Annotated in this window: 54 protein-coding genes (1 of these 54 only partly in view); 24 read left to right on the top strand and 30 right to left on the bottom strand. The window is 61.1% G+C overall.

What is annotated here, in order from left to right:
- Window positions 1-108: the 5' portion of a propionyl-CoA synthetase gene (locus M1E12_RS19060; protein ID WP_479562918.1), read on the bottom strand. The gene continues 1830 nt to the left of window position 1, outside the view; the window shows 108 of its 1938 coding nt (coding positions 1-108); the start codon lies at window positions 106-108; its stop codon lies off the left edge, out of view.
- 111 nt (window positions 109-219) lie between these two features.
- The gene (locus M1E12_RS19065) at window positions 220-879 is read right to left on the bottom strand and encodes a YggS family pyridoxal phosphate-dependent enzyme (protein ID WP_479562919.1); all 660 of its coding nucleotides are present in this window, start codon (window positions 877-879) and stop codon (window positions 220-222) included.
- A gap of 205 nt (window positions 880-1084) precedes the next feature.
- On the opposite strand from M1E12_RS19065, the gene leuS reads away from it, so the two are divergent.
- From leuS to holA, 3 genes are read left to right on the top strand one after another with little or no spacing between them, the layout of a single operon-like run.
- Entirely contained in the window at window positions 1085-3706 is a 2622-nt protein-coding gene (gene leuS, locus M1E12_RS19070; protein WP_479562920.1) for a leucine--tRNA ligase, read from the top strand.
- A complete protein-coding gene (locus M1E12_RS19075) occupies window positions 3696-4217 on the top strand; it encodes a hypothetical protein (protein WP_479562921.1) in 522 nt (173 codons plus the stop codon). The genes leuS and M1E12_RS19075 overlap by 11 nt, the downstream gene beginning before the upstream one ends.
- Before the next feature lie 9 nt (window positions 4218-4226).
- Entirely contained in the window at window positions 4227-5273 is a 1047-nt protein-coding gene (gene holA, locus M1E12_RS19080; protein WP_479562922.1) for a DNA polymerase III subunit delta, read from the top strand.
- Here holA and M1E12_RS19085 read toward each other — a convergent pair whose 3' ends face one another.
- The 8 genes from M1E12_RS19085 to hemE all read right to left on the bottom strand — a co-directional run bounded on the left by M1E12_RS19085 (window position 5274) and on the right by hemE (window position 13918).
- Window positions 5274-6155 (bottom strand): ParB/RepB/Spo0J family partition protein, encoded by an 882-nt coding sequence (locus M1E12_RS19085; RefSeq protein WP_479562923.1) that lies wholly within the window; start codon window positions 6153-6155, stop codon window positions 5274-5276.
- A 21-nt stretch (window positions 6156-6176) separates the two neighbouring features.
- Window positions 6177-6971: a ParA family protein gene (locus M1E12_RS19090; RefSeq protein WP_113459122.1), complete on the bottom strand. Its 795-nt coding sequence runs from the start codon at window positions 6969-6971 to the stop codon at window positions 6177-6179.
- A 16-nt stretch (window positions 6972-6987) separates the two neighbouring features.
- The gene (gene rsmG, locus M1E12_RS19095) at window positions 6988-7617 is read right to left on the bottom strand and encodes a 16S rRNA (guanine(527)-N(7))-methyltransferase RsmG (RefSeq protein WP_479562924.1); all 630 of its coding nucleotides are present in this window, start codon (window positions 7615-7617) and stop codon (window positions 6988-6990) included.
- A 1-nt stretch (window position 7618) separates the two neighbouring features.
- Window positions 7619-9487, bottom strand: a complete 1869-nt coding sequence (gene mnmG, locus M1E12_RS19100; RefSeq protein ID WP_479562925.1) for a tRNA uridine-5-carboxymethylaminomethyl(34) synthesis enzyme MnmG — start codon at window positions 9485-9487, stop codon at window positions 7619-7621.
- Window positions 9488-9511: 24 nt separating this feature from the next.
- Complete coding sequence (gene mnmE, locus M1E12_RS19105) at window positions 9512-10840, bottom strand: tRNA uridine-5-carboxymethylaminomethyl(34) synthesis GTPase MnmE (RefSeq protein ID WP_479562926.1); 1329 nt, start codon at window positions 10838-10840, stop codon at window positions 9512-9514.
- 46 nt (window positions 10841-10886) lie between these two features.
- Complete coding sequence (rho, locus tag M1E12_RS19110; RefSeq protein ID WP_113459126.1) at window positions 10887-12152, bottom strand: transcription termination factor Rho; 1266 nt, start codon at window positions 12150-12152, stop codon at window positions 10887-10889.
- A gap of 195 nt (window positions 12153-12347) precedes the next feature.
- Window positions 12348-12884 (bottom strand): protoporphyrinogen oxidase HemJ, encoded by a 537-nt coding sequence (hemJ, locus tag M1E12_RS19115; protein WP_113459127.1) that lies wholly within the window; start codon window positions 12882-12884, stop codon window positions 12348-12350.
- Between the two features lie 2 nt (window positions 12885-12886).
- Window positions 12887-13918 (bottom strand): uroporphyrinogen decarboxylase, encoded by a 1032-nt coding sequence (gene hemE / locus M1E12_RS19120; protein WP_479562927.1) that lies wholly within the window; start codon window positions 13916-13918, stop codon window positions 12887-12889.
- Between the two features lie 405 nt (window positions 13919-14323).
- Between hemE and M1E12_RS19125 the strand changes: the two genes are divergently transcribed.
- From M1E12_RS19125 to dnaQ, 5 genes are read left to right on the top strand one after another with little or no spacing between them, the layout of a single operon-like run.
- A complete protein-coding gene (locus M1E12_RS19125; RefSeq protein ID WP_113459198.1) occupies window positions 14324-15145 on the top strand; it encodes a pyruvate, water dikinase regulatory protein in 822 nt (273 codons plus the stop codon).
- A 33-nt stretch (window positions 15146-15178) separates the two neighbouring features.
- Window positions 15179-15778, top strand: a complete 600-nt coding sequence (locus tag M1E12_RS19130; RefSeq protein WP_479562928.1) for a Maf-like protein — start codon at window positions 15179-15181, stop codon at window positions 15776-15778.
- The gene (locus tag M1E12_RS19135; protein WP_479562929.1) at window positions 15771-16631 is read left to right on the top strand and encodes a shikimate dehydrogenase; all 861 of its coding nucleotides are present in this window, start codon (window positions 15771-15773) and stop codon (window positions 16629-16631) included. The genes M1E12_RS19130 and M1E12_RS19135 overlap by 8 nt, the downstream gene beginning before the upstream one ends.
- On the top strand, window positions 16628-17233 hold the full coding sequence (gene coaE, locus M1E12_RS19140) for a dephospho-CoA kinase (RefSeq protein WP_136539118.1): 606 nt from the start codon (window positions 16628-16630) through the stop codon (window positions 17231-17233). The genes M1E12_RS19135 and coaE overlap by 4 nt, the downstream gene beginning before the upstream one ends.
- Window positions 17226-17924: a DNA polymerase III subunit epsilon gene (gene dnaQ / locus M1E12_RS19145; RefSeq protein WP_479562930.1), complete on the top strand. Its 699-nt coding sequence runs from the start codon at window positions 17226-17228 to the stop codon at window positions 17922-17924. Before coaE ends, dnaQ begins: the two co-directional genes overlap by 8 nt.
- A 52-nt stretch (window positions 17925-17976) precedes the next feature.
- Here the strand turns inward: dnaQ and secB are convergent, their stop codons facing one another.
- Complete coding sequence (gene secB, locus M1E12_RS19150) at window positions 17977-18453, bottom strand: protein-export chaperone SecB (RefSeq protein ID WP_113459132.1); 477 nt, start codon at window positions 18451-18453, stop codon at window positions 17977-17979.
- Between the two features lie 87 nt (window positions 18454-18540).
- Window positions 18541-19032 (bottom strand): FxsA family protein, encoded by a 492-nt coding sequence (locus M1E12_RS19155; protein WP_479564923.1) that lies wholly within the window; start codon window positions 19030-19032, stop codon window positions 18541-18543.
- 159 nt (window positions 19033-19191) lie between these two features.
- On the opposite strand from M1E12_RS19155, the gene M1E12_RS19160 reads away from it, so the two are divergent.
- From M1E12_RS19160 to gyrB, 5 genes are all read left to right on the top strand, one after another.
- Entirely contained in the window at window positions 19192-19890 is a 699-nt protein-coding gene (locus tag M1E12_RS19160) for a Tim44/TimA family putative adaptor protein (protein ID WP_113459134.1), read from the top strand.
- Window positions 19887-21002: a murein transglycosylase A gene (mltA, locus tag M1E12_RS19165; protein ID WP_310242502.1), complete on the top strand. Its 1116-nt coding sequence runs from the start codon at window positions 19887-19889 to the stop codon at window positions 21000-21002. Before M1E12_RS19160 ends, mltA begins: the two co-directional genes overlap by 4 nt.
- A complete protein-coding gene (locus M1E12_RS19170; protein WP_113459136.1) occupies window positions 21003-21560 on the top strand; it encodes a Smr/MutS family protein in 558 nt (185 codons plus the stop codon).
- A complete protein-coding gene (locus M1E12_RS19175) occupies window positions 21560-21925 on the top strand; it encodes a helix-turn-helix domain-containing protein (RefSeq protein WP_113459137.1) in 366 nt (121 codons plus the stop codon). The genes M1E12_RS19170 and M1E12_RS19175 overlap by 1 nt, the downstream gene beginning before the upstream one ends.
- Window positions 21926-22066: 141 nt before the next feature.
- Window positions 22067-24502 (top strand): DNA topoisomerase (ATP-hydrolyzing) subunit B, encoded by a 2436-nt coding sequence (gene gyrB / locus M1E12_RS19180; RefSeq protein ID WP_136539108.1) that lies wholly within the window; start codon window positions 22067-22069, stop codon window positions 24500-24502.
- A 114-nt stretch (window positions 24503-24616) separates the two neighbouring features.
- Here gyrB and M1E12_RS19185 read toward each other — a convergent pair whose 3' ends face one another.
- The gene (locus M1E12_RS19185) at window positions 24617-25207 is read right to left on the bottom strand and encodes a nitroreductase family protein (RefSeq protein ID WP_479562931.1); all 591 of its coding nucleotides are present in this window, start codon (window positions 25205-25207) and stop codon (window positions 24617-24619) included.
- A 275-nt stretch (window positions 25208-25482) separates the two neighbouring features.
- Here M1E12_RS19185 and M1E12_RS19190 point away from each other — a divergent pair, with 275 nt between their 5' ends.
- The 8 genes from M1E12_RS19190 to M1E12_RS19225 all read left to right on the top strand — a co-directional run bounded on the left by M1E12_RS19190 (window position 25483) and on the right by M1E12_RS19225 (window position 33330).
- A complete protein-coding gene (locus M1E12_RS19190) occupies window positions 25483-26766 on the top strand; it encodes a polyhydroxyalkanoate depolymerase (RefSeq protein WP_136539104.1) in 1284 nt (427 codons plus the stop codon).
- A gap of 144 nt (window positions 26767-26910) precedes the next feature.
- Window positions 26911-27342 carry a DUF2852 domain-containing protein gene (locus tag M1E12_RS19195; protein ID WP_479564924.1) on the top strand — a complete coding sequence of 144 codons (432 nt, stop codon included), beginning with the start codon at window positions 26911-26913 and terminating at the stop codon, window positions 27340-27342.
- 94 nt (window positions 27343-27436) lie between these two features.
- On the top strand, window positions 27437-28195 hold the full coding sequence (locus M1E12_RS19200; protein WP_479562932.1) for a M48 family metallopeptidase: 759 nt from the start codon (window positions 27437-27439) through the stop codon (window positions 28193-28195).
- A 73-nt stretch (window positions 28196-28268) separates the two neighbouring features.
- Complete coding sequence (locus M1E12_RS19205; protein WP_208547843.1) at window positions 28269-28943, top strand: phosphoribosylanthranilate isomerase; 675 nt, start codon at window positions 28269-28271, stop codon at window positions 28941-28943.
- Window positions 28940-30160 (top strand): tryptophan synthase subunit beta, encoded by a 1221-nt coding sequence (gene trpB / locus M1E12_RS19210; RefSeq protein ID WP_479562933.1) that lies wholly within the window; start codon window positions 28940-28942, stop codon window positions 30158-30160. Before M1E12_RS19205 ends, trpB begins: the two co-directional genes overlap by 4 nt.
- A 2-nt stretch (window positions 30161-30162) precedes the next feature.
- Window positions 30163-31002: a tryptophan synthase subunit alpha gene (gene trpA / locus M1E12_RS19215; protein WP_479562934.1), complete on the top strand. Its 840-nt coding sequence runs from the start codon at window positions 30163-30165 to the stop codon at window positions 31000-31002.
- A gap of 38 nt (window positions 31003-31040) precedes the next feature.
- Window positions 31041-31949, top strand: a complete 909-nt coding sequence (accD, locus tag M1E12_RS19220; protein ID WP_310242488.1) for an acetyl-CoA carboxylase, carboxyltransferase subunit beta — start codon at window positions 31041-31043, stop codon at window positions 31947-31949.
- A 40-nt stretch (window positions 31950-31989) separates the two neighbouring features.
- On the top strand, window positions 31990-33330 hold the full coding sequence (locus M1E12_RS19225) for a bifunctional folylpolyglutamate synthase/dihydrofolate synthase (protein WP_310242486.1): 1341 nt from the start codon (window positions 31990-31992) through the stop codon (window positions 33328-33330).
- A gap of 49 nt (window positions 33331-33379) precedes the next feature.
- On the opposite strand, the gene trxA is transcribed toward M1E12_RS19225, so the two are convergent.
- From trxA to M1E12_RS19285, 12 genes are all read right to left on the bottom strand, one after another.
- Window positions 33380-33700, bottom strand: a complete 321-nt coding sequence (trxA, locus tag M1E12_RS19230) for a thioredoxin (RefSeq protein WP_113459144.1) — start codon at window positions 33698-33700, stop codon at window positions 33380-33382.
- A gap of 74 nt (window positions 33701-33774) precedes the next feature.
- Window positions 33775-37332: a double-strand break repair helicase AddA gene (addA, locus tag M1E12_RS19235; protein WP_479562935.1), complete on the bottom strand. Its 3558-nt coding sequence runs from the start codon at window positions 37330-37332 to the stop codon at window positions 33775-33777.
- On the bottom strand, window positions 37325-40513 hold the full coding sequence (gene addB / locus M1E12_RS19240) for a double-strand break repair protein AddB (protein ID WP_479562936.1): 3189 nt from the start codon (window positions 40511-40513) through the stop codon (window positions 37325-37327). Before addB ends, addA begins: the two co-directional genes overlap by 8 nt.
- Window position 40514: 1 nt before the next feature.
- Entirely contained in the window at window positions 40515-41249 is a 735-nt protein-coding gene (locus M1E12_RS19245; RefSeq protein ID WP_479562937.1) for a nucleotidyltransferase family protein, read from the bottom strand.
- Between the two features lie 4 nt (window positions 41250-41253).
- Window positions 41254-42783, bottom strand: coding sequence for a tRNA (adenosine(37)-N6)-threonylcarbamoyltransferase complex ATPase subunit type 1 TsaE (gene tsaE, locus M1E12_RS19250; protein ID WP_479562938.1), 1530 nt, complete (start codon window positions 42781-42783; stop codon window positions 41254-41256).
- Window positions 42780-45320, bottom strand: a complete 2541-nt coding sequence (locus M1E12_RS19255) for a PAS domain-containing sensor histidine kinase (protein WP_479564925.1) — start codon at window positions 45318-45320, stop codon at window positions 42780-42782. The genes tsaE and M1E12_RS19255 overlap by 4 nt, the downstream gene beginning before the upstream one ends.
- A gap of 240 nt (window positions 45321-45560) precedes the next feature.
- Window positions 45561-46958 (bottom strand): adenosylhomocysteinase, encoded by a 1398-nt coding sequence (gene ahcY, locus M1E12_RS19260; protein WP_479562939.1) that lies wholly within the window; start codon window positions 46956-46958, stop codon window positions 45561-45563.
- Window positions 46959-47118: 160 nt separating this feature from the next.
- Window positions 47119-47397, bottom strand: a complete 279-nt coding sequence (locus M1E12_RS19265) for an HPr family phosphocarrier protein (protein ID WP_479562940.1) — start codon at window positions 47395-47397, stop codon at window positions 47119-47121.
- A gap of 6 nt (window positions 47398-47403) precedes the next feature.
- Window positions 47404-47805, bottom strand: a complete 402-nt coding sequence (locus M1E12_RS19270) for a PTS sugar transporter subunit IIA (RefSeq protein ID WP_113459152.1) — start codon at window positions 47803-47805, stop codon at window positions 47404-47406.
- Window positions 47806-47922: 117 nt separating this feature from the next.
- Window positions 47923-48381, bottom strand: coding sequence for an HPr kinase/phosphorylase (locus M1E12_RS19275; protein WP_479562941.1), 459 nt, complete (start codon window positions 48379-48381; stop codon window positions 47923-47925).
- Window positions 48378-50159: a sensor histidine kinase gene (locus M1E12_RS19280; protein ID WP_113459154.1), complete on the bottom strand. Its 1782-nt coding sequence runs from the start codon at window positions 50157-50159 to the stop codon at window positions 48378-48380. Before M1E12_RS19280 ends, M1E12_RS19275 begins: the two co-directional genes overlap by 4 nt.
- A 68-nt stretch (window positions 50160-50227) precedes the next feature.
- Window positions 50228-50953: a response regulator transcription factor gene (locus M1E12_RS19285; protein ID WP_205910028.1), complete on the bottom strand. Its 726-nt coding sequence runs from the start codon at window positions 50951-50953 to the stop codon at window positions 50228-50230.
- A 339-nt stretch (window positions 50954-51292) separates the two neighbouring features.
- On the opposite strand from M1E12_RS19285, the gene M1E12_RS19290 reads away from it, so the two are divergent.
- The 3 genes from M1E12_RS19290 to M1E12_RS19300 all read left to right on the top strand — a co-directional run bounded on the left by M1E12_RS19290 (window position 51293) and on the right by M1E12_RS19300 (window position 54088).
- Entirely contained in the window at window positions 51293-52903 is a 1611-nt protein-coding gene (locus M1E12_RS19290; protein ID WP_479562942.1) for a phosphoenolpyruvate carboxykinase, read from the top strand.
- Window positions 52904-53019: 116 nt separating this feature from the next.
- The gene (gene arfB, locus M1E12_RS19295) at window positions 53020-53454 is read left to right on the top strand and encodes an alternative ribosome rescue aminoacyl-tRNA hydrolase ArfB (RefSeq protein WP_113459203.1); all 435 of its coding nucleotides are present in this window, start codon (window positions 53020-53022) and stop codon (window positions 53452-53454) included.
- A gap of 4 nt (window positions 53455-53458) precedes the next feature.
- Complete coding sequence (locus M1E12_RS19300) at window positions 53459-54088, top strand: alpha-ketoglutarate-dependent dioxygenase AlkB (protein WP_479562943.1); 630 nt, start codon at window positions 53459-53461, stop codon at window positions 54086-54088.
- 15 nt (window positions 54089-54103) lie between these two features.
- On the opposite strand, the gene coaA is transcribed toward M1E12_RS19300, so the two are convergent.
- The 5 genes from coaA to hisH are packed head-to-tail and all read right to left on the bottom strand — an operon-like array spanning window position 54104 to window position 57625.
- Window positions 54104-55099: a type I pantothenate kinase gene (gene coaA, locus M1E12_RS19305; RefSeq protein WP_136539070.1), complete on the bottom strand. Its 996-nt coding sequence runs from the start codon at window positions 55097-55099 to the stop codon at window positions 54104-54106.
- Window positions 55096-55419, bottom strand: coding sequence for a phosphoribosyl-ATP diphosphatase (locus tag M1E12_RS19310; RefSeq protein ID WP_136539068.1), 324 nt, complete (start codon window positions 55417-55419; stop codon window positions 55096-55098). Before M1E12_RS19310 ends, coaA begins: the two co-directional genes overlap by 4 nt.
- Before the next feature lie 16 nt (window positions 55420-55435).
- Window positions 55436-56212 (bottom strand): imidazole glycerol phosphate synthase subunit HisF, encoded by a 777-nt coding sequence (gene hisF / locus M1E12_RS19315; protein ID WP_479562944.1) that lies wholly within the window; start codon window positions 56210-56212, stop codon window positions 55436-55438.
- A gap of 10 nt (window positions 56213-56222) precedes the next feature.
- Complete coding sequence (gene hisA, locus M1E12_RS19320; protein ID WP_479562945.1) at window positions 56223-56957, bottom strand: 1-(5-phosphoribosyl)-5-[(5-phosphoribosylamino)methylideneamino]imidazole-4-carboxamide isomerase; 735 nt, start codon at window positions 56955-56957, stop codon at window positions 56223-56225.
- A 17-nt stretch (window positions 56958-56974) separates the two neighbouring features.
- A complete protein-coding gene (hisH, locus tag M1E12_RS19325; RefSeq protein ID WP_479562946.1) occupies window positions 56975-57625 on the bottom strand; it encodes an imidazole glycerol phosphate synthase subunit HisH in 651 nt (216 codons plus the stop codon).
- Window positions 57626-57671 lie beyond the last annotated feature (46 nt).

Below are 57671 nucleotides of genomic sequence, written 5' to 3' on the forward strand. Positions count from 1 at the left end.
GACACTTTCAGGCGCCTTGAACCAGTGAATGTCTTTTGCCGCAGCGCCCCAGAAACCTTCGGGGTTTGCCTTCCAGGAATCATAGACGTCCTGATAGCTCTCGCGCATGCCGATCCTCCCATGACAACGCTTGAGGCTTTCGCCTTTACCGTCATTTTAGGATCGGCGAAGGAAGGAGGAAAGAGAGACCAAAGCGCTATGCCGAAGGTCTAAGGCAATTTAACGTGTGCCAAAAATTGCCGAACCGACGCGAACGCTCGTTGCCCCGAAGCCGATGGCAGTCTGGAAATCACCCGACATGCCCATGGAGAGCTTCGAAAGCCCGTTTTCCTCGGCAAGTTTCGCCAGCAGGGCAAAATGCGGTCCTGGATTTTCATCGACCGGCGGAATGCACATCAGGCCTTCGACCTGCATTGCAAGTTCATCCCGGCAGAGCGAGACAAAGGACGCGACGTCGTCGGGCGCAATCCCGGCTTTCTGAGGCTCGAGACCGGTATTGACCTGAATGTAGAACCGGATCGAACGCTCCTGGCGCTTGACTTCCTCGGCCAGCGCCCGCGCGATCTTCTCGCGGTCCACGGTTTCGATCACATCGAAGAGTGCCACCGCGTCGGCTGCCTTGTTCGACTGGAGCGGCCCGATCAGATGCAGTGCGAGATCAGGGGTCTCGGCCTTCAGATCCGGCCATTTGCCCTGGGCCTCCTGCACGCGGTTTTCTCCAAATACCCGCTGCCCCGCAACGATCGTCGGCCGGATGTGCTCGGCATCGAAGGTCTTGGACACGGCCACGAGCGATACTGAATCCGGCTCACGACCGGCTTCTTGCGTTGCCTTCACGATCTTGTCCCGGACGTCCTGGAGGCGTTCTTCAACCGACATGTCCAACCCTCGTTTCATTCTGCTCGATATCTGGCGTATTCACGACTTTCGGCAAGGGGTTAAAGCCAGCCTCAGGCGATGGCAAGCTCAGGCGGCAATCGCGGCCCGGAAAGCCCCGGCGAATCCCTCAAAAACTTGACGCTTGGCCGGTTTCATGATGAAGGTCGGCCCTCTTCCTTTGATGCTATTCCCGGAAATGCGATCCATGGCTACCGAACGTTACAATCCGCGCGACGCCGAGCCCCGTTGGCAGGCGAAATGGGCCGAAGACAAGGTCTTCGAGACCGACAATGCTGACCCGCGCGAGAAATACTACGTGCTTGAGATGTTCCCCTATCCATCGGGACGCATCCACATGGGCCATGTCCGCAACTATGCGATGGGCGATGTCGTCGCCCGCTACAAACGCGCCCGCGGCTATAATGTCTTGCATCCCATGGGCTGGGACGCATTCGGCATGCCGGCGGAAAATGCCGCGATGAAGAACAAGGTCCACCCCAAGGCCTGGACCTACGAGAACATCGCCACCATGCGCGGCCAGCTGAAGTCCATGGGCCTGTCCTTGGACTGGTCGCGCGAATTCGCGACCTGCGACGTCGACTACTACCATCGTCAGCAGCACCTGTTTCTGGACTTCCTGGAAAAGGGTCTGGTCTACCGCAAGAACTCGAAGGTGAACTGGGACCCGGAAGACATGACCGTGCTCGCCAATGAGCAGGTCATCGACGGCCGCGGCTGGCGCTCCGGTGCTCTGGTCGAGCAGCGCGAACTGACCCAGTGGTTCTTCAAGATCACCGACTTCAGCCAGGACCTGCTGGACGCATTGGACGAACTCGACCAGTGGCCTGAAAAGGTCCGGCTGATGCAGAAGAACTGGATCGGTCGCTCGGAAGGTATGGCGATCCGCTGGGAGGTTGCGTCCGGCAGCGATGCCAGCGAGGTGACCGTCTATACGACACGGCCCGACACCCTGTTCGGCGCCTCCTTCCTCGCGATCGCCGCCGATCACCCCTTGGCGAAGGAAGCCGCCGCGCGTGACGCAGCCGTGGACGCCTTCTGCCAGGAATGCCGGCATGCCGGCACGTCTCTGGCAGCGCTGGAAACAGCCGAGAAGAAGGGCATCGATACCGGAATCCGCGTGAAGCATCCGCTCGACCCGAGCTGGGAGCTGCCGGTCTATGTCGCGAACTTCGTGCTGATGGAATACGGCACGGGCGCGATCTTCGGCTGCCCCTCCGGCGACCAGCGCGACCTGGATTTTGCCCGCAAATATGACCTGCCGGTCGTGCCGGTCGTCATGCCCAAAGAAGGCGACGCCGCAAGTTTCGTGGTCGGTGACACGGCCTATACCGATGACGGCGTGATGATCAATTCTCGCTTCCTTGACGGGCTTTCGACCACGGAAGCTTTCGAGGAAGTGGCGAACCGTCTGTCCTCGCAGCAACTGAACGGCGCACCGCAGGGCGAACGCAAGGTCAATTTCCGCCTGCGCGACTGGGGCATTTCCCGTCAGCGCTACTGGGGCTGCCCGATCCCGGTCATCCATTGCGATGACTGTGGTGTGGTCCCCGTCCCGAAGAAGGACCTGCCGGTGAAGCTGCCTGACGATGTCAGCTTCGACAAGCCGGGCAACCCGCTCGACCGTCATCCGACCTGGCGCCATGTCGCCTGCCCCTGCTGCGGCAAGGATGCCCGTCGCGAGACGGACACGATGGACACCTTTGTCGATTCGAGCTGGTATTTCACCCGCTTCACGGCACCCTGGGAAGACAATCCGACGGATCCGTCCGTCGCCAATCGCTGGCTGCCGGTCGATCAGTATATCGGCGGTATCGAGCACGCGATCCTGCACCTTCTCTATTCGCGCTTCTTCACCCGAGCCATGCGCGAGACCGGACATGTCGACCTGAAGGAGCCCTTCAAGGGCCTCTTCACCCAGGGCATGGTGGTGCACGAGACCTATAGCATCGGCGAGGGACTGGAGCGCGAATGGGTGGCCCCGGTTGACCTTCGGATCGAAGAGGCCGATGGCACACGCCGGGCATTCCTGCTGAGCAATGGTCAGGAAGCCAAGATCGGCTCGATCGAGAAAATGTCGAAGTCGAAGAAGAACGTCGTGGATCCCGATGACATCATCGGGTCCTACGGCGCCGATACCGCACGCTTCTTCGTTCTCTCGGATTCGCCGCCGGACCGCGACGTCATCTGGTCGGAAGCAGGCGTCGAAGGCGCCCATCGCTTCGTCCAGCGCGTCTGGCGTCTCATCTCCGAGGCCGCCGATCGGCTGAAGTCCGTACAGCCGAATCCGGCTAAGGACGGTGACGCGTTGGCTGTGTCGCAAATCGCCCACAAGACGCTGAAGGCAGTTCAGGGCGATCTCGACAAGCTTGCCTTCAACAAGGCGATCGCCCGCATTTACGAACTGGTCAACGCGCTGGCCGCGCCGCTCACCAATGTCGCGGCAGGGCAGGGTGACCAGGCTTATGTCGCCGCGGTCCGCAATGCGGCCGAGATCCTCGTGCAACTGATTGCACCGATGACGCCGCATCTGGCCGAAGAGTGCTGGTCGATCCTCGGCAATGAGGGATTGATCGCAAAGTCTGCCTGGCCGCATTTCGACGAAGCGCTAGTGGCCGAGAACGAAATCACTTTGCCTGTGCAGATCAACGGCAAGAAGCGCGCCGAATTGACAATCGCGCGCGACGCAGACCAGAATGCCGTTCAGGAAGCCGTGCTGGCTCTCGACGCCGTCAAGGCCGCGCTCAACGGCCAGGCACCGAAGAAGATCATCGTTGTCCCGCTAAGGATCGTGAACATTGTCCTCTGAACTCAAGCCTTCCACAGTGCTTCGGCGCTCGCTTCTGATCGGCGCGGCTCTGCTTCTGGCGGGCTGCCAGGCGCGTCCCTTGTATCAGGATGTCAATGCCATTGGTGAAACGCGTGGCGCTCTCGCGGCCATTTCGTATTCGGAAGCTAACAGCCGAATTGGCCTAGAAACACGCAACCGGCTGCTTTTCCTGACCAGTGGCGGCAAGGAAACGGCGACGCCAGAATATCGCGTTGAATTGACCGTCAGCGGCGGCGTGACAGGCATCTTGCTGGATGAAGCAGCCGATACCCCGAACGCGGGGCGCGCTGCCGTCCTGGGAACCTATACGCTGAAGCGCATCTCGGACGACACCGTTCTCAAGACGGGCCGTCGAACGGGCGTCGCCCTCTTCGATTATCCGCGCCAGGAATTTGCAAAGCTGCGTGCGGTCCGCGATGCAGAAACCCGTGCGGCCCGGGAACTGGCTGAAATCATCTACGCCGACCTGGCCATGGCCCTTGGTCGCTGATCGGCGACCATGGCGGAGATCAAATCTCACGAGTTTGAAGGCTTCCTGGCCAAGTCGGCCAGGCATTACCGGCTCTTTGTTATTTATGGACCGGATCGTGGGCTGGTCGCCGAACGGGCCTCGGCTCTTGCTGCCACAACGGGTGTCGATCTCTCGGACGGGTTTGCGCTGATCCGGCTCGACGCATCGGACATCCAGTCGGACCCAGGCCGGCTGATCGATGAGATGAATGCATTCGGCCTCTTCGGCGGCGAAAAACTCATCTGGGTGCGCGGCGCAGCCAATGAGAAACAACTGGTCGACGGGCTCGCGCATCTGGCGGCAAAGCCACCGGAAGGCAGCTATCTCCTTATAGAGGCCGGCGATCTCAAGAAGGGTTCGGCTCTACGGAAAGTCGCGGAATCCGAGCGCAGGGTTGCCTGTATTGCCTGCTACCAGGATGACGCGCGGGCTCTCAATGGCCTGATCGACGCTGAACTCGCCGCCGCGAATCTCCGCATCACACCGGCAGCGCGAGAATTGCTGCTCGAGTCCATCGGCGGTGATCGTATTGCGTCGCGCAACGAGATCCGGAAGCTCGTTCTCTATTGCATGAACGACGAGCTGATCGACGAGCGCCACGTCCTGGATATCGTCGGCGATGCCAGCGCCGTGTCGACCGACGAGGTTGTAGACGCCGTACTGTCCGGTGATGCCGACGGCTTTCTGCATGCAATCCAGAAAGTCATCTCGTCCAAGACGGCTGTCTTCCTGATCCTGCAGGGAACGATGAAACAGGTTCAGTTGCTGGAGGCCATGCGTCTGGAGATGGAAGAGAAAAGCCAGCAACCGGCGCAGGTACTCCAGACGCTGGGCCGCGGCATCCATTTCAAACGCAAGCCGATCATCGAGAAAGCGTTACGGAACTGGAACAGTTCCGACCTGGGCCGTGAAAGCTCGAGGCTCAACGCCGCGGTTCTACAGAGCAGGCAGAATGCGTCCCTCGAGGACAATCTGGCCATCCAGACCCTTTTGGCAACGACGCTTCAATCCGCGCGGCGCAATCGCCGCGGTTGATCAGCGAGCCTCGAGCAGGCGGCAAATCTCTTCCAGCTGGTCCAGCGTCTTGTAATTGATCTTCAGCTGACCGCCACCACCCTTGTGGTTGATCGCGACAGAAAGACCCAGACGATCGGAGAGGCTACGCTCGAGCGCGATGGTGTCTGAATCTTTCGGCTCGCGAACGTCCGCTGGCGTGGGTTCCTGCTGCGCCTTGATGTGGTTCTGCGCGAGCTTCTCCGCATCACGAACGGAAAGACCCTTTTGCGCGATGGTCTTGGCGAGCATCACCGGATCGGGCGTCGAGACCAGAGCGCGCGCGTGACCGGCAGAAAGACTGCCGTCGGCCAGCATGTCACGCACGGGGTCGGGGAGCTTGAGAAGGCGCAGGCTATTGGCCACATGGCTCCGGCTCTTGCCGATGATTTCGCCAAGGTCGTTTTGGGTATAGCCGTGCTCGGCAATCAGCTGCTCGTAACCAAGCGCCTCTTCGAGAGGGTTGAGGTCCGCGCGCTGCACGTTTTCAACGATTGCAAGCTCAAGGGCTGTGCGATCGTCCACATCCCGCACAATGACCGGAATTTCGACCAGCCCGGCGAGTTGGGCAGCGCGCCACCGGCGCTCACCGGCGATGATCTCATAGCGATCGGTGCCGACCGTACGGACGACAACGGGCTGCACGATACCATGCTGCCGGATCGAGCCGGCAAGATCCTGCAATTCCGCCTCGTCGAAGTAGCGGCGGGGGTTCTTGGGGCTACGAGCGACGAATTCGATCGGAACGGTGCGGTCAGGGTTCACCGCCGGCTTGGTTTCGCCAACCGGAACCGGCTGATCCATTTCGCCGATCAGCGCTGCCAGACCGCGACCGAGGCGGCGTTTCGATACGTCTTCGCTCATACTCACACCCTTATACGAAGATTAGGCTGCCTTACGCTGCCGTTCGCGCTGAATGACCTCGGAAGCCAGTTGCAGATAGGCCTGGCTTCCAGCGCATTTCAGGTCATAAAGGATAGCCGGCTTACCATAAGACGGTGCCTCGGACACCCGCACATTTCTCGGGATAAGCGTCGTGTAGACCTTCTCGCCCAAATGCTCCCGGACGTCGCTCACCACCTGCTGAGCGAGGTTGTTGCGGGAGTCGAACATCGTCAGGACGATGCCCTGGATATCGAGTGTCGGATTGACCGTCTGACGAACCTGGTTGATCGTCTCAAGCAGCTGACTCAGACCCTCGAGTGCAAAGAACTCGCATTGCAGGGGCACCAGCACCGAGTGGGCTGCTGCCATGGCGTTCATCGTCAAAAGGTTGAAGGACGGCGGGCAATCCAGCAGCACATAGCTGAATGAGCGCGCGTCATCGAGGTTTAGAGCCTTCTTCAGTCGGAACACCCGATCCGCCTGCTGGGAGATTTCCATCTCGAAGCCGAGGAGGTCCATTGTCGAAGGCACGATGGAAAGGTTTGGCACCGCCGTCTCAAGCGCTGCTTCGGTGATTGAGTGGGTTCCGATCAGCACATCATAGGACGACAGCCGCCGATCACGGCGGTCGATGCCAAGACCGGTGCTGGCATTGCCCTGCGGGTCAAGGTCGACGATCAGCACCCGCTCGCCAATGGCGGCCAAGGCCGTTGCAAGATTTATGGCCGTCGTCGTTTTCCCCACGCCACCTTTTTGGTTCGCGATGGTGATGATACGGTTTTTCTCGAGATTCATATGGCACCCGAAGCGGTTAAACCCTGCGTGACAGGGAGGCGATCTCCAGGATGACGGAATCTGCCTCGACGACGCTTTGATGTTTTATCAGATCGAAGTTCCAGCGACCACGCGCTTTATCGATCTCTGCCTGATAATCCCGGCCTTTGTGGAAGATAAAGCGGATATTGGGGTTGTTTTGCGCCCAGGGGAACACATAGGCGAAGAGTGCATCAAGCTCCGCCAGCGCCCGGGCTGAGACAAAGTCAGGTGCCTGAAGCTTCTTGGTTGCCTCTTCGATCCGCAGGGGATGGACCGCACCGCGCCCGCCGGTTTCGGTGAGCGCAACACGGAGAAAGCCACATTTCTTGTTGTTGCTTTCCACGAGATCAATCCACCCGTCGCCATATTCTGCAAGGCTTATGGCAGTGATAATCCCGGGGAAACCACCACCACTGCCGATGTCGATCCAGCGGCCGGGCTGCGGCACAATGTTCCGGATTTGTAACGAGTCGACGATGTGCCGCGTCCACACTTGCTCAAGCGTTGAGGGTGCGACAAGATTGATGCGGGGCGCCCACTTCATGAAGAGATCGGCGAAACGGTTGAGGCGGTCCTGCGTTTCACGTGAAACATGGATCCCGTAGGCGCTACTGTCGATCTTCATATCAAGAAGCCAATTTGCTTGTATTTTTCCGGAGATGCGCGACCAGCAAAGCAACCGCAGCCGGAGTCATGCCTTCGATGCGCGCAGCCTGAGCGACGTTCAAGGGGCGTTGCGCAGTGAGTTTTGCCTTCAGCTCATTGGACAGACCCGAGAGAACAAGATAGTCGAAATCACTGGGGATCTCGCGGTTCTCTTCCGCCCGCACATCGGCGACATCCGAGGCCTGCCGCTCGAGATAGACATGGTAGAGGCAGTCGATCTCGACGGCTTCAGCGACCTTGCCATCCTCGGCGGCAAGTTCCGGCCATACGCGCACGACATCAGCCCAACTGATTTCCGGATAGGACAGGATCTCGCGCGCGGATCGCCGCCGGCCATCCTGGTTGACGCTGACGCCGACGGCCGACATTTCATTCGGTGACGCCAGGAGCAACCCCAGGCGCTCATAGAGCTCTGTCCGCCGCGCGGCATAGGTCGAAAACTTCGACGCACGGTCAGAGCCGACGCAGCCGATAGAGATACCAAGCGGGGTAAGCCGCATATCCGCATTATCTGCGCGCAATGACAGCCGATATTCTGCCCGCGACGTAAACATCCGGTACGGCTCGGCCACCCCGCGGGATGTGAGGTCATCGATCATGACACCGATATAGGAATCGGTCCGGCTGAACCGCACACTGTCCTGAGCGCCAGCATACCGGGCGGCATTGATGCCGGCGACCAAGCCCTGGGCACCGGCTTCCTCATATCCCGTGGTCCCGTTGATCTGGCCTGCGAGATAGAGGCCACGCGCGCCCTTGACCGCCAGAGAGAGGTCAAGCTGCTGCGGGTCCACATAATCATACTCTATCGCGTAACCAGGCTGCAGAATTCGAACATCTTCAAGCCCGGGGATCGAGCGGATGAAGAGCTCCTGCACCTCTTCAGGCAGGGAGGTGGATATACCATTGGGATAAATCGTGTCGTCGTCCAGGCCTTCCGGCTCAAGGAAGATCTGGTGACCGTCGCGATCCCCGAAACGGTTGATCTTGTCCTCGATAGACGGGCAATAACGCGGGCCTACACCTTCGATCTGCCCGGAATACATGGCGGAGCGATGAATATTGTCTCGGATGATTTGATGCGTACGCTCGGTCGTGCGTGTGATCCCGCAGGCAATCTGCGGCATCGTGATCTGCTCCGTCATGAAGGAGAAGGGAATAGGATCCGAGTCCGCCTCCTGAATGTCCAGATCGTCCCAGCGGATTGTCTTTCGGTCCAACCTTGCAGGCGTGCCTGTCTTGAGACGTCCAAGTTTCAGGCCCAAGGCCGCAAGGTCGCCGCTGAGACCAAGGGCAGGGGCGTCGCCAACCCGGCCCGCCGGGATCTTCTTGTCGCCGATATGGATCAGACCATTCAGGAACGTCCCAGTGGTCAGCACAACCGCAGAAGCTCGGAGTTCGCGCCCGTCCTCGAGCCTAACCCCTTTTATTTCGTAGGAGTCACGAATGAAAGACGTCACGCCGCCTTCAATGATTTCGAGGTTCGGTGTCTCTGACAGAAGCTGCTGCACGGCCTGACGGTAGAGCTTTCGATCAGCCTGCGTCCGAGGCCCCCAGACCGCCGGGCCCTTCTTCCGATTCAGCATGCGAAACTGGATACCGCCCATGTCCGCAGCCCGACCCATCAAGCCGTCGAGAGCGTCAATCTCACGAACGAGGTGACCTTTGCCCAGGCCGCCAATCGCAGGGTTGCAGGACATCACGCCGATCGTATCAGCACGATGCGTCACCAGCGCGGTTCTCGCACCCATGCGCGCAGATGCAGCGGCAGCCTCCGTTCCGGCATGGCCGCCCCCCACAACGATGACGTCAAACTGTATTCCGACCATGTTCAGTAGCCTGTTTCACGTGAATCACTTGCCGACACAGAATTCGGAGAAGATCTTGCCCAAAAGCGTTTCGGTATCGATTCGACCAGTCATGCGCGACAGCTCCATCGAGGCCAATCGCAGATCTTCGGCTCGAAGCTCAAGTGGGCTCATCTCGTTATGAAGAGCCGACTGTAAATGCGCAGATGCGGAGCGAAGGCGCTCTGCATGCCTCAAACGGCTTGGAATTGCAAGGCTTGCGACGTTCGTGCTCTCGCGCACTGCCCGCAGAAGGCGAGAGCGAAGCTCCTCCAATCCCTCGCCACTCACTGAGGACAAGCAGACATCGAAGTCACAGGCACCTCCACGAGCCTCGCTCAAAACATCTAGCTTTGTACCCACCCTGATAACAGGCCGATCAATGCCAATCGGATCACCTCTGACAGCTGCGGAAATATCCGTAAGCTCGAGAACCAAATCTGCGTCGCTGATCGTCCTCATGGCGCGCCGAATGCCCTCCTGTTCGATGACGTCGGCTGTCTCTCTCAGCCCCGCGGTGTCGTAGAGCTCAAACTTATATCCTTCGATATCGAGTTCACAGCGAACAACATCCCGTGTTGTCCCAGCGATTGGCGTAACGATCGCGACATCACGCTGTGCCAAGGCGTTCATCAGGCTCGATTTTCCGGCATTGGGCGGCCCGGCCAAGGCGATCTTAAAGCCGTCGCGGATAATCTCACCAGCCCGCAGGTCTTGAATGGCTTTGTCGACCTCTTGCTTCAGAAGCGCAACTTCGTTCCAGATCCGATTCGAAACAGACCCCGGGATGTCACCCTCGTCGCTGAAGTCGAGTTCCGCTTCCAGCATGGAGCGGGCAAAGATCAGTTTTTCTCGCCAGGCATCGTAAAGACTGGACAGGTGGCCGCTCGCTTGCTCGCTCGCCAATCGTCGCTGCATCTCCGTGTCGGCAGCCAGGAGATCGGCCAGACCTTCAACCTCGAGCAGGTCCATCTTGCCGTTTTCAAAGGCCCGACGGGAGAACTCACCGGCTTCGGCCATCCGAGCGCCGTGGAATCCGGCTAAGGAATTGAGAACGGCAGTGACGACAGCGCGGCCGCCGTGCAGGTGAAGTTCTGCGCAATCCTCGCCGGTAAACGAGTGAGGGCTGGGAAACACCAGAACCAGTCCACGATCCAGGAAGGCGCCGTCTGCGCTCCGGATGGTTCGCAATGCTGCCTGCCTTGGTGCCGGCACGTCACCGACCAGTGCATTGACCATCGTGAAAGCGGCCGGCCCGCTGATCCTCAGGACAGCAACTCCGGCCGGCAATGCACCAGAAGCCAAGGCGAAAATTGTCTGGGAATGAGCGGTCACGTGAGAACCCTCAGCCACGCCCTGACGCCAGCTTCCGCTGGGCGGATCAGGTGTTCATCGAGTCGAAGAAATCGCCGTTGTTCTTCGTCTGCTTGAGCTTGTCGATGAGGAACTCGATCGCATCGGTCGTGCCCATCGGTGCCAGGATACGGCGCAGGACGAAGATCTTCTGCAGATCCTGACGCGGTACGAGCAGGTCTTCCTTACGGGTGCCGGACTTCAGGATGTCCATCGCCGGGAAGATGCGCTTGTCCGCAACCTTGCGATCGAGGACGATTTCGGAGTTACCGGTGCCCTTGAACTCTTCGAAGATGACTTCATCCATACGGCTGCCGGTATCGATGAGGGCCGTCGCGATGATCGTCAGCGAGCCACCTTCTTCGATGTTACGGGCTGCACCGAAGAAGCGCTTCGGACGCTGCAGCGCGTTGGCGTCAACACCACCCGTCAGAACCTTACCCGAAGACGGCACAACGGTGTTGTAGGCGCGGCCGAGGCGGGTGATCGAATCGAGCAGGATGACGACGTCACGACCGTGTTCGACGAGGCGCTTTGCCTTCTCGATGACCATTTCTGCCACCTGGACGTGGCGAACAGCCGGTTCATCGAAGGTGGAGGAAACGACTTCGCCGCGCACAGAGCGCTGCATGTCGGTCACTTCTTCCGGGCGTTCATCGATCAAGAGAACGATGAGGTAACATTCCGGATGGTTCGCGGTAATCGAATGCGCGATATTCTGCAGAAGAACCGTTTTACCGGTACGCGGCGGTGCAACGATCAGACCGCGCTGGCCCTTGCCGAGGGGGGCAACGAGATCGATGACGCGCGAGGAAAGGTCCTTCGACGTCGGAACATCCAGCTCCATCTTGAAGCGCTCGTTCGGATAGAGCGGCGTCAGATTGTCGAAGTGGACCTTATGACGGATCTTCTCGGGATCCTCGAAATTGATCGTGTTGACCTTCAGAAGGGCGAAATAGCGCTCGCCTTCCTTCGGACCGCGGATCGGGCCCTCAACCGTATCGCCTGTCTTCAGAGAGAAGCGGCGGATCTGCGAGGGGGAGATGTAGATATCGTCCGGACCCGGAAGATAATTGGCATTGGCGGAGCGGAGGAAGCCGAAGCCATCCTGCAACACTTCAACGACGCCCTCGCCGATGATCTCCACATCCTGGCTCGCCAGCATCTTGAGGATCGCAAACATGAGCTCCTGCTTGCGCATCGTGCTCGCGTTTTCGACTTCGAGCGATTCGGCAAAGGTCAGGAGATCGGTCGGCGATTTGCTTTTGAGTTCTTGTAGCTTCATTTCAGCCATGAAGAGGGACCACGTCAGATAGAATTTTCAAGGAGAACGGCGAGCTGGTGGAATTCGGTACGATCGCGAAGGCCGCAAATGACTGAATAATACGCAAGCCAAAAGAGGGAGTGGCGCGAAAATAGCGACTCGGGGATTCGACCGCAAGTGAAAAGCCCGCGCTCACGAAAATAATACGACCCGCGGCGATTGCGCTTAGAACGGCTTCACGACGGCGAGGACCACGATCAGGATCATCAGGAGGGTCGGCGCTTCATTCATCATGCGCCAATAGCGCGGCGTCTTGATGTACTCACCCCGACCGAAGGATTTCACCGCCTTGGCGAAATAGCCATGCACACCCGAAAGCGCGATCACCGCCGCGATCTTGGCATGCAGCCATCCGCCCTGGAATGCAAAGACCTGCCAGGCGAGGTAAAGACCGAGCACCCAGGACACCACCATGGCCGGGTTCATGATCACCTTCATCAGCCGCGCTTCCATCACCGCAAAGGTCCGTGCCTGCTCGGAGGAGGGATCGCAATCGGAATGATAGATGAACAACCGGGGCAGATAGAGCATCCCGGCCATCCATGAGATGATCGCGATGATGTGAAGCGCCTTGATCCACGGATAGGCCTCATCCGGACCGGCCAGCATGATGCCGGCTCCAACCAGGCCGAAGAAGATCAGCGCGGTTGCCGCTTTCTTCGCAGCCTGCCGGCCGGGCCGCGCGTCGATCTGCTTCTCCATGATCAGCCGAAGCTCCGAACCTGCGCCACGAGCTCCGTGACATGTCCGGGATCGGCCTGCGGCGTAATCCCGTGGCCAAGATTGAAGATCAGGGGTCCATTGCCCAGCGCCTGCAGGATCGCATCAATGCCTTCCCGGAGCGGCGCACCGCCGGCGACGACCCGCATCGGATCGAGGTTACCCTGGACAGGCCCATCCTTCTGCAGCTCCGCCGCAAAGCTCAATGGCACCGACCAGTCGAGCCCGATCGCATCGGCATTGGTGTCCTGCCGATACCTCCTCAAGAGGATCCCAGCACCCTTGGCGAAAGCGATCACCTTGGCGTCAGGCCGCCGCGATTTGACAAGATCGATGATCCGGCGAACCGGCCGCACCGCGAAAGCTTCAAACTCCGCCTCACCGAGGACGCCCGCCCAGGAATCGAAGATCTGAACGGCATCCGCACCGGCATCGATCTGGGCCACAAGGTAATCGGCCGAAACCTCAGCGAGAAAGTCAAGAAGCCGCTTGAACGCTTCGGGATAACGATAGGCGAAGAGCCGGGCAGGGGCCTGGTCCGGCGTTCCATGACCCGCGATCATATAGGTCGCCACAGTCCATGGCGCACCACAGAAGCCGAGCAGCGTGGTCTCTGCGGGAAGCTCAGCGCGAAGACGGCCCACTGTCTCGATCACGGGCTTCAGGTGATCCATCACACCTTCAGGAGACAGTTTGGCAATGCCGTCCGCATCGATCGGATCCATGCGTGGACCATGACCCTCGGTAAAGGTCACATTGCGGTGCAAGGCGTCCGGGATGACCAGAATGTCCGAAAACAAGATGGCTGCATCGAAGCCGTAGCGCCTGATCGGCTGCAGCGTCACCTCTGTCGCGAACTCCGGCGAATAACAGAGATCGAGGAAACTCCCGGCCTTCTGCCGCGTTTCACGATATTCCGGGAGATAGCGGCCTGCCTGCCTCATGAGCCAAATGGGAGGCGGCGTCACCGTCTTCCCATTCAAAACGTCCAGGACTTTCCGGTTCGGCGTGCTCAAGGCTCAAGCCCTTTCAATAAAGAAAAGATATATAGACTCTTCTTCTATTTCTAAGAGTCTCTGACTATCAAGGATTAATCCCGGACCACAGCTTCTTCCAGTCCGATCATGATCAGACCAACGCGCCGCATGTCGGCTCCCGGCAACTCTGGGATTATGGGGATAACCCGAAATTAACCCGCGATTCCAGAGGCTTCTCGTCACAGAAATTCATCCCTTAACTGGGGATCGGGAGTCGACACTCTGCGAGTGATTCAAGATCGTCACCACTATCCACATCCCCTGTCGGAGGGTGCCAACACGAGGAGCCATTGTGGATAAATCGCCACTTTTCCTCTTGCGAAGATCGCCCGCTCGCCGCTACCTCTCCTTATCCCAAACAATCAACAGGGCGCGGTGAACAACGTGGAGAACCGGAAAAACTTCTTCCATCTCCACCTGATTTCTGACTCAACCGGCGAGACTCTCATTTCAGCGGGGCGAGCCGCGGCAGCGCAATTTCGGGGCACCAATGCCATCGAACATGTCTATCCGCTGATCCGCAGCAAGAAGCAGATCAAGGCGCTGCTTGATGCGCTAGATCGAGAGCCGGGCATTGTCCTCTACACGATCGTCGACGGCGATCTTGCAGCGCTGATCGAGACAGGCTGCCATGAACTGGGATTGCCCTGCGTGAATGTGCTCGCCCCCATCATCGAAAAGTTTCAGGCCTATCTCGGCGCACCCTCGCGCGGTCGCGTCGGCGCACAGCATGTGCTCAATGCCGAATACTTCGCGCGCATCGAAGCCCTCAATTTCACCATGGACCATGATGATGGTCAGGCACCTGAAGATTACGACGAAGCGGACGTCGTGATCATCGGTATCAGCAGGACCTCGAAAACACCGACCAGCATCTATCTCGCCAACAGGGGGATCAAGACGGCCAACCTTCCGATCGTCCCGGGCGTGCCTCTGCCGGAAGGCTTATTGAAAGCGACGCGTCCCTTGGTCGTTGGGCTGATTGCGACGTCGGATCGCATTTCCCAGGTGCGCGAAAATAGGGTGCTGGGGAACACACCGGGCTATGATCGAAGTGAGTATGTCGACCGGGCGTCGATCACGGAGGAGCTCAAATATGCGCGCGCGCTCTGTGCTCGGAATAACTGGCCGGTCATCGACGTGACACGGCGTTCAATCGAGGAGACGGCTGCGGCGATTGTTGCCCTCCGTCCGAAGCCGCGTTAATCCAGAGCGATTGCCATATTCAAGGTCTCTATCATGGTCCCCCCTCTGATCCTGGCGTCCGGCAGCAAGACGCGCCAGGCGCTTTTGAAGAATGCCGGCTTGCAGTTCACGGCAGCGCCGGCCGATGTAGATGAGCGCGCCGTCGAAGAAGGCTTGCCTTCCGATGAAAGAGACCCGGTCTCGGTTGCCAAACATCTCGCGCTCGCCAAAGCCATGGAAGTCTCTCAGCGCAATCCCGGCGCCTATGTGATTGGCTGCGACCAGACGATGTCACTCGGCGACCGGATCTTCCACAAGGCGTCCTCGAGGGACGAAGCCCGTCAGACATTGAAGACGTTGAGAGGCAAAGCGCACTTTCTCAACAGCGCGGTCTGCCTGGTCCGAGATGGTGATCTCCTTTGGAGCGAGGTGTCACGCGCCTGCATGCAAGTGCGCGATTTCTCTGATGCCTTTCTCGATGACTATCTCGAACGCAATGGCGATGCGGTTCTCTCAAGCGTTGGTTGCTATCAGCTGGAGGGCGAGGGAATCCAGCTATTCGATGCGATAGCCGGAGACTATTTCACCATCCTCGGCTTGCCGCTTCTTCCGCTTCTGGCCGCTCTTCGTGACTATGGAATTAACCATGCGTGATTCACGTGAAACATTTCCCCGGCGTGCTTTTGTCGCCGGCTATCCGATCAAGCATTCCCGCTCGCCATTGATCCACGGATACTGGCTGAGGGAACTGGGGCTCCAAGGTGACTATGAAAAAGTCGCGGTCGAACCGGAGCATTTCGGTCGCTTCATCGAGGACCTGAGGCAGCAGAAAAGCGCCTATTGCGGCGGCAATGTCACGATCCCGCACAAGGAGGCCGCGTGCCAGTTGGCGGATCACGTGGATCCCCTGGCCGAAGAACTGGGGGCTGCCAACACCCTTTGGCTGAATGAGGGGAAGGTGTTTGCCACCAACACGGATGGGATCGGCTTCGTGTCGAACCTGGACGCGGAACATCCGGGCTGGGACCAGGCCGAGCGTGCCGTCGTTCTCGGGGCAGGGGGCGCAAGCCGGGCCATCCTCCAGTCCCTGCGAGACCGCGGTATCTCCGAAATCCATGTGGTGAACAGGACGATCGATCGCGCACGTGAACTGGTCGATCGCTTCGGAGCGCCGCTGCATGCGCATGGAATGGAGGCACTGGATGGTCTGCTGGATGGCGCAGGCCTCTTCGTCAACACCTCGTCCCTGGGCATGGACGGCGCGGAAGCGCCACGTCTCGCATTCGACAAGATGAAATCGAACGCGCTGGTAACCGACATCGTCTACGTCCCGCTCGTCACCCCGTTTCTAGCACAGGCGCAAGAGGTCGGGCTGGCGACCGTCGATGGACTGGGCATGTTGCTGCACCAGGCGGTTCCGGGTTTCGAGAAATGGTTCGGTCAGAGACCTAAGGTGACGCCGGAACTTCGGCAGCTTGTTCTCGATGATATCGAGGCCCATGTATGATTATTGTTGGGCTGACCGGATCGATCGGGATGGGCAAGACCACGACGGCGACCTTGTTCGCCGATGAAGGGGTTCCCGTCAACGATGCCGACCAGGTCGTGCATGATCTCTACCGGTCAGACGCTGTTGAGCCGATCCGCGCCATGTTCCCGGATGTCATTGTCGATGGCGTGGTGGACCGCAAGAAGCTCTCCGAGAATCTGGCGAAGAATCCGGCTAAGTTTGCTGACCTCGAAGCGGTGGTTCATCCGTTGGTGCGGGCCAGAGAGAAGGCGTTTCTGGATGAGCAGCGGGCGCTCGGGAAAAAGGTCGTGGTGCTCGACATCCCGCTTCTTTTCGAAACGGGGGCTGATCGCCGAGTCGACAAGATCGTGGTGGTGAGCTGCGAGCCGGCCGTGCAGAGGCAGCGGGTTCTGTCCCGCCCCGGCATGACGCCGGAGAAGTTCGAGCTCATCCTGTCCCGGCAGACGCCGGATGCGGAGAAGCGTGCGCGTGCAGATTATGTGATCGACACCGGCCATGGGATTGACATGGCACGGTCACAGGTCAAAACCCTGTTGAAGAAACTGGGCGAGCAGGCGGAGCGAGCTAAAGATGCGTGAGATCATTTTCGATACGGAAACGACGGGCCTCGACAACAAGGCCGATCGCGTCATCGAAATCGGCGGCATCGAGTTGATGAACCATTTTCCGACCGGCCGGACATTTCACGTCTATATCAATCCAGGCGATCGGAAGGTTCATCCGGATGCGCTCGCCGTGCATGGCATCACGGATGAATTTCTGAAAGACAAGCCTTCCTTCGCGGGCATCGTGGCTGAACTTCAGGAGTTCTTCGACGGTGCCAAGTGGATCGCCCACAACGCCACCTTCGACATGGGCTTCATCAACGCGGAATTCGACCGCCTGGGGATACCGCCGGTTCCGGCCGACATGGTCATCGACACGCTGGCATTGGCTCGCCGCAAGCATCCGATGGGCCCCAACTCGCTGGACGCGCTTTGCCGTCGCTATGGCATCGACAATTCGCATCGTACCAAACACGGCGCTCTGCTCGACTCCGAACTGCTGGCCGAAGTCTATATCGAGATGCTGGGCGGCCGCCAGGCGGCGCTCGGTCTGACGAGTGTGGACAACAGGCGCCAGACCACGGAGATCACGGAAGTTATCGAGATCAGTTACGAGCGGCCGAAACCGCTTGCGGCCCGTCTCTCCGCCGTCGAGGCCGAGGGTCACGGACGACTGGTGGCACGCCTCGGAAGCAAGGCGATCTGGTCGAAATACAGCGCATGAAAAAAGGGCCCCGCTTGAGGGCCCTTTCTCATACAAGACTGCGGAACGCGTCTTAGTTCGGAGCGGCCTGGTTCTTGGCGCGCGACTGTTCTTCCGACACGCGCTGAGCAAACATCTGCGCGAAATCGATCGGGTCGATCATCAGCGGCGGGAAGCCGCCATTGCGGGTGGCATCGGCGATGATCTGACGTGCAAACGGGAACAGCAGGCGCGGGCACTCGATGAAGAGGACCGGCAGCATGTGCTCCTGCGGGAAGCCGGAGATGCGGAAGACGCCGCCATAGATCAGCTCGGTGACGAACACGACCTTGTCGCCGTCCTTGGCTTCAGCGTTCAAGGCCAGCACGACGTCGAAGTCGGTATCCGAAAGCGGATTGGCATTCACGTTGACATTGATGTTGATGGCCGGCGCCTTGTCACGGGCCTGAAGCGACCGCGGTGCACCCGGATTTTCAAAGGAGAAATCCTTGATGTACTGGGCGAGAATATTGAGGGACGGAGAAGTCGTTCCCTGAGTGTTGTCGGCCATAGGGCGTGTCCTTGAAGATGAATTGCTAAGGCCATCTAACATCTGAGACTTGACCTTACAACCCTGGGCGCCGGATGGCCGGGCCGCTCACTCGCGACCGATGCGCGGATCCCGCCAAGGCGAATCAGGCTTTCCCGGCTGGGTGCCAGGTTCACGCTGAAACTCGTCATCGCCGAGATCGACAACGTTCTCATCAGGCCGCCGCGCGGTCCGGAAACCGCCGTCGGCAAAGCCCCGGCTCACAACGATGCGCGGCTTGATCAGCCGCCAGGCGAAATCGCGGATGAAGGGGAGGAAGAGCAGAATGCCGATGATGTCGCCGAAGAAGCCGGGCACGATCAGGAGGAAGGCTGCAACGACGAGAAGGGCGGCGTGAACCAGTTCCCGGCCGGGATCGACGCCGCGTTGGGCTTCGCTCTGGAGCCGACGCAGGATGCCCGCGCCCTGAAAGCGAAGAAGGGCAACGCCGGCGACGGCCGACAGCACGATGAGAGCAAGCGTCGGCAACACACCGATTGCCTGCCCGACAATGATGAAGCTCGCGATCTCGATGAGTGGTGCGATCAGGAAAAGCACCAGGGGAAGGCGATGGCTTGCTCCAAACGCCTTTGTGATCCGGATATCGCAAGAGTCGGCGCTTACTCGATGCAAAGAATGCATTGCGCCATTTGAATGATGCGGCGCTGGAGACTATATGGGAGATGGAAAAATCAAATTCAATCAAGCCTGGCGGTATTCATGGGATCTAGCGATTTCGTTACATTGTTCTTCCTGGTCGCGGCGGTGCTGATCTTCTTTCAGCTTCGCAGCGTGCTTGGACGCCGCACGGGTCATGAAAAACCGCCATTCGATCCTTTTGCCCAGCGTGATCTGCCGAAGGGCGCGACCCGCGATGATGGCAAGGTTGTCACCCTCCCGCGGCGGGAAGAAGCGACAGGCGAAGAGCGTTTCACCGCAATCGATGCCTATGCACCGGCTGGCACGCCGCTGAACGACCAGCTGCGCGAACTGCTTCGTCACGATCCGAGCTTCAATCCGAAGGAGTTTCTCAACGGTGCGAAGATCGCCTACGAGATGATCGTGATGGCCTATGCCGACGGCGATCGCAAAACCCTGAAGGGTCTGCTCTCGCGTGAAGTCTTCGACGGCTTCGAAAGCGCCATCGCCGATCGCGAAAGCCGAGGCGAGACCGTGAAGTCGACCTTTGTCGGCATCGAGAAAGCCGAGATCACACAGGCCTCTGCCCGTGACAACGAAGAACAGGTCACCGTTCGCATCATCAGCCAGCTGATCACCGCCACCTACGACAAGGACGGCACGATGATCGACGGCGATTCCGAGGCGGTGTCTGAAGTCAACGACGTCTGGACCTTCGCACGCGACGTGCGTTCTCGCGATCCGAACTGGAAGCTGATCGCGACCGAAGCGGAACAATGAGTGTCGCATCCGCTTGCCGCTTGAAGCCGGTTTCGTTCGACGATTTGCCCGGCTGGCGCTCAGATGATCCGTCTCCCCTGTGGGATGCCATGGCCGACTGCCGGACTTACCTGCAGTCGGTCAAGCCGTATAAGGCCGGTGCTCTCGGTCTGACCGCCGATGATCTGCTGGCGCTTTTGGAACGAGCGGGCGAGACAAAGCCTGCAGGCGCCGACGAGGCGCGTTCTTTCTTTGAACGCGAAACCAGACCGTTTCTGATTGAACCGCGCGAGACTGCCTCAGGTCTGGTTACCGCATTCTACGAGCCGGAAGTCGCGGTCAGCGACCGGCGCGACGACGCGTACCGCCATCCCTTCTATCGCCGCCCCCGCGATCTGGTCGACATCGACGAGAGCAACCGTCCCAGTGGTTTCGATCCCGCCTATGCTTTCGCTCTGCAAACGGATTCGGGGCTCGCGCCCTATCCGGATCGCCGCGCGATCGACGAAGGCTGGCTTGAGGGCAGGGGCCTCGAGATCGCCTGGGCTCGGTCGAAGGTCGATGTCTTCTTCGCCCATGTGCAGGGTGCGGCCCGACTGCGCTACCCCGATGGAAGGTTGCGACGCATCACATATGCCGCGAAAGCGGGACATCCCTTCTCAGGCATCGGTCGCCTCTTGATCGACCTCGGCGAGATTTCCGAGGTAGAGATCTCTATGCAATCCATCCGCGCCTGGCTTGCTGCCCATCCCGAGCGCGTCGACGAGATCCTCTGGCACAACAGATCCTACATCTTCTTCCGAGAAGCGGAGGTCGATGATCTCTCCCGTGGCCCCATCGCAGCAGCCAAGGTGCCGTTGATTGCCGGGCGGTCGCTAGCCGTCGATCGTCAGATCCACACCTTCGGCTTTCCCTTCTTCATTCACGCCAGGGGCCTGACCCACATGGATGGGGGCAGGGACTTTGCCCGCACCATGCTGGCACTCGACACGGGATCGGCGATCGTAGGTCCTGCTCGAGGAGACATCTTTACCGGTTCGGGAGATCAGGCGGGAGAACTGGCCGGCGCTGTGCGCAACGCGGCCGACTTCTATATACTGATCCCGAAACAGGCGGCAGAGAGGTTTGTCTGAGTGTCGGGTGGACCAAAGCTCAATCCGGAAGATCGCATTCTCTGGGGCAAGGTCGCGCGGTCGACCCGCCCCATGCCCGGCCGCATGGAAGAGCTTCTGGCCTTCGAAGATCAGTTCGAAGCCCCGCCGGAAGAAAAGGATGTGCCTGCGCTGAACAGAGCTGCGCTGCCTTCCTCGACCGGCGGGACCGAAGCCGAGCGCAAACGCACGCAGCATCTGCACCATCCGCTGGAGAAGCCGGTGAAGCGCAAGCTGTCACGCGGTCATCTGGCGCTCGAAGCGCGGATAGACCTGCATGGTCTCATCCAGAGCGAAGCGCATGGCATGCTCCTCGACTTCCTTATCCGAGCTCATGAGCGCGGCTTGCGGCATGTGCTGGTGATTACGGGCAAGGGAAGTTCGCTCGGCAGCGAGGGAGCCCTGAAGCGCGCGGTTCCTCTCTGGTTCGCCATGCCCGAATTCCGGTTTCTGATCTCGTCTTATGAACCGGCGGCCCGCCAGCATGGCGGGGAGGGCGCTCTCTATGTGCGGCTCTCTCGCCGCGGTCAGGAGCGCTGATGACTCCCTTCGGCGACGCGCTTCGACAGCTCCGGGAACGAAAGGGCGTTTCCCAGAAGGAGATGGCTGCGGCGATCGGAGTTTCTCCCGCCTATCTGTCGGCGCTGGAGCATGGCAAACGCGGCCTGCCGAACTTCGACTTTCTCCAGCGGGTGGCCGGCTACTTCAACATCATCTGGGACGAGGCCGAAGAGCTTTTCTCCGTGGCCGGGCGATCCGACCCTAAGGTGGTCGTCGATACCGCCGGAATGAAGCCCGAATACACCGCGTTTGCCAACGATCTGGCAAAGCTGATTCGCCACCTGTCACCGGATGTGATACGACAGATGCAGGATATTCTGGATAGCGCCAAAAAACGGCCTTGAAGGGGTTGAAAAGCCCTGTCTATCCACGAGAAACGACGCCCTCGCCTTTGGAACTCAGGCCAAAACCCATATAGTCGGGACGCTTGAAGCTGCTGATTCGGATCAGCCGGGCCTTTGAGAATTGACTGGAAAGATTGCTGAATGACCGACTTGCCGATCGCGGAAAATGGTGAACCGGCCGAATATGGCGCGGATTCGATCAAGGTTCTGAAGGGACTGGACGCTGTCCGCAAGCGCCCCGGCATGTATATCGGTGACACCGACGACGGTTCCGGCCTGCACCACATGGTCTACGAAGTCGTCGACAACGCGATCGACGAAGCGCTGGCAGGCCATGCGGATATTGTGACCGTCACCCTCAACCCGGATGGGTCAGTGACCGTGACCGATAACGGACGCGGCATTCCGACCGATATCCACACCGGCGAAGGCGTGTCCGCTGCCGAAGTCATCATGACCCAGCTGCATGCCGGCGGTAAGTTCGACCAGAATTCCTACAAGGTCTCCGGCGGTCTGCACGGCGTCGGCGTCTCGGTGGTCAACGCGCTTTCCGTCAGCCTCAGCCTGAAGATCCGTCGCTCCGGCAAGATCCACGAGATGAGCTTCACCCACGGTGTCGCCGATGCTCCGCTGAAGGTGACCGGCGACTACGAAGGCCGTTCCGGAACGGAAGTCACCTTCCTGCCGAGCCCGGAGACCTTCACCAAGACCGAATTCGATTACGGAACACTCGAGCATCGTCTGCGCGAACTCGCCTTCCTGAACTCCGGCGTCCGCATCCTTCTGACCGACAAGCGCAAGTCCGACATCCGTCAGGAAGAGATGCTCTATGACGGCGGTCTCGAAGCCTTTGTCCGCTATCTCGACCGCTCCAAGAAGCCGCTGGTCGACAAGCCGGTCGCGATCAAGGGCGAGAAGGACGGCATCACCGTCGAAGTCGCCATGTGGTGGAATGACAGCTACCACGAGAACGTGCTCTGCTTCACCAACAACATTCCCCAGCGCGATGGCGGCACCCATATGGCCGGCTTCCGCGCGGCGCTGACCCGCCAGGTTACCTCCTATGCCGATACGTCCGGCATCACCAAGAAGGAAAAGGTCACGCTGCAGGGCGAAGACTGCCGCGAAGGTCTGACTGCCGTTCTCTCCGTCAAGGTCCCGGATCCGAAGTTCTCGTCCCAGACCAAGGACAAGCTCGTTTCTTCGGAAGTTCGCCCCGTCGTCGAAAACCTCGTCAACGAGGCACTAAGCACCTGGTTCGAAGAGCATCCGACGGAAGCCAAGATCCTGGTCGGCAAGGTCGTCGAAGCGGCTGTCGCCCGCGAAGCAGCACGCAAGGCTCGTGAACTGACCCGCCGCAAGGGCGCTCTCGACATCGCATCCTTGCCGGGCAAGCTGGCAGACTGCTCCGAGCGCGATCCGGCCAAATCCGAACTCTTCCTCGTCGAGGGTGACTCCGCAGGTGGCTCCGCCAAGCAGGGCCGTTCGCGTGAAAGCCAGGCCATCCTGCCGCTGCGCGGTAAGATCCTGAATGTCGAACGCGCCCGTTTCGACAAGATGCTGTCCAGCCAGGAAATCGGAACCCTGATCACGGCCCTTGGCACCTCGATCGGCAAGGACGAGTTCAACGCCGACAAGCTGCGCTACCACAAGATCATTATCATGACCGATGCTGACGTGGACGGCGCACATATCAGAACCCTTCTGCTCACCTTCTTCTTCCGTCAGATGCCGGAGCTGATCGAGCGCGGACACCTCTATATCGCCCAGCCGCCGCTCTATAAGGTCGCGCGCGGCAAGTCGGTGCAGTATCTGAAGGACGAAAAGGCGCTCGAGGATTACCTCATCACCATGGGTCTCGAGGAAGCGACACTTACTCTCGCCAATGGCGAAGTCCGTGCCGGACAGGACCTGCGCGATGTCATCCAGGATGCGCTGCGCCTGCGATCCCTGATCGATGGCCTTCATTCCCGCTACAATCGCAATGTCATCGAGCAGGCAGCGATCGCCGGTGCACTTAATCCCGAACTGACGGGCAACCGTGAGCAGGCCGAAGCCACGGCCGCTTTGGTGGCGAGCCGTCTGGACATGATTGCTGAGGATACCGAGCGCGGTTGGCAAGGCTTCGTCACCGATGAAGGCGGCCTGCGCTTCGAGCGCATGGTGCGCGGCGTCAAGGAAGTGGCCTCTGTCGACGTGGCGCTGATCGGCTCGGCCGATGCCCGCCATATGGATCAGATGTCGGCCCGCTTGCGCGAGATTTACTCGCAGCCGCCCGTGCTGACCCGCAAGGATGGCCGCAGCGATATGTCTGGTCCGCGGGCCCTCCTGGACTCGATCTTCGCAGCGGGCCGCAAGGGCCTGTCGATGCAGCGATACAAGGGTCTTGGCGAGATGAACGCCGAGCAGCTCTGGGAAACCACGCTCGATCCGAACGTCCGTTCGCTGCTGCAGGTAAAGGTCAATGATGCGACCGATGCCGACGGCCTCTTCTCGCGCCTGATGGGCGACGAAGTCGAACCGCGCCGCGAATTCATCCAGGACAACGCCTTGAGCGTCGCCAATCTTGACATCTAACCGCTGAAGCGGAGATGCGAAAAAGGGCCGCACACATGCGGCCCTTTTGCTTTTCAACAGACTTGATGGCGCAGATGGTTAACGTGATTCACGTGAAACCATTAATGGCAGCGCTCAGAAGCCGCCTTCCAACGCGACTTCCGCCAACGGCTTGCGATCATTCGGTGCCTCGCGGGCGCGCAAGCTTTCAGGAAGCACGCTCTTGTCGCCCGGCTTGCCGATGGCAACAACGGCGTTGACGTGGAAGCCTTCCGGCGCACCGAGTTCAGACAGCGCGCGGTCGAAACTAAAGCCAGTCATCGCGTGCGCGAAGTAGCCGGACTTGACCGCCTGCAGGGAAAGAAGTCCCCAGGCGGCACCCGCATCGAAGCTGTGGCTGCGAAAGGGCTTCGGCTCCGACCCATCGGCCGGGCGGCTCAAGGTGTCCGAGAAAACGAAGACGAGCGCGGAAGCAGTCTTGGCCCAGCCTTGGTTGAACTCGTTCAGGATGTCGAGAAATTTGTCGAAGTCAGGTGTGCTCTTCAGCGCATAGACAAAGCGCCAGGGCTGGTAGTTGAAGGCGGAGGGTGCCCAATGGCCGGCATCCAGGATGGTAAGCAAGTCGTCTTTTGGCATGGTGCTGCCATCGAAGGCGCGGGGCGACCAGCGATCGAGGAAGATCGGATCGACATTGTATTCAGACGTGCGGTGATTGCTGGTGGTCATGATGTTCCTTCATTCATGTCTTGGGACGACGCATGGAACAAACATTAATTCGCAAGCCTCGGAAAGGGTAGGGAGCGCACATTCGGTTGAACACAGTGAACGTTGATTAACTGCGTCCCGGGAGGGAACCTTAAGTCTTTTGGAACATCATCGGATGTCTGAGGCTTTTGGTGGCGAGCTCGCGAGGAGAAATCCGGGCTTTTGCGTTGCACAAAGTCTGTTAGTGTAGCGAATGAACGCGGACGACTTTGGTCCGGTACAAAGGTGCAGAAACCATGTTCTATCAGCTCTACGAACTCAACCATGCATTCATGGCACCCTTCCGGGCGACGGCTGATGCCATGAACCTCGCCTGGAAGAACCCCTTGAACCCATGGTCCCACACGGTCGTGGGTCGGTCCTTCTCGGCAGGCTTCGAGGTTTTCGAGCGCGTGACCCGTCGCTATGGCAAACCGGCCTTCGGATTGCCAACGACGACGGTAGAAGGCGAGAATGTTGCCGTCGAGGAAGAGATCGTCTGGCGCCGCCCCTTCTGTGATCTGATCCACTTCAAGCGCCACCTCCCGGCTGGAGCGGAAAAGGGCCCGCGCATCCTGATCGTCGCGCCGATGTCCGGCCACTACGCCACCTTGCTGCGCGGCACTGTCGAGGCACTGCTCCCGAGCGCCGACCTCTACATTACCGACTGGATCGACGCGCGCATGGTGCCTGTCACCGAGGGCGATTTCGATCTCGATGATTACATCGATTATGTCATCGAGATGCTGCATCACCTGGGTCCGGATACTCATGTAGTTGCCGTCTGCCAACCTTCGGTTCCGGTTCTGGCGGCCGTTGCCGTGATGGAAGGGGATGGCGACACCTGCGCCCCGTCATCGATGACGCTGATGGGCGGTCCGATCGACACCCGCATCAATCCGACCGCCGTGAACCAGCTGGCGCAGGACAAGCCGCTCGAATGGTTCCGCGACAACGTCATCATGCAGGTGCCGTGGCCACAGCCCGGTTTCATGCGCCAGGTCTATCCCGGCTTCCTGCAGCTCTCCGGCTTCATGTCGATGAACCTTGATCGTCACATGATCGCGCACAAGGACTTTTACATGCACCTCGTCAAGAACGACGGGGACTCGGCCGAGAAGCATCGCGATTTCTACGACGAGTATCTGGCCGTCATGGACCTGACGGCGGAGTTTTACCTGCAGACAGTCGACACCGTCTTCATCAAACATGCCCTGCCGAAGGGCGAGATGATGCACCGCACGAAGCGCGTCGACACCACGGCCATCCGCAACGTGGCGCTGCTGACCGTCGAAGGCGAAAACGACGACATTTCCGGCGTCGGCCAGACCAAGGCCGCACAGACGATCTGCACCAACATTCCAGACCATATGCGTCTGCATTACATGCAGCCGGATGTCGGCCACTACGGTGTCTTCAACGGCTCGCGCTTCCGCCGCGAGATTGCGCCGCGCATCGTCCAGTTTGCCAAGACGCACACCAAGAACGTCAAGGCGCAGACACCGGTCAAGCGCGTCATCAAGGGCGGCAAGGCTCTCTGATACTTTTGACAATCCGAATTTAAGAAGCGGATTCAGTCGGTTCTCCGATTGGGTCCGCTTCTTTCTTGAAGCCCGCCTGCGCATTTCCCACATCGAAACCCATCGGACGGCATTCCGCCGCCCGCGAGAACGAGGTTATCGATGATGAACCAGTCAGCACTGCTTCGGCCGGATTGGACTCCGGCAACCGTCGCCCTGATGGTGCTCGGCTTCATGGTCTTCTGGCCGCTCGGTCTGGCCATGCTCGCCTACATCCTGTTTGGCGAGAAGTTTCAGAACTTCAAGCGCGAAGCCAATCGCAAGGCCGATACGGCTTTTGCCTGGTGCCGCACCAACAGCTACTCCGCCTCTGGCTCGACCGGCAACGTCGCCTTCGACGACTGGCGTAAAGCCGAGCTCGAGCGCCTGGACGAAGAGCGTCGCCGTCTGGACGAGATGCGCGCCGCATTCGACACCTATGCCCGCGAACTGCGTCGGGCCAAGGACCAGGAAGAGTTCGATCGCTTCATGCGCGATCGCCAGCAGGTGAAGACCGCGGACCAGTCCGGTCCGACCCAGGGCTTCACCGGCAACTGATCCGGCACATAGCTCTGAAAAGACGAGGTCGGCGCCATCGCGCCGACCTTTTTTCGTTGCTGTACAAGACCCAGAATCGGCTAGAACACGAATCATGTTCCCCCTGCTGAAAAAGCTGACACCGCAGAGAGCACCGGCGATCCAGCTGGAGCGGGCGATCGCCGTTGACGGCAGGTCCATCCCGCTCACCATTCGCAGGAACAGCCGTGCGACCCGGATCACGCTGAGGATCGAGCCCGGCGGGCGCGCACTGAAAATGACCATTCCGCCGGGACTGCGCGAACGCGATATCGACGACTTCCTTGATCGGCACCAGGGCTGGCTTAGCACTAAGCTCAAGCGCCAGAAGACCGCAGGAAGCATCGAGGATGGTGGTGAGATTCTCGTCCGGGGCATTCCGCACCGGATCGTTCATACGGGACAGCTGCGCGGGCTGACCCAGTCGATCGACAGCGAGATCGGCCACGTCCTGAGCGTCAGCGGTCTTGAGGATCACCTGCCGAGGCGTGTCGCCGACTTCCTGAAGAAGGAAGCGCGCCGCGATCTGGAGCAACTTGTGGCGCTTCATGCCAAGACCGTCGGGAAGCCGGTTAAGAGCATGACCTTGAAGGACACCCGCAGCCGATGGGGCTCCTGTTCGTGGGACGGCAAGCTCAGCTTCTCTTGGCGCATTGTGATGGCACCGCCGCTCGTCATCGATTATCTCGCAGCCCATGAAGTCGCCCATCTGCGCGAGATGAACCATGGACCGGCCTTCTGGGCACTCTGCGGCAAGCTCTGCCCTCAGATGGATGAGGCCAAGGCCTGGCTGAAGCGCCACGGTTCGGCGCTGCATGCCATCGACTTCGACTGAACGACCCTGAGACCTTTCAGCCTTTGTCGCAAATTGGCTCGACTCTTTTTTGATTTCGTGCGACTTCGCTGCCATGAGACCCGATATCAAGATCTGCGGACTGAAGACGCCGGAGGCGGTCGATCGTGCGGCTGACCGCGGCGCGAGCCATATCGGCTTCATCTTCTTCGCGAAAAGCCCGCGCAACATAGAGCCAGACATTGCAGGCACACTTGCCGACCGCGTTCGTGGCCGGGTGAAAAGCGTTGCGGTGACGGTCGATGCAGACAATGACGATCTCGACGAAATCATCGCCTTGATGCGTCCGGATATCCTGCAGTTCCATGGTCATGAAAGCCCGGAACGCCTTTTGACCGTCAAGGCGGTGACCGGTCTGCCGATCATGAAGGCATTTTCCATCCGCGATGCCGATGACCTGAAGCGGATCGAGCCCTATATCGGCATTGCCGATCGTTTTCTCTTCGATGCCAAGCCGCCAGTGGGATCGGACCTGCCGGGCGGGAACGGCGTCACCTTCGATTGGCGTCTCCTGCGGTCGCTTGACGACAGCGTCGATTACATGCTTTCCGGAGGCCTCAACAAGGCCAATATCGCAGAAGCCCTGCGAGAGACCGGCGCGCGGGCGATCGATATCTCATCCGGAGTGGAATCTGCCCCGGGCGTCAAGGATCTGCAGATGATGGACGAGTTTTTTGCGGCCGTTGCCGAAGCAAGTCGTGCACAGCCGGTTTCAGGGAGTGTCAAGTGAACCAGTCACCCAAGCCCAATTCCTTCCGTGAAGGTCCCGACGAAGACGGCCGGTTCGGCATCTTCGGTGGCCGCTTCGTCGCCGAGACGCTGATGCCGCTGATCCTCGACCTGCAGGCGGAGTGGGAAAAGGCAAAGACGGATCCGGAATTCCAGGCGGAGCTGGCGCATCTCAACACCCATTACACCGGTCGTCCGAGCCCGCTTTATTTTGCCGAGCGCCTGACGGAAGAACTCGGCGGCGCGAAGATCTACTTCAAGCGCGACGAGCTCAACCACACCGGCTCGCACAAGATCAACAACTGCCTCGGCCAGATTCTGCTCGCCAAGCGCATGGGCAAGACCCGCATCATCGCCGAAACCGGCGCCGGCCAGCACGGCGTTGCCTCCGCCACGGTTGCGGCCCGCTTCGGCATCCCCTGCGTCGTCTACATGGGCGCGACCGACGTTGAGCGTCAGGCGCCGAACGTCTTCCGCATGAAGCTCCTTGGTGCCGAAGTGAAGCCGGTCACGGCGGGTCACGGCACGCTGAAGGATGCCATGAACGAGGCGTTGCGCGACTGGGTCACCAATGTCGATGACACCTACTACATGATCGGCACTGCCGCTGGCCCGCATCCCTATCCGGAAATGGTCCGCGACTTCCAGTCGGTGATCGGCCGCGAAACCCGCGAGCAGATGCTTGCCGCCGAAGGCCGTCTGCCGGACATGCTGATTGCTGCCGTCGGTGGTGGCTCGAACGCGATCGGCCTCTTCCATCCTTTTCTCGACGACGAAAGCGTCCGCATCGTCGGCGTCGAAGCCGGTGGCAAGGGTCTTGAAGGTGAGGAGCATTGCGCCTCGCTGACCGCGGGCACGCCGGGCGTCCTGCATGGCAACCGCACCTATCTCCTCCAGGACAATGACGGCCAGATCAAGGAAGGTCACTCGATCTCCGCCGGTCTCGACTATCCCGGCATCGGTCCGGAGCACTCCTGGCTCAAGGACATGGGCCGCGTTGAATATGTCCCGATCAAGGACGACGAAGCGCTTGCCGCCTTCCAGCTTCTGACGCGCACCGAAGGCATCATTCCGGCGCTCGAGCCGAGCCACGCGCTCGCCGAAGTCATCAAGCGCGCGCCCAAGATGGACAAGGACCAGATCATTGTGATGAACCTCTGCGGCCGCGGCGACAAGGACATCTTCACTGTCGGCAAGATTCTCGGTATGGGGCTCTGATCATGACTGCGCGTATGGACCAACGTTTCGCTGCCCTGAAGGCAGAAGGCCGCCCGGCTCTCGTCACCTATTTCATGGGTGGCGATCCGGACTACGACACGTCGCTTGCGATCATGAAGGCCCTGCCGGAAGCCGGCGCCGACGTCATCGAGCTCGGCATGCCCTTCTCGGATCCGATGGCCGACGGCCCGGCAATCCAGCTTGCCGGTCAGCGGGCGCTGAAAGCCGGCCAGACCCTCGTGCGCACGCTCGATCTCGCCCGCGAATTCCGCAAGACCGACAACGAAACGCCGATCGTCATAATGGGCTATTACAACCCGATCTACGTGTATGGCGTCGAACGTTTTCTCGATGACGCACTCGCAGCCGGCATCGACGGCCTGATCGTCGTCGATCTGCCGCCGGAAATGGATGACGAACTGTGCATCCCGGCCCGCAGCCGCGATATCAACTTCATCCGCCTGGCGACCCCGACCACCGACGACAAGCGTCTGCCGACGGTTCTCAAGAACACCTCTGGCTTCGTCTACTATGTCTCGATGAACGGCATCACCGGTTCGTCGCTGCCCGATCCTTCGCGTGTTGCCGGCGCCGTCCAGCGCATCAAGGCGCATACGGACCTGCCGATCTGTGTCGGCTTCGGCGTGAAGACCGCCGAGCATGCGCGCCTCATCGGTGCCAATGCCGATGGCGTCGTGGTCGGCACCGCGATCGTCAATCAGGTTGCCACCAATCTCACAGCCGATGGAAAAGCGACGGCGGATACGGTTCAGGCCGTCGCCACGCTGGTGCGCGGATTGGCAAGCGGCGTGCGTTCCGCCCGCCTTGCTGCTGCCGAATAAGCACCCCATATGGGCTTTAAACATCAGGAGTAAGCCGCGTGAACTGGATCACCAACTATGTGCGCCCGCGCATCAATTCCATGCTGGGTCGCCGCGAAGTTCCGGAAAACCTCTGGATCAAGTGCCCGGAAACGGGCGAGATGGTCTTCCACAAGGACCTCGAAGAGAACAAGTGGGTGATCCCGGCTTCCGGCTATCACATGAAGATGCCGGCCAAGGCGCGCTTGGCGGATCTCTTTGACGATGGCGCTTACGAAGCCCTGCCGCAGCCGAAAGTGGCGCAGGATCCCTTGAAGTTCCGCGATTCCAAGAAATACACCGACCGCCTTCGCGACAGCCGCGTGAAGACGGATCAGGAAGACACGATCGTTGCCGGCGTCGGCACAGTGCAGGGCCTGAAGCTCGTGGCCGTCGTTCACGAATTCAATTTCATGGGCGGTTCCCTCGGCATTGCCGCCGGCGAAGCTATCGTGAAAGCCTTCGAACGCGCGATCAAGGAAAAGTGCCCGCTGGTCATGTTCCCGGCTTCGGGTGGCGCTCGCATGCAGGAAGGCATCCTCTCCCTCATGCAGCTGCCGCGCACGACGGTCGCCGTCGACATGCTGAAGGAAGCCGGCCAGCCCTATATCGTGGTTTTGACCAACCCGACCACGGGCGGCGTTACAGCGTCCTATGCCATGCTGGGCGACCTCCACATCGCAGAACCAGGTGCCGAAATCTGCTTTGCCGGCAAGCGCGTCATCGAACAGACGATCCGAGAGAAGCTGCCCGAGGGCTTCCAGACCTCGGAATATCTGCTGGAACACGGCATGGTCGACATGGTGGTCAAGCGTCACGACATTCCGGGCACGCTGGCGCGCGTCCTGAAGATCATGACCAAGCGCCCGGCAAACGACGTTGCCCTGCCTGTGACGGTTGCAAAGCCGGCCGAAAAGGCCTCGGCCTGAGCCGGTTTTTCTGTGAGGCCGCGGCAGCGGGACCAATGTGATGACAGCCCCCATCGTCAGCCAGGCCGATGCCGAGATCGAAAAACTCATGGGGCTGCACCCCAAGGGCTATGATCTTTCGCTCGACCGCATCCGCCGCCTCCTCGAGGTTCTGGGCAATCCGCATCTGAAACTGCCGCCGGTCATCCATGTGGCCGGCACCAATGGCAAGGGCTCGGCCACGGCCTTCTGCCGTGCGCTTCTCGAAGCCCAGGGCCTCTCCGTCCACGTCCACACCTCGCCGCATCTCGTGCGATGGCACGAACGCTATCGGATCGGCGTGAAGGGTGGCTCGGGTCAGATCGTCGATGATGCGATGTTCGCCGATGCCCTGCGCCGCGTTGCCGAGGCCAATGGCGGCAAGTCGATCACCGTCTTCGAGATCCTGACGGCGGTGACCTTCATTCTCTTCTCGGAGCAGCCGGCCGATGTCGTCGTGCTCGAAGTCGGCCTTGGCGGACGCTTCGATGCCACCAATGTCGTCGAAAAGCCGGCGGTCTGCATCGTTCAGCCGATCTCGCTCGATCACCAGGCCTATCTCGGGGACCGGGTCGAACTGATCGCCGCTGAAAAGGCCGGCATCATGAAGCGCGGCGTGCCCGTGGTCATCGGTCACCAGGAATTCGACGGCGCCAAGGATGTGCTGATCAGCACCGCCGAGCGCCTCGGCTGTCCGCTTGCGGTCTTCGCCCAGGATTTCCTGGCTTATGAGGAATTCGGACGGCTCGTCTATCAGGACGAGTTCGGCCTGATGGACCTGCCGCTGCCGCGTCTGCCGGGCCGCCACCAGATCGGCAATGCCGCAACCGCCATCCGCGCCGTGAAGGCGGCGGGCTATCCGGTGACGGAAGAGATTGCGGAAAAGGCGATGTTGTCGGTCGAATGGCCGGGCCGCCTGCAGAGGCTGACCGAAGGTCGGCTGGTGGAGCGTGCGCCGGCCGGTGCCGAAATCTGGCTCGACGGGGGGCATAATCCCGGGGCAGGCGAGGTGATCGCCGAAGCCATGGCGGCCATGGAAGAACGCCAGGCACGCCCGCTGCACCTCGTCATCGGCATGATCAACACGAAGGATCCGATCGGCTTCTTCCGCGCCTTTGTCGACATCGCCCACAATGTCTACACCGTGCCGATCACAGGCTCCGATGTCGGCCTCGACCCTGTGGCGCTCGCCCAGTCCGCGGCAGAAGCCGGGCTGAAGGCACTTCCGATGGGTTCGCTCGGTCAGGCGCTGGACGCCATCCGCGAGCGCAGCGAAGGCGGCATTCCACCGCGCATCATGATCGGCGGCTCGCTTTATCTCGCGGGCAATGTGCTCGCCGAAAACGGCACCATCCCGAAATGAAAAAAGCCCGGCGAAACCGGGCTTTTTCTTTGTTCATCAGCGGTCAGGCTTAGGCAGCGCCCGAGATCCAGCTGGACAGCGCGGTCTTCGGCGCCGCACCCACCTTGATGTCGGCCACTTCGCCACCTTTGAAGACGGCGAGCGTCGGGATCGAGCGAACGCCGAACTGGGCAGCCAGTTCCGGGTTCTCGTCGATGTTGAGCTTGGCGATCTTCACCTTGCCGGCGAGCTCGTTGGAGATTTCTTCGAGGCTCGGCGCAATCATCTTGCACGGGCCGCACCATTCGGCCCAGAAATCCACAACAACCGGTTCGGAAGCGTTGAGCACCTCGGCCTGGAAATTGGACTTGTCGACTTTAACGGTAGCCATGGGGCTCTCCTTCATAGATGCGGAATTGACTAGATATGTGATGCCGCACGGCAACGATTTCAATATGCGGTATCTCACGATGTTTCGAGGTCGGCAAGAGAGCGCTGAAGCAGCCCGTCATCAAGCCGGATGAGGCTGCCGTTTTCGGTGTAGATCAGCCAGCATTCGATCTGTTTGCCGGGATAAAGCGGCTGCAGGATCTCGCGATAGATCGCAAGCTGCACCCGGTGGGAGAGGGGGGCTTGTGCGGCCTCCAGCGGCGGATTTCGGTTGGTCTTGTAGTCGGCAATGATCACCCGGTCGCCAAGCACGGCCATGCGGTCGATCCGGCCGGAGACCGCACGCAATTCCCCCTTGAGCCGCATGGTGCCCATGACCGAGACTTCGGCGCGACTGCCGGCATCGAACAGCGGGTGAAGCGCCTCGTCTTCCAGAACAGCCATGACGGTAGAGACCAATCGCTGGCGCTGCTCTGCCGGCCAGAACCGGGCGGCCCGTTCCGCATAGCGCCCGGCTGCCGCACGGCGCTCACCTTCCGGAAAACCTGGCAGGTTCTGCAGCATGCGATGGATGAGCCGCCCACGCTGGAGGGCGAGATCCGCTTTCTCCGACGTGGAAAAGAGCGCAGAGGCCGTCAGCGCATCCTCGTCTTCGTCCACGGTGATGCTGCCGGCACCCGATGGGCTGAGCGGTCGCGGCAAGCTGACCGGAGGCGGCAGCGGCTTCCAGAGCGTCTGGGGCAGGCTATGGCGCTCCTCAGCCTCGGCGCGCTCTTCCGTGACGGGCAGATCATCATCTGCCTCGCCGAGGGACCAGCGCAAACCGTTCCAGCTGCCATCGGGCCCGGAAAATTCGACCGGCTTGCAGCGCGTTTCGTTGGCACTGAGCGCCCGCGCGATCATCTTGTGCCAGATCTCGCCCGTGTCCTGCACGCCGCGATAGCCACCGACGATCAGGCGGTCGGCAGCGCGGGTCATCGCCACATAGAGCAGGCGGCGATATTCCTCCTCGGCCTGATCCTTGCGTCGATCCATGTCGGCAGCGGCGATCGAATTGCCGAGCGACTTCGACGGCACCCAGATCGGGAAGGGGAGGCCCTCCGCCGTTTCGAAAATGCGGAGTTTTGCCACATGGTTCGAATTGAAAGGCTTCGAGCCGCCATCGATCAGGAAGACAATCGGCGCCTCGAGACCCTTCGAGGCATGCACCGTCATGATGCGTACTTCGTCGCGTTCCTTGTCCTGTTCGCGCTTGACCTCCGGCGCTTCCATCTCAAGCGTCGAGACAAAGGATTGCAGCCCTGGCAAACCGCTGGTCTCGAAGGAGAGCGCAAAAGTCAGGAACTCGTCGATGATGTCGCTGACCTCGGAGCCGAGGCGAGCGAGATAGGCCCTTCGGCCACCATGGACGCTGAGCACCCGGGCATAGAAATCATGGACCGAGTGCTCTCGCGCCTGGTCGAGAAACAGGGTGAGCCGGTCGCATGTCTTCTTCCACGTGCCATTGGTCTCAGCCTGCTCCGTCAGTCTCGCCCAGAGGCTCTGCGCTTCCGACCGCTCGGCGGCGAGCGCCATCAGATCCTCTTCGTTATGGTTGAAGAGGGGGCTCTTCAGAAGCGACGCGAGCGAGAGATCGTCGCCTGGCAACAGCAGGAAACGGCCGAGGGCCAGCATGTCCTGCACGGCGATATGGCTGGTCAGCTTCAGGCGGTCTGCACCGGCAACCGGGATGTTGTAGGGACGTTTCAGCGCCCGGGTCAGCGCATTGACGAAGCCGTCGCGCTTGCGCACGAGCACGAGGATATCGCCCGGGCGGATCAGGCGCTTGTTGCCCTTCTCGATGATCGTTTCCCGTCCGACGATCTGGCTGATCTGATGCGCCACGCGTCGTGCAAGGATCGCGGAGGGAGCGCTTTCCGGCGTCGCGTCGAAGGGGGCGGTCCAGTCCTCGTCCTTCTCCTGCTTTTCGGCAGCAATCATGTCCCAGACATCGACCGTTCCCGGATGCCCGATGCGGCTCGACTGATGGATGACGGGGTCGCCGCCGGCACTGAGGCCACGGCTGTTTTCCGGCAGGCTGAAGACCTGATCGACGGCCGCGAGCACCGATTGCGTCGAGCGGAAGGACAGCGGCAGACGCACCGTGTTGAAGCTTTGCCCGCTTTCGGTGACCGCGCGTTCCGTCTGGCGGGCTTCCTGCGAGAACTGCTCCGGACGTGCGCCCTGGAAGGAATAGATCGACTGCTTCTCGTCCCCCACGGCAAAGAAGGTGCGGATCCCAGGCCGGGCGCTTAATCCCGTGAAAAAGTCTTCCCGCAGCGATCGGATGACATCCCATTGCACCGGGCTCGTGTCCTGTGCCTCGTCGACGAGGATATGGTCGATGCCCTGGTCGAGCTTGTAATGCACCCAGGCGCCGACATCGCCGCGCGTCAGCAGCCGGGCGGTGCGCACGATCAGATCCTCGAAATCGAGCTGCGAGCGTCGCTTCTTCAGTTCCTCATAGTCCGTGTCGAGACGTACGGCGAGCGTCAGTGCAGACCGCGTTGCCTCATACATGCGGAAGATCCGCAGCCGGTCCCGCATGGCGACCACATGGTCGCGCGCCGCAATCACGGCATCCTTGAGATCCGGGGCCACCTTGGTCATGGCGGCGGCAATGAGCGAGCTATCGGCTTTCGGCGCTTCCTGCGCCGTCAGGAAAGCCTGGTCCAGAAGCTTCGACCGCTCCAGGGCATCGGTTTCCACCAGCGCCCGTTCCAGCACTTCCGCGACGGCGCGCACTTTCTCGCCGCCCTTTTCAAGCGCAAGCTGGATGTAGCGGCTGAAATTGCCGCCGGACAGTCCGGCAAGCGGCCAGTAATCCTCGGCACGGCTGATCTCGCTCTCCAGTAGCCCGATGCCAAGACCCTTCCTTAAGGTCGCCTCAAGCCCACCCGCCCGTTCCGCCCGCTGCCGGAACTCGCGGATCGCATGCCGGTTGGCCACGGTATCGGCAATCAGGCCCTCGAGCCCGCTTTCATCGGCAATGCTCATAACCTGCGAGAAGGCTTCGGCGAGTGCTGCATCATTCTCCGTCGATGTGGCCGTCAGCAGCGATCGACGCGCTTCCGCAAGAACGGTGACGGCGGCACGATCGTCGAGCACATTGAAATGCCCGGCGACATTGGCCTCCAGGGGAAACTGGTGCAGCAGCGCTTCGCAGAAGGCGTGGATGGTCTGGATCTTCAGGCCACCCGGCGTTTCCAGCGCCTTGGCAAAGAGCCGCCGTGCGGCCGCAAGCGTTGCGCGATCCGGCTCCTTTTGCTCGATGGCCGCAATCCGCTTCGCCAGTTCCCGGTCATCCAGCGTTGCCCATTCCGCCAGCCGCTCGAAGACGCGGTTCGACATTTCGGACGCCGCGGCCTTGGTGTAGGTCAGGCAGAGAATGGACGAGGGGCGGGCGCCGGCGAGCAGAAGCCGGATCACCCGCTGCGTCAGAACATGCGTCTTGCCGGAGCCGGCATTGGCCGACACCCAGGCCGACTGGCCGGGATGAGACGCACGCGATTGGGCAAGTGTCGTCCAGCCAAGCCAAGTGGCGGGATCGTCGCCGGTCGGAAGTTCGTCCAGGGCAAAGCGCGGATCACTCATCGCCGGCTCCTTCCTCGGCTTCCGCCGTCGACCACTCCGCGACACGCGCCAGATGGTCGTATTCGCCGCCATAGGCGTTCTGTTCGGCCGGGATGAGACGGGAGACGTAGCCGCGCTCTCCGCTCTGCAGGGCCTGGACGAAGCGACCGAGTTCGTCGACCGATTGCGTGGCAAGCTCAAGCGCAGACTTCTTGTTGTCGCCCCGCGTCGCCATCTCGTTGTTCACCTGGTCGGCTGAGAAGCGATCGCCGGGTCGAAGACGCACATAGGTCAGGTTCAGCGGCTTGATGTCACCGGCCGGCTTGAAGGCACCTTGGAGAAGGGCTGCCGCTTCCAAAGCCAATTGCGGGTCGAGCAGGCTGCGCGCCTGGTTGACGCTGGGGTTGAGGCCCGTCTTGTAGTCGATGATGTCGGCAAAGCCGCCGCCGCGGATATCGATCCGGTCCGCGATCCCGCTGATGGTGATATCGACAGGGCGAAGCAGCACATTGCCCCTGACTTCCGTCAGCGAGCGCTTGATCTCCGGTCTCCGCTGCCGCTCCCAGGTGAGAAAAGCCGAGGCGACGCTGTAGAAGCGCTGCCGCCAGACGATGTCGATATGGAGCGGCAGAGCTTCTTTCAGAAACTCCTCGTCGGTGATCCGGTGCAGGATATCGAGCGCGTCCAGCCGGGCCGGGTCATGATCCTCTCGAATGAAGCGCTCGACGATCCGGTGATAGAGCGTCCCGCGTTCGGCAGCCCCCGGATCCTGGTTGAAGGGATCGACGGGATCGAGACGCAGGATACGCCGCGCATAGATGGAGTAGGGGTCCCGACGGAAGCGCCCAACTTCGGAAAAGCTGAAACTACGCGGCTGGAGTTCCGCGCGCGGCCGTGGCGCGGGGCGTTGCGCCGGAGCCTGGTTTTCGCCCTCGTCGATCAGGTCCGCATAGCGCCGATAGATATGGCCGCGCTTTCGCATCTCGTCTTCGAGCAGGGGTCCGCCAAGCGCCATCAGACGCTGGAGCCAGCGCGAGGCGACCGTCGGCGCAGACCCTTGTCGCAGCGCGCGCGAAAAGATCAGCTTCCGCGTGCCACAGGCCATCTGGAAATCATGCGCAACCTGGCCGATCTGCCGTTCCGGCGGCTCAAGCCCGACTTCCGTCTTCATCACGCGCGAGAGGAAGGGGTTGTTCTTGGTCTGGCCGGGCCAGCTCCCTTCGTTCATGCCGCCGATCACCATCATGTCGACATTCTGCAGGCGTGCTTCGAGCGTGCCGAAGATGAAGACGCGCGGATGCCGCATGGCTCGCGGCTTCACCGCCTGGCCGGCCATCAGCGCCGTCAGGATATCGACCCATTGCGGGCCGTCGGCCTCGATCTGCCCGTCCGTCTCCAGGACTTCCGCGAGAAGCCGCGCCAAAGCCTCACCCGCCGCATCGCCCCAGAGGCCGGCAAGGTCACCGCGCTCGTCGACCGTGACGGCTTCCAGCACGCGACCCGTGCGTTCGGCCCAATCGCTCACGGTCAGACTCTGCGACAGCACACGCCCGTCGGTTGACCGGATCACCGCCGACACGAGCGGCTCGACAGCTTGCGTCACGCGGCTCGCCAGCAGCCTAGCGAGCTCGATCTCTTTGGGCGTTATCGAAATGCGCCATCGCGGCTTGTGGCGGTCGGCCAGATGCGCCTCGAGCCCCTCGGCAAAGAGCGGTTCCATCTCGGCGAGGTCGAGGCTTTTCAGGCCCCCACGCAGCGCGATGCGTTCCAGCGCGTCAGCAGCCTTGCGCATATCCTCGGCGGTGAAGCCGAAACGGGCCAGCGGATGCTTGATAAGCGAGACGATCGCCACAGGGTCACCCGGACGCAGGCAGGCCTCGGCCACCACCTGGGTCAGCATGGCAGCCTGGGTACCGGTCATCGGCGTACCCGCGGAATCATCCGCCTCGATCCCGAACCGCGCGAGTTCGGACATCACACGCCGCGCCAGCGCGCGGTCGGGCGTGATCAGCGCCACCCGGCTTTCGGGATTGTCGGAAGCCTCTTCGAGCCCCAGCCGCAGCGCAATCGCAATCGCCGTTGCTTCCTCGCGCTCATTGGCCGTCTCGATCAGCGCGACATCCCCAAATGCCGCAAGCACGCGGGAATCGTCGATGTCCTGCCGCCACGCCTTCCAGCTATCGGTCGCCTCTGCGGGTGCCATCGCACGCGACAGAAACTCGGCCCGGTCCTGAAGCGCCGGATCGGAGGTTTCGAGAACCCGAACGTCACCGCGTTCCAGTTTCATGTGCCGTAGGAGATGGGCAAGACCATATTGCGGATGCCCGCGCACGGCAGGGCTTGGACGCATCACGGAGATCTCGCGGTCGTTGAGCTTCGCCCAGTCCTCCTCCGGCATGTCGAGATCGAGCCCGGGCAGCACCACGACACCCTGGTCGAGCTCGGCAATCGCGGCAATCAGTTCGGCCGCCGCCGGTATCGAGCCGGTGGAGCCCGCAACGATGACGGGACCGGCAGAACCCTGCCTGCGGAAGCGCTCTGCCTCGGCCCGGAGTACCGCATCGCGGTGGCGCGCTGGAGACGACCGCACCAGTTCCTGCAGCCGCGCCGGCCAGAACTGCGTCGCGATGGTGAGAAACTCCAGCGTCAGCTGCCACCATGAGCCGAAATCCGCCGATTGCAGATTATCGAGATCCTTCCAGTCGCAGCCTTCGGTTTCTGCTGCTTCGATCAGCTCGACCAGAGCTCGGGCCAGCCAGACGGCGTCGGCCGGGCTTGCGGGTGCGACGAGCGGCGTGTCCGAATGGATCGACCGGACGATCTCGGGAAGCTGGTTGCGCCAGGCCAGGATCAGCCGAGCGAGCTCCAGAAGCATGACGGTCCCGCTTACCGGCGGGGCGAGATCCATCAGCTGCGGCGCATCGAGATCGAAAAAGCCGCTGTCGTCATCCATTTCGCCCAACGTCCGAATATCCGGCAGGATCGCCGCGCGTCCGCCGAGCAGATCGACGAATTCCGAGCGCAACACGCGGGCCGCGCGCCGGGTCGGAACCAGCAGAGTGACGCCTGCCAGAGAAAGCGGATCCGTGGGGTCGTAGCGAAAACCATCGGTCAGGCGACCGTCGAGCAGCGCCTGCGTGAGCGTCCTGAGGAAAGGCCGGCCCGGAGGGATCGTCAGCAGCCGCGGCGCCTTGCTGACCATCTCAACGGCCCCCACCGTAGCGGGCCACCACGGCTTCGGCAGGCGCGATCGCATCGGGGGTGCCGACGGTCAACCACTGTCCAATAAGGTCCGTACCGAACAGCCGGCCTGCGGCAATCGCACGATCGAAATAGATGTTGAGGTTGAAGGGACCTTGCGGCGCGTCCTCGAAGAGATGCGACATCAGCGCGAGAGCCCCGGCATAAACGACTGGGTTCGGCGCGCCCGAGACATAGCGGGTGAGCCGACCGTCATCCGCCATCGAAAAATCATTCTTCCCGTTATGGCCCGTGGTCCGTTCCTGCTCGACGCAGAGCATCGCCATGTCCATCCGGGAAGGATCGAACTGCTGCGCCAGGCGGACAAGATTGCTCGGCTCGTCATCCCGTTCGCCGACCCAGAAGAGATCGGCATTCATGACGAGTGCCGGCTGGTCCGGATCAAGCAGCTTGAGGCCCTTCACGAGACCACCGCCCGAATCCATCAACTGAGCCCGTTCGTCGGAAATGCGGATCCTGGCGCGCGTCTCATTCGCCAAATGCGCTTCCATCTGGTCCGCATGGTGGTGAACGTTGACGGCGACCGTCTCGACGCCCGCTTCAACGAGCGCGTCGAGCACATAGTCGATCATCGGCTTATCCCCGATGCGAACCAGTGGCTTCGGCATGGTCTCTGTAATGGGGCGCATCCGCGTGCCGAGGCCGGCCGCGAGCACCATGGCTTGCTTGATGATCATTTGCTCAGGCCGGTGATTCGGGAAGCTCGATTCCAGCCTCTATGCACCAGTTCCGCAAGGGGGCGAGGACAGGATGTTCGAAAGCAACGCTCAGGTGCCAGAGCGTGCGGGGAAGATGGCGCATATAGCCCGGCTTGCCGTCGCGCTCCTTCAGCCGCACCCAGAGCCCGTTCAGCTTGCAGGCCCGCTGCGCCGACATGATCGCCCAGCTCTTCAGGAAGGCGGCCTCTTTGAAATCCGGTTGTTTGGCGCGTGCCGAAAGATAGTCGCCCATCAGCTGATCCATCAGCGGCCGCTCGATCGTCACCCGCGCGTCCTGCACCAGTGAAACGAGATCATAGGCCGAGGGGCCGATCATCGCGTCCTGGAAATCGATGAGGCCGACCCGGTCATGACCTTCACGATCATCGCGCCAGATGATGTTGGGCGAATGAAAGTCACGCATGACGATGGATGTATCGGAGCCCGCCAACTCGTCGATCAGCTCATCCCAGATGGCGAGATAGCGGGCACGTTCTTCCACCGTTGCCGGTTGACCGTCGCGTTTCCACGGCAGGTGCCAGTCGAGAAGTAGCTCCACCTCGAACTTCATCGCTGCGCGATCGAAATCGGGAATGACATGTTTATGCCCGCCGGCAATGACGATCTCCCGATCGAAGGGCGTGTCATGAATAGCGGCGAGGCAGGCCGCGCTGGCGCGGTAGCGATCGGCAATCGGCTTTCCCTGTTCGTCGAGAACACTACCTTCGCCGAGATCTTCGAGAAGCAGGATCCCGGCATCCAGATCCTGAGCCAGGACTTCGGGAGCCGCAAAGCCCCGCTCGCGCAGCGCCTGTCCGATCGCCACGAAGGGACGCACGTCCTCCGCCAGATGCACGAGCTGCGAATAGGGCTTGCCATCGCGGATCGGCGGACCATTCGGCCGCTTCGGCGCGTCCATCAGGACCAGTCGGGCGCTTCCGTCGGCCGGATAGACATGCTCATAGGCGCGGTTCGAGGCGTCGCCCGTCAGGTGGCGTCTATGCGCACCCTCTTGATGATGCCCGTCGAGGAACCGGCGGATCTCGGTGACGCGCCGCAGCCGCGAAAGCTTGGCCTCGGGCGCATGGATGGTGACGGTCCTGCCGCCGGTGGCAGCAAAGGCGATATGGATGTCGATCCGGGTCTTCGGCAGCGCACGGCCGGCCTTGCTTGGCCATTCGATCAGGCAGATCCCGTCGGCCAGCGCCTCCTCAAGACCCAGTTCATCCAGCTCGCTTTCGTCGGAGAGCCGGTAGAGGTCGAAATGGGCAACGGGGATAGTGAGGTCGTAGGTCTGGACCAGGGTGAAAGTCGGGCTCGGCACTTCGAGATCGGGATCGTCGGCCAGCGCCCGGATCAGGGCGCGGCTGAGCGTGGACTTGCCCGCGCCGAGATCGCCATGCAGCGCGACACAATCGCCGACTGCTAGGGCAAGAAGCAGATCCTCGCCGAACAAGGCGGTGGCGCGATCGTCGGCGAGATCAATGGCAAGCGGGGCGGGCTCGACGCTCATTCGGCGGCGGCGATCAACTGCGGTAGACTGGCATTGGGAATGCGGCAATGAACCGTGGTCCCACGTCCCGGCTCGCTTTCGATCTTTACCTCGCCATTGTGCAGGTTGACGAAGCTCTGCACGATCGAGAGGCCGAGACCCGGTCCACTGCGCTTGCCGCCCTTGGCGCTTGTCGAGAAGCGATCGAAGGCCGAGGAAACGAGATCCGGGCTCATGCCGCAGCCGGTGTCACTGACGGAAAATGCAAAGTCACTGCCGTCGCGCCAGCACTTCATCGAGACAACGGAGCCCTCGGGCGCGAAATTGACGGCATTGGTCAGGATCTTGATCAGGATCTGCTTCAGCCGCTGCCGGTCGGCAATCAGGTGGCCAAGCTGTGCGGGTGCCGCGATCTCCAGCGTCACGCCACCTTCCTGCAGCCGGTCGGTCATCTGCATCGAAACGTCATCGAGCAGGTCGCTCAGGTCGATCTCCGAATAGTCGAGCTGCATGATGCCGGCATCGACCGTCGCGAGATCGAGGATGTCGTTGACGATCGTCAGCAGCACCGAAGACGAGGTCGAGATGTGATCGATGTATTCGGCCTGTCGCTCGTTGAGCGGGCCGATCGCCGAGGTCTTCAGGAGATCGGTAAAGCCGATGATATTGGTGAGCGGCGAGCGCAGTTCGTAAGAGACGTGCTGGACGAAATCGTTCTTCAGCTCGTCTGCTTTCCGCAGCGCTTCGTTCTTCTCCTTCAGCGCCCGTTCCGCGCGGACACTGTCGGTCATGTTGACGAAGGTCAGCATGGTCTGCGCGTTCGGGAGTGGTGTGACCGCATAGTCGAGCACGAGGCCGGAATAGAGCTCCAGCGTTCCCTGGCTCGACGGCCGCTCGTCTTCGAAGCTCGTGATCATCTTGCCGAAGGCCTTCCAGCCGTCGGGCTTGTCATAGGACGGACCGCAGGCTGCTTCGAGCAGCCGGATATGGGTGCCGACAGCCGCTTGCGCCTCGGTGATGCCCCAGAGCGCGCGGAAGGCGGGATTGGACAGCTGGATCCGGCCATCCGGGCCGAACACGGCAACGCCCTCGGACAGGTGGTCGATGGTCTCGCCCTGAACCTGAACCAGCGTGTTGTAGCGCGTCTCGAGATTGACCTGCTCGGTCAGATTTTCGAAGACCCAGGTCGCACCGCCCTGCGGATGCGCTGATGCGATCACGCGCAGCGTCTGGCCGTTCGGCAGATGCCAGAGGTCGGTCTGGGTTTCGAGCGCGCGGTAGACGGAAAGGCAGTTCTCTTTCCACGCCTTCCAGCTGAGCTGTTCCGGCAGCTTGTGGGCGGCGCGCAACCGGTCGAGGAGTTCGGCATGATCAGGCCGGCTCTCGAGGAACTTGGCTTCGAGGCCCCAGAGCTGCTGGAAGGCCTGATTGTAGAACTGCAAGCGCCGTTCAGCGTCGAAGATCGCAACGGGCGTCGCCAGATGATCCAGGGTATCGGCGTGGCTCTTGAGGGTGCGTCCAAGCTCTTCACGAAGGGTTTCGGAGGCCGAGACGTCGATCGCCATACCGCAGGAGCCTGCAGGACCTCGGACATCGACGACGTCGAAGAAGGTGCGTGCGCCGCGCACGGCAGTCGAGACAGTATCCTGGAACGGCGATTCCGGTGTTGCCGACGCCCGGATCTTCTCACGGGTGAGGGTCCCCAGGATCTCGCGCCCTTCCTGCACCGCCTGTTGCGGGGAGCTCGCTTCGACCGCATCACTGTAAGCCTGGTTGACCCAGACCAGACGGCCCTCGCCATCGCGCTGCCAGACCGGCTGCTCGATGGAATCGAGGAGGGATTCGAAGGTGGCGATCGAGCTGCGCAGACGGTTGCGCTCGATCTTCAGTTCGGCAAGTTCTGCCCGCAGATTGTCGAGCGCGACGAAATGGGCGTAGGCGCGACCGCCATAGAGCTTGCCCTGCACCTCCAGAACCTCGCCGCGCTGGGTTTCCACGACGAGCTCGAAGGACTTTGCGTTCAGGCGCAGCCCTTCGATGGCGCGCTCGACCTCGCTTGCGGAATGCGGCTTCAGCCAGCGACCGAAGGCCAGGAATTCCGGGTCGTGCTGGGGGGCACCGGTCTCTGCCGGCAGCTGGCCGAGCAGCTCGGCCTTGCCGTCATGACCGTCCCAGATGACGGTGCGCCGATTCTTGTCGGCAATCAGGGTCTGGTAACGGGAGATCTTGTGCTGGCAGTCGGAAAAAGCGGTCCGAAGTTCGCGCACCTCGACATCCAGCCTGTTGCGCTGGCGAAGGAGGACGGCGGCGAAGATCAAGGCTGCAGAGACGCTGCCGAGCAAGACCGCGTAACCGGCAACATCAGCGCTATCGAAGCCCCGCATCGGAGTGGCGGATTGCGCAAAGGCAAAGCCTGGCAGCAGGGCACCGGCAAGCGCGCTGCCGCAGGCAAGCACGCGCTTCACACAGGCTGTCGTGGAGCGTCGTGCCGTAAGGCGCAGCGCCACGGGTGCCAGGTCTTTACAGGGCCGCCAAAGGCTTGAAACACCGGCCGTCATAGCCGTATCCCGCTGACGCGGGGCGCGTTGATGTACCGACATTCTCGGTCTGTCCTCGTCTTATTATGTGCCGCATCGTCGACAAGACATCCGTGTCCGTGGACCGCTCGTGCGGTTCACGAATCAAGTTCTAAAACAATACCGCTGATGGAAAGTGTCGGGAAGGCCGGGCCCCAAAAAAGAAAGCGGCGCCTTTGTCAAGGCGCCGCCTACTACATCTTGATATTATCCAGCTATATTTTAATAGCGGTAGTGTTCTGCCTTGAACGGTCCCTGCGGCGTGACGCCGATATAGGCGGCCTGCTCTTCAGAAAGCGTAGTCAGCTTCACACCGAGCTTTTCGAGATGCAGACGGGCGACCTTTTCATCGAGGTGCTTCGGCAGAACATAGACGCCGGGCTTGTACTCGTCGGTCTTGGTGAAGAGCTCGATCTGACCCAGAACCTGGTTGGTGAACGAGGCCGACATGACGAAGGACGGATGGCCGGTGGCGTTGCCGAGGTTCAGCAGGCGACCTTCCGAAAGGAGGATCATGCGGTTGCCCTTCGGGAACTCGATCATGTCGACCTGCGGCTTGATGTTCGTCCACTTCAGATTCCGGAGCGAGGCAACCTGGATCTCGTTGTCGAAGTGGCCGATGTTGCCGACGATCGCCATGTCCTTCATCTCGCGCATATGCTCGATGCGGATGACGTCCTTGTTGCCGGTCGTGGTGATGAAGATGTCGGCGGAGGAAACGACGTCCTCGAGCGTGACGACTTCAAAACCGTCCATGGCGGCCTGCAGGGCGCAGATCGGGTCGACTTCGGTCACCTTGACGCGGGCGCCGGCGCCGCGAAGCGAGGCAGCAGAACCCTTTCCGACGTCGCCGTAGCCGCAGACGACTGCAACCTTGCCGGCCATCATCACGTCGGTACCGCGGCGAATGCCGTCAACCAGCGATTCCTTGCAGCCATACTTGTTGTCGAACTTCGACTTGGTGACCGAGTCGTTGACGTTGATGGCCGGGAAGGGCAGGAGGCCCTTCTTGGCGAGCTCGTACAGACGATGCACGCCGGTGGTGGTTTCTTCAGTCACGCCCTTGATGGCATCGCGCTGCTTGGTGAACCAGCCCGGCGAAGCGGCGAGGCGCTTCTTGATCTGGGCGACCAGGATTTCTTCTTCTTCCGACTGCGGATTGGACAGGACGTCCTCACCGGCTTCGGCGCGGGCGCCGAGCAGGATGTACATGGTGGCGTCGCCGCCATCATCGAGGATCATGTTGGAGACGCCGCCATCGGCCCACTGGAAGATCTTGTCGGTGTATTCCCAGTAGTCGGTGAGCGACTCGCCCTTGATCGCAAAGACCGGGATGCCGGCAGCGGCGATCGCGGCAGCGGCATGATCCTGGGTCGAGAAGATGTTGCAGGATGCCCAGCGGACATCAGCGCCGAGCGCGACGAGGGTCTCGATCAGAACGGCCGTCTGGATCGTCATGTGCAGCGAACCGGTGATCCGGGCGCCCTTCAGCGGCTTGCTCGCGCCGAACTCTTCGCGGCAGGCCATCAGGCCCGGCATTTCGGTTTCAGCGATGCTGATTTCCTTGCGACCGAAATCGGCAAGACCGATATCAGCGATGACATAGTCATGTTTGCTCATGGGATTCTCCGGCTGGATCCGACCCGATCCGCATCTCATGGCGGACGGATAAACTGGCTCTCCCGCAGGTCTAGCTGCAGGGCTGGTCGTCTTCTAGCAGGGAACGGGCTTGAACGCAATCTGACATAAAGAAGTCTTTATGTCTTTATGTCGCGATGCTTTACATCTCTTCACCGAAGCGATCGGCAACGAGCGCTTCCAGTGCATTTATCACGTCTTCGGCCTGGTTGCCTGTGGCAGAGACGCAGATGGAGCAGCCGGGGCTGGCGGCCAGCATCATCAGGCCCATGATCGAGGTACCGCCAACTGTCGTGCCGTCTTTGGAGACGCTGACATTCGCGTCGAACCCGCTGACGGTCTGGACAAATTTCGCAGACGCACGCGCATGCAGGCCGCGCTTGTTGATGATCAGGAGATCGCGGGAAATCGGGTCAGTCATTTGCTGTCACTTACCACTCAGGACGCGGCTTGCGACATTGATGTATTTCCGGCCAGCCTCGGACGCCTCGACAAGCGCGCGGTCCATGTCGTTGTCGCCGCGCACGCCGGCAAGCTTGATCAGCATGGGCAGGTTGACGCCGGCAATGACTTCGATGCGGCCGGTATTCATGACGGAAATCGCAAGGTTCGAAGGTGTGCCGCCGAACATGTCGGTCAGGATGATGACGCCATGACCATCATCCGCACGCGTGACGGCTTCGAGAATGTCCTGGCGGCGCTGATCCATGTCATCTTCGGGGCCGATAGAAACGGTCTCGATGAATTTCTGAGGGCCTACGACGTGTTCCACCGCGTGATGAAACTCTTCAGCCAGCTTGCCATGAGTGACAAGCACAAGTCCGATCATTCTCTACTGCCCCTTAGCGCAACTCTCGCCAAATAGCTCAGGATTGGCGTTTCGTCCATCAGTGGGACGCCATCTTGTCGATGAAAGCAGGAAGTGCAAGCCAAAACAGCGTGTATTTTAGCGCTTATCATTCAGGTGGCGAAGCCGCGCGAAGATAAGGCTGAGCGGAAAGCGGCTCCAGGATGGCACGCGCACGACCGGAAGGCGAACCCCGTCAAGGAGGTCGAAATGCTCGTCATCGGGCGGCAATCGCTGTGCTTCGTCGGATTGAACGGGCAGGACAGCATAGTGCAGCTCGGCGTTTGCGACGTGATCGACAGAGACGATGCCGCTGTATCGCAATTCGATCAGTCCGCGGATCGTCTCGGGAGCGGATGCAAAAACTCTGCCCTGCTCGAGAGAGATGAGGACACGGTCGTCGGCGATCAGCGCATGCGAGAGGTTGGAGAGCCTCGCTTCTGCGAGACAGTCGAAGGCAAGTGCCGACTTGCCGCTGCCGGATGGTCCGAGAAAGAGAAGCCCCGTGCCATCGACGATGATCGCCGTGCCGTGAATGTTGGTCTGGCCCGCACTCATGCGGCTGCCGCGACCGGCAGCGAGAGGATGAACCGGGCCCCGGTGATCCGCCCGGTTGCGGGATCCATCACATTCTCCGCTCTCAGCGTGCCGCCATGCGCTTCGGCGATCTGTCGGCTGATCGAGAGGCCAAGCCCTGAGTTCTGACCGAAGCTCTCGCCCTCCGGGCGGTCCGTGTAGAAGCGCTCGAAGATGCGATCGATGTCTTCCGCCTGGATCCCTGGTCCATTGTCTTCGACCTGGATCAGGTAGCGGCTGCGACTGCGGGACAGCTTGACCAGAATGCGCCCGGTCTCCTCGGGCACGAAGGATCGCGCGTTCTCGATCAGGTTCGTGACGATCTGGCCGAGACGAAGGTCATGGCCGTGGACGATGAAGGCATGGTTCGCGCCCGGCTTTTGCTCCACAACGCAATCGATCTTGACCGCCTTCTTGCCGCTGCGGATCTCGCGGGAGATATCGACAAGGCTGGAAATGAGCACTTCGAGATCGACCGGCTTGGCATCCGAACGCGCAAGCTCCGCATCCAGACGAGAGGCGTCCGATATGTCGCTGATCAGGCGATCGAGGCGACGCACGTCATGCTGGATGATGTCCATCAACCGCTGTCTCGATTGATCGGTCTTGGCAAGCGGCAGCGTTTCGACGGCAGAGCGCAGCGACGTCAGCGGGTTCTTCAACTCGTGGCTCACATCTGCGGCGAAGCTTTCGATCGCGTCGATGCGGTCGTAGAGCGCCGTTGTCATTTCGCGCAGCGCAATCGAGAGGTTGCCGATTTCGTCCTGGCGGATGGAGAAATCCGGGATCTCCTCGCGCTCCTTCGAGCCCCGACGCACGCGGATGGCCGCAGCCGAAAGGCGGCGGAGCGGGTTGGCGATGGTGGAGGACAGAAGCAGCGACACGACGATGTTCACGAGCGTTGCGACCCCGAAGACGCGCAGGATGGCGAGGCGCTCGGCATGAACGATCTTGTCGATATCGCCGGCCTGCGTCGACAGGAGCAGAACGCCGAGGACCGCGCGCGATCGCTGGACCGGAACCGCGACGGAAACGATCAACTCACCCTGGTCGGTCATGCGCACGACTGCGCCGCGAACACCGGTCAGCGCGTTCATCACTTCCGGATAGATCGAACCGTCGCCCCCCGGGGCTTCGCGATAGACCGGAAGGTTGCCCGGCTGCAGTATGGTGTTGAAGAGGCGGGTGATCCAGTCGGTCAAACTGGTGGAATCATTGTCGACCGGCGGCAGATCGAACCGCAGCACCTGGCCGCGCGAGTAGAGATGCCGCGAATCAAGCAGCAGATTGGCATCGGCATCGAAAAGCCGGGCGCGAATGCGGGTCGGCGAGATCAGACGTCGCAAAACCGGCGCCACGCGTTCCGGGTTGATCGGGAATTCGAGATCCTCGTCGTTCGGGACGGGCGTGATGCTCTGACCGGCCTGCAGCTCGAGCAGCTTTTCCGGATCGATCGTAATCGAATTCGTGTCGACCGAAGCGGACGCTGAAACGGCCGCCGCGATGATCTCGCCCTGCGTCAAAAGGCTCTCGACGCGAGCGTCGATCAGTCCCTCGCGGAACTGATTGAGATACATGATGCCGCCCACGAGGACGATGAGAGCCGCGAGGTTGAAGAAGACGATGCGGCGCGTCAGGCTGGAGAACAGCGCATGCCCGAAGATCCGGCGGATCAGCGTGAAGGGATGGCTGAACAGCCGTCGCTGCTCGGAGCCGGAATCCGTCTCCTCCAGATGTCCCTCGTCAACCTGCTGGGTCAAACCTTTGCCTTTCGCCCATGCGCCTCGATGACCGGCCTCATGGCCGAAGAACCGGGGCGATTGGGATCTTACGCTGCTTCGCGGAAGCGGTAGCCCACACCGTAAAGCGTTTCAATCATGTCGAAGTCGGTATCGACCATCTTGAACTTCTTGCGCAGGCGCTTGATGTGGCTGTCGATCGTGCGGTCGTCCACATAGACCTGCTCGTCATAGGCCGCATCCATGAGCGCATCGCGGCTCTTTACCACGCCGGGGCGCTGCGCCAGCGACTGCAGGATCAGGAATTCGGTTACCGTCAGGGTCACCGGATCGCCCTTCCAGGTGCAGGTGTGGCGTTCCTGATCCATGACCAGCTGTCCGCGCTCGAGCGTGCGGGCCTGCTGTTCAGCGCTTCCCTTGGCAGGGCTTCCGCCGGCCGCGAGGTTTTCCCGGCTCGCCGAGCGGCGCAGAATCGCCTTCACGCGTTCGACCAAGAGACGCTGGGAGAAAGGTTTGGTGATGAAGTCGTCGGCGCCCATCTTCAGGCCGAAGAGCTCGTCGATTTCCTCGTCCTTGGAGGTGAGGAAGATCACCGGGATATCGGACTTCTGACGCAGACGGCGCAGCAGTTCCATTCCGTCCATGCGCGGCATCTTGATGTCGAAGATGGCTAGCTGCGGCGGGCGGGCGAGAAGGCCGTCGAGAGCCGAGGCGCCGTCGGTGTAGGTTTCGACCTTATAGCCTTCTGCTTCGAGAGCAATCGAAACCGAAGTCAGAATGTTGCGGTCGTCATCCACGAGGGCGATCGTCTGCATAGTGTACGTCTCCGTCATCGTTGCGCTGCTCCTGGTCTCTCCAGCCCAGCTCTGGTTCCATGGCAGTGCGATATGAGGATAAAGGTGGAACAAATTGTGGCAGAGGGGAAGGGGTACGGCGCGGAGTTTCTATTCGCAGACGATTATAGTGGGACGCGAAGGTAGGTTTTCGAACGGAATGGAAGCGGAACTAAACGATTTAAAATGGCGCTTTTCAGTTTTAAATCGATTAAATAATTGATATCATTATATTTTTCGAGTTCGCATCTTGCTTTCGGGTCATCTCCCGTTTAGTTTTCACGCATTCAAGGTCCAGACCATGTGAGAGGAAGGCGCACCATGGAGGAATTCGGCGTGAGGAACCCGGCTGCGGGGATCGCGGATATCGGCTTGGGAAAAGCCGCCAGCGTTCGCTACAACTTCCTGGAAGCTGCTCTTTATGAAGAAGCGATCCGCCGGGGCGAGGCCGAACTGACCGCCGATGGCGCCGTGCGCGCCCTGACCGGCCAGCACACCGGCCGCTCCGCCAAGGACAAGTTCGTTGTCCGCGACGGCAAGACCGACGACCAGATCTGGTGGGACAACAACAAGCCGATGACGCCGGAGCATTTCGCCGTGCTGCATCAGGACATGTTGGCCCATGCCGCAGGCAAGGATCTCTTCGTCCAGGATCTGATCGGCGGCGCCGATGCGGACAATGCGCTTCCGACCCGCGTTGTCACGGAATTCGCCTGGCACTCGCTGTTCATCCGCAACCTGCTGATCCGTCCGGAGCGTCAGGCTCTCGAAGGTTTCCAGCCGAAGCTGACGATCATCGATCTGCCGAGCTTCCGCGCCGATCCTGCCCGTCACGGCTGCCGCACCGAAACGGTCATCGCCTGCGACCTGACCAATGGCATCGTCCTGATCGGCGGCACCTCCTATGCCGGCGAGATGAAGAAGTCGGTCTTCACCGTTCTCAACTACCTGCTGCCGGAAAAGGGCGTCATGCCGATGCACTGCTCGGCGAATGTCGGCCCCGAAGGTGACGCCGCCGTCTTCTTCGGCCTGTCCGGCACCGGCAAGACCACGCTCTCGGCCGATCCGAAGCGCACGCTGATCGGCGACGACGAGCACGGCTGGGGCGAAAACGGCATCTTCAACTTCGAGGGTGGCTGCTACGCCAAGACCATCCGTCTCTCGGCAGAAGCCGAGCCGGAGATCTACGCAACGACCAAGCGCTTCGGCACCGTGCTTGAAAACGTCGTCCTCGACGAGAACCGGGTTCCGGATTTCAACGACGGCTCGCTGACGGAAAACACCCGCTGCGCCTACCCGCTGCACTTCATTCCGAATGCATCGGAGACCGGCATCGCGCCGCACCCGAAGACGATCATCATGCTGACGGCCGATGCCTTCGGCGTGCTGCCGCCGATCGCCAAGCTGACGCCGGAACAGGCCATGTACCACTTCCTCTCCGGCTACACGGCAAAGGTCGCCGGCACGGAAAAGGGCGTGACGGAACCGGAAGCAACCTTCTCCACCTGCTTCGGCGCCCCCTTCATGCCGCGTCATCCGACAGAATACGGCAATCTTCTGCGTGACCTGATCGCCCGCCATGAGGTCGATTGCTGGCTGGTCAACACCGGCTGGACCGGCGGCGCCTATGGCACCGGCAATCGCATGCCGATCAAGGCGACACGCGCTCTGTTGACGGCTGCGCTGACCGGCGAGCTGAAGAAGGTCGAGATGCGCACGGATGCGAACTTCGGCTTCGCCGTTCCCGTCGCCGTCGCCGGTGTCGATACGAAGATCCTCGATCCGCGTTCGACCTGGGCCGATGGTGTCGCCTATGACGCCCAGGCCAAGAAGCTGGTCGGCATGTTCATCGACAACTTCGCCAAGTTCGAAGCGCATGTCGACGGCAAGGTTCGTGACGCAGCCCCCGGCATCCGCCTGGCCGCTGAATAAGATACTGCTTTCCTGAGGTGGAGAGAGGCCTGGCAGCTTTGCCGGGCCTCTTTGGCTTGGTGCTTGCCTTTGCCGCTGCTGCGGCCGATATGGGATCGGAGAAAGAGACCGAAGACATGGCAAGCGAACCCCTAGAGATCAACAACCGCATCACGATTGCCGGCTGGGAGCTGACGGAGCAATTTGTGCTGGCGGGCGGCCCGGGCGGCCAGAACGTCAACAAGGTCTCGACCGCCGTTCAGCTCTTTTTCAACCTGCTCGGCTCACCCTCACTGAATGATCGGGTGAAGCAGAACGCCGCCAAGCTTGCCGGCAAGCGCCTATCGAAGGAGGGCGTGCTGATGATCGAGGCGAGCCGCTTTCGCAGTCAGGATCGCAATCGCGAGGATGCGCGCGAGCGGTTGAAGGAGCTGCTGCTCGAAGCCGCCAAGCCACCACCGCCGCCACGCAAGAAGACGAAGCCGACCAAGGGCTCGATCGAGCGGCGCCTGAAGGAAAAATCCGGGCGCTCGGATGTAAAGAAGATGCGCAGCAAGCCGACGGGGGATTGAGAAGGTGGCCGGAGCAAAAGCCGAAATCAGCCTACAATCCGGCTTGCGATATCTGCCGGGCCGTCTCTCGCGACAGGAGCAGGAAGATCTCGTCAAAATCATCCGTCAGGTCGTGGCCGAAGCGCCGCTCTACGTCCCGGTGATGCCGGGCTCCGGCCGACCCATGTCGGTGCGCATGACGAATTGCGGTCCGCTCGGCTGGGTGACGGACAAGGAGCGCGGCTATCGCTATCAGACGACGCATCCGGTGACGGGCCTCCCTTGGCCCGCCATCCCGCAAGTGCTGATGGACCTTTGGCGGGACATCTCGGGCCACCCGAAGGACCCTGAGGCCTGCCTGGTCAATTTCTACGCCGACGACGCCAAGATGGGCCTGCATCAGGACCGCGACGAGGCCGATCTCTCTGCCCCGGTGCTCTCGATTTCGCTGGGCAATACCTGCCTATTTCGCATCGGCGGCCTGGCACGGACGGATCGCACCAGATCACTGAAGCTGGAAAGCGGTGACGTGTTTCTGCTGGGAGGGGAAGGACGCCTTTGTTTCCACGGCGTGGACCGGATCTATCCGGGAACCTCGACCCTGTTGAAGTCCGGCGGCCGTATCAATCTGACCCTCCGCCGGGTCAATCCATAGCCGGCGATCGATCGCCTACAGTTTTCTCAAGGCGACTGTTTCGACCAGATGATTGTCACCCTTGCGCAGGATGAGATCGGCGCGCGGACGGGTCGGCAGGATGTTTTCGCGCAGGTTCTTGAGGTTGATGTTCGCCCAGAGCCCCTCGGCAATCTCCGTCGCCTCGTCCACGCTGATCGTGGCATAGCGGTGGAAGTAGGAATTGGGGTCGCGGAAGGCCGTCTGCCTGAGCTTCATGAAGCGGTCGACATACCAGCGATGGATCGCGTTCTCGTCTGCGTCGATATAGATCGAGAAGTCGAAGAAATCCGAGACCATCGGCACGATCTTGCCGTCAACCGGCAGGTTGCGGGACTGCAGGACATTGATGCCCTCGAAGATCAGGATGTCGGGGCGGTCGATGATCCGGTGCTCGTTCGGCAGCACATCATAGGTCAGGTGGGAGTAGCTTGGCGCCTTGACGTTCGGCAGTCCCGCCTTGATCGCCGACAGGAAGCGCAGGAGTGCGCCGATGTCGTAGCTCTCCGGAAAACCCTTGCGGTTCAGGATGCCGTTCTTCACCAGATGCGCGTTGGGATAGAGAAAGCCGTCGGTGGTGACGAGGTCGACCTTCGGGCTCGACGGCCAGCGCGCCAAAAGCTCCTTCAGCACACGGGCCGTCGTCGATTTGCCCACGGCAACGGAACCTGCGATGCCGATCACAAAGGGCGTCTTGAAGACGTCGGAGAGGCTGAGGAAGCGGTTGCGCTGCTCGAACAAAAGCTGCGAGGATTCGACATGTGACGACAGGAGGCGCGACAGCGACAGATAAATCCGCCGGACCTCATCGAGATCGATCGGGTCGTCGATCGAGCGAAGCCGTTTCACTTCGTCGGCTGTCAGCGTCAGAGGCGTATCGGCGCGGAAATGCGCCCATTCCTCGCTATCGAAGAAATGGTAGGGGGAATAGCCGTTCGCCTGGAAATGGTCGAGGACGTCTGGCGTTTCGGAGTCCCGCATAGCTATCGTCATGGATCCTGCCGACTGGCCTTTTCGCTCAGGCCTGTCTGAGCCGTCCGGCGCTCGAGTTCCTGCATCACTGCTTGTAAAGGGATGTCAGCGATTTTCAATACGACCATCAGGTGATAGAGGAGGTCCGCGCTCTCGTAGACGAGGTTTTCGCGATCGTCCTTGACGGCCGCCATCACAGCTTCGATCGCCTCTTCACCCAGCTTCTTCGCCGCCTTGCCCTGACCGCCTGCAACCAGCTTTGCCGTCCAGGATTGGCTCGGATCCGCCTGAGCGCGGCTGGCAACGATGGCTTCCAGATCGGCGAGGGTGAAACTGCTCATCATGGGTCCTTCCGCGTCAGTCGAGGCGCATGGCGATGCCGGCCGCGGCCATGTGGGCCTTGGCCTCTGCGATCGAATAGGTGCCGAAGTGGAAGATCGAGGCAGCGAGAACCGCCGTCGCATGGCCATCGCGAACACCCGCGACCAGATCCTCGAGATTGCCGACGCCGCCCGAGGCAATGACCGGCACGCGAACGCTGTCGGCGATCGTTCGGGTGAGGCCGATGTCATAGCCGCTCTTGGTGCCGTCCCGGTCCATGGAGGTGACCAACAACTCGCCGGCACCGCGCTCGACCATCTTGATCGCAAAGTCTACCGCATCGATCCCGGTCGGCTGGCGGCCGCCATGGGTGAAGATCTCCCAGCGATCCGCTTCGCCGGAGCCTGATACCTTCTTCGCATCGATCGAGACGACGATGCACTGGTTGCCGAACTTGTCGGCGGCTTCTGCGACGAAGTCGGGGTTCTTCACCGCTGCCGAATTGATCGACACCTTGTCCGCGCCGCAGAGCAGGAGCTTGCGGATATCGGCAACCGCGCGAACGCCACCGCCGACCGTCAGCGGCATGAAGCAATGATCGGCTGTCTGCGCGACCACATCGAAGATCGTGTCGCGGTTGTCCGAGGATGCGGTGATGTCGAGAAAGCAGAGTTCGTCCGCACCGGCAGCGTCGTAGGCCTTGGCCGCCTCGACCGGGTCACCGGCATCGATAAGATCGACGAAGTTGACGCCCTTGACGACGCGGCCGTCCTTCACGTCGAGGCAGGGGATCACGCGGGCCTTGAGTGTCATGGTCTTGTCCTCAGCCTCTCGCAGCCTTGATCAGCGCCAGCGCCTCTGCAGGGTCGATACGCCCATCATAAAGCGCGCGACCGGAAATCGCACCTTCGAGCTTCCCAGCATCCGGCTCGAGCATGCGCTTGATGTCTTCGATGGAGGCGAGGCCTCCCGATGCGATCACGGGGATCGAAACGGCGGCGGCCAGTTCCAGCGTCGAGGCCCAGTTGATCCCGGTCAGGATCCCGTCGCGGTCGATGTCGGTATAGATGATCGCGGCGACCCCTGCGCCTTCGAAACGCTGAGCGAGTTCGATGACGCCGAGTTCTGACGCTTCCGCCCAGCCTTCGACGGCGACCTTGCCGCCCTTGGCGTCGATGCCGACGGCGACTTTGCCGGGAAAGCGCTTGCAGGCTTCGATGACAAGCGCCGGATCACGCACGGCAACCGTCCCGAGGATTACGCGCGACAGCCCACGCGACAGCCAGCTCTCGATATGATCAAGCGTGCGGATGCCACCGCCGAGTTGCACCGGGTTCTTCGTCGCCTTCAGGATCGCATCGACGGCAGCACCATTGACGCTTTCACCTGCAAAGGCGCCGTTCAAGTCGACGACATGCAGCCATTCGAAGCCCTGGTCTTCGAAGGCGCGCGCCTGTGCTGCCGGATCGGGATTGTAGACCGTCGCCTGGTGCATATCGCCCAGCTTGAGGCGAACGCACTGGCCGTCCTTGAGGTCGATGGCGGGAAAAAGGATCATGGGAGTATCCGTGCGCTTCAGGGCGTCCAGGTCAGGAAATTGGCAATGAGCTTTAGGCCAAGGGCCTGGCTCTTCTCGGGATGGAATTGCGCGCCCACCATGTTGTCGCGCCCGACAAAGGCGGTCATCGCACCACCATAGTCGGTTGTAGCGATCACGTCCTCGGGCTTGCGTGCGGCGAGGTGATAGGAATGCACGAAATAGGCATGCAGCCCGTCAGGGCCGGTCGCAATGCCGTCAAACAAGGGATGCGGCCGATTGAGTGTCAGCGTATTCCAGCCGATCTGCGGGATCTTGAGCGAAGGATCCGACGGCGTCATCTCGACGACATCGCCCTCGATCCAGCCGAAGCCTTCGGTCACGGTCTTCTCAAGACCACGCGACGACATGAGCTGCATGCCGACGCAGATGCCGAAGAAGGGACGGCCCTTTTTCTCGACGACGTCCGTGATCGCGTCATGCATGCCGGGGACCGCATCGAGCCCCTTGCGGCAATCGGCATAGGCCCCGACACCCGGAAGCACGATCCGATCTGCGGTCGCGACCCGGTCTGCCTTGTCGGTGAGTTCGATCTCGGCGCTAAGGCCGGCCTCGCGGGCCGCCCGTTCAAAGGCCTTGGTGGCCGAGCGCAAATTGCCCGAGCCGTAGTCGATGATAGCTACACGCATGTTGTCCAGTCCTTTCTGCTCGACGGTCCGGGTTCAACGCCCGAAC

This window comes from Rhizobium sp. K33 (genome assembly GCF_056501445.1).

Bases quoted from the DNA above. Each gene is read 5' to 3' on its own strand.
- M1E12_RS19065 (WP_479562919.1), bottom strand. From the start codon at position 879: ATGTCGGTTGAAGAACGCCTCCAGGACGTCCGGGACAAGATCGTGAAG.
- leuS (WP_479562920.1), top strand. From the start codon at position 1,085: ATGGCTACCGAACGTTACAATCCGCGCGACGCCGAGCCCCGTTGGCAG.
- holA (WP_479562922.1), top strand. From the start codon at position 4,227: ATGGCGGAGATCAAATCTCACGAGTTTGAAGGCTTCCTGGCCAAGTCG.
- M1E12_RS19085 (WP_479562923.1), bottom strand. From the start codon at position 6,155: ATGAGCGAAGACGTATCGAAACGCCGCCTCGGTCGCGGTCTGGCAGCG.
- M1E12_RS19090 (WP_113459122.1), bottom strand. From the start codon at position 6,971: ATGAATCTCGAGAAAAACCGTATCATCACCATCGCGAACCAAAAAGGT.
- rsmG (WP_479562924.1), bottom strand. From the start codon at position 7,617: ATGAAGATCGACAGTAGCGCCTACGGGATCCATGTTTCACGTGAAACG.
- mnmG (WP_479562925.1), bottom strand. From the start codon at position 9,487: ATGGTCGGAATACAGTTTGACGTCATCGTTGTGGGGGGCGGCCATGCC.
- rho (WP_113459126.1), bottom strand. From the start codon at position 12,152: ATGGCTGAAATGAAGCTACAAGAACTCAAAAGCAAATCGCCGACCGAT.
- hemJ (WP_113459127.1), bottom strand. From the start codon at position 12,884: ATGGAGAAGCAGATCGACGCGCGGCCCGGCCGGCAGGCTGCGAAGAAA.
- M1E12_RS19130 (WP_479562928.1), top strand. From the start codon at position 15,179: ATGGTCCCCCCTCTGATCCTGGCGTCCGGCAGCAAGACGCGCCAGGCG.
- M1E12_RS19135 (WP_479562929.1), top strand. From the start codon at position 15,771: ATGCGTGATTCACGTGAAACATTTCCCCGGCGTGCTTTTGTCGCCGGC.
- coaE (WP_136539118.1), top strand. From the start codon at position 16,628: ATGATTATTGTTGGGCTGACCGGATCGATCGGGATGGGCAAGACCACG.
- dnaQ (WP_479562930.1), top strand. From the start codon at position 17,226: ATGCGTGAGATCATTTTCGATACGGAAACGACGGGCCTCGACAACAAG.
- secB (WP_113459132.1), bottom strand. From the start codon at position 18,453: ATGGCCGACAACACTCAGGGAACGACTTCTCCGTCCCTCAATATTCTC.
- M1E12_RS19160 (WP_113459134.1), top strand. From the start codon at position 19,192: ATGGGATCTAGCGATTTCGTTACATTGTTCTTCCTGGTCGCGGCGGTG.
- mltA (WP_310242502.1), top strand. From the start codon at position 19,887: ATGAGTGTCGCATCCGCTTGCCGCTTGAAGCCGGTTTCGTTCGACGAT.
- M1E12_RS19175 (WP_113459137.1), top strand. From the start codon at position 21,560: ATGACTCCCTTCGGCGACGCGCTTCGACAGCTCCGGGAACGAAAGGGC.
- gyrB (WP_136539108.1), top strand. From the start codon at position 22,067: ATGACCGACTTGCCGATCGCGGAAAATGGTGAACCGGCCGAATATGGC.
- M1E12_RS19185 (WP_479562931.1), bottom strand. From the start codon at position 25,207: ATGACCACCAGCAATCACCGCACGTCTGAATACAATGTCGATCCGATC.
- M1E12_RS19190 (WP_136539104.1), top strand. From the start codon at position 25,483: ATGTTCTATCAGCTCTACGAACTCAACCATGCATTCATGGCACCCTTC.
- M1E12_RS19195 (WP_479564924.1), top strand. From the start codon at position 26,911: ATGAACCAGTCAGCACTGCTTCGGCCGGATTGGACTCCGGCAACCGTC.
- M1E12_RS19200 (WP_479562932.1), top strand. From the start codon at position 27,437: ATGTTCCCCCTGCTGAAAAAGCTGACACCGCAGAGAGCACCGGCGATC.
- M1E12_RS19205 (WP_208547843.1), top strand. From the start codon at position 28,269: ATGAGACCCGATATCAAGATCTGCGGACTGAAGACGCCGGAGGCGGTC.
- trpA (WP_479562934.1), top strand. From the start codon at position 30,163: ATGACTGCGCGTATGGACCAACGTTTCGCTGCCCTGAAGGCAGAAGGC.
- M1E12_RS19225 (WP_310242486.1), top strand. From the start codon at position 31,990: ATGACAGCCCCCATCGTCAGCCAGGCCGATGCCGAGATCGAAAAACTC.
- trxA (WP_113459144.1), bottom strand. From the start codon at position 33,700: ATGGCTACCGTTAAAGTCGACAAGTCCAATTTCCAGGCCGAGGTGCTC.
- addA (WP_479562935.1), bottom strand. From the start codon at position 37,332: ATGAGTGATCCGCGCTTTGCCCTGGACGAACTTCCGACCGGCGACGAT.
- addB (WP_479562936.1), bottom strand. From the start codon at position 40,513: ATGGTCAGCAAGGCGCCGCGGCTGCTGACGATCCCTCCGGGCCGGCCT.
- M1E12_RS19245 (WP_479562937.1), bottom strand. From the start codon at position 41,249: ATGATCATCAAGCAAGCCATGGTGCTCGCGGCCGGCCTCGGCACGCGG.
- tsaE (WP_479562938.1), bottom strand. From the start codon at position 42,783: ATGAGCGTCGAGCCCGCCCCGCTTGCCATTGATCTCGCCGACGATCGC.
- M1E12_RS19255 (WP_479564925.1), bottom strand. From the start codon at position 45,320: ATGACGGCCGGTGTTTCAAGCCTTTGGCGGCCCTGTAAAGACCTGGCA.
- ahcY (WP_479562939.1), bottom strand. From the start codon at position 46,958: ATGAGCAAACATGACTATGTCATCGCTGATATCGGTCTTGCCGATTTC.
- M1E12_RS19265 (WP_479562940.1), bottom strand. From the start codon at position 47,397: ATGACTGACCCGATTTCCCGCGATCTCCTGATCATCAACAAGCGCGGC.
- M1E12_RS19270 (WP_113459152.1), bottom strand. From the start codon at position 47,805: ATGATCGGACTTGTGCTTGTCACTCATGGCAAGCTGGCTGAAGAGTTT.
- M1E12_RS19275 (WP_479562941.1), bottom strand. From the start codon at position 48,381: ATGAGTGCGGGCCAGACCAACATTCACGGCACGGCGATCATCGTCGAT.
- M1E12_RS19285 (WP_205910028.1), bottom strand. From the start codon at position 50,953: ATGCAGACGATCGCCCTCGTGGATGACGACCGCAACATTCTGACTTCG.
- M1E12_RS19290 (WP_479562942.1), top strand. From the start codon at position 51,293: ATGGAGGAATTCGGCGTGAGGAACCCGGCTGCGGGGATCGCGGATATC.
- arfB (WP_113459203.1), top strand. From the start codon at position 53,020: ATGGCAAGCGAACCCCTAGAGATCAACAACCGCATCACGATTGCCGGC.
- coaA (WP_136539070.1), bottom strand. From the start codon at position 55,099: ATGACGATAGCTATGCGGGACTCCGAAACGCCAGACGTCCTCGACCAT.
- M1E12_RS19310 (WP_136539068.1), bottom strand. From the start codon at position 55,419: ATGAGCAGTTTCACCCTCGCCGATCTGGAAGCCATCGTTGCCAGCCGC.
- hisF (WP_479562944.1), bottom strand. From the start codon at position 56,212: ATGACACTCAAGGCCCGCGTGATCCCCTGCCTCGACGTGAAGGACGGC.
- hisA (WP_479562945.1), bottom strand. From the start codon at position 56,957: ATGATCCTTTTTCCCGCCATCGACCTCAAGGACGGCCAGTGCGTTCGC.
- hisH (WP_479562946.1), bottom strand. From the start codon at position 57,625: ATGCGTGTAGCTATCATCGACTACGGCTCGGGCAATTTGCGCTCGGCC.